Source organism: Halosolutus sp. YCN4, assembly GCF_059736495.1.
This window is the reverse complement of the sequence record NZ_JCASSM010000003.1, coordinates 172,448-230,118: the sequence shown is the minus strand read 5'-3', so window position 1 is coordinate 230,118 and position 57,671 is coordinate 172,448. Positions and strand designations below refer to the sequence as shown.

Below are 57,671 nucleotides of genomic sequence, written 5' to 3'. Positions count from 1 at the left end.
TGACAAAGTACGTGTAGAATCCGGACTCTTCCGGCGTATCCGAATGCGTGAACGTGCCGTCGTCGATCTGGGTAGACGAATTGGTGAAGGTGACGTTCCGGTTGAGCGCATCGCGGTTCTCCGCGTCGAGCGCGTCCAGCAGTTCCTGGCCGGTCGTCGGGAGGGCGCTCAGATTCGTGTCCCCATCGACGTCTTCGTTGAGATAGGCCCCCACCACCTGGGCGTCCCCGTCGAAGTCGCCGGCATCGACGTGGTCGCCGAAGGTGAGCGTCGCCTCGGTACCGGTCTCGTAGACATTAGCCGAGCTCCGGTGCAGATTGCTGTCTACTGACGGTGTTTCGACCTTACTCCCCGGGAGATCCACCGAAGCGTTTGCGTCCGAACTTTCAGCGCGGAGGGAGAGTGGTGTCCGGGTCCAGACCGAGACGTTGTCGCTGAGCTCGACGACCTCGTCGTTCGTCTCCTCTGTGGCGACGCTCGCTGCCGTTCCTGTGCCTGAAGCGGTCCCCGCAACTCCAGCGAGTGGAGCGAGAAGCATGATGGAGACCATGACAGTCACTTTTGCCCGTCGTTCCAGATTTCTCATATATCAGTGAATCTAATTCACCCAGGTTAATAGTTTCGGGGCTGAGGCAGACGGTCGAGAGCTCGGTTGCGGATGGTCCTTCGCGATCGGAGGGAGTTCAGTCGGTCAGGCACGGACCACCCATTTCGACGACAGTTAGAGTCGGTTTCGACGGGTGACCACCAGACGCAAGGTGGCGATCGTAACCAGAATCGGAATCGCGACTGGCGCTCCGAGCTCGTCGGGGTCAGTCTCGTCCGGCGTCGTGTCGTCGCGTTCGGACGGTTCGATGACCTCGTCCGACGTGTTGCCGTCGTCAGCGTCCCGTTCGTCGGCACCCGCGTCCGCACCGGTCTCGGTGGCGTTCCCGCTCTCGCGATCGGTCGACTCGTTGCCTTCGGCCGTCGCGTTACGGTCGTCGGCGGTCCCGTCGTCCGCATCGGACTCGTTGCCGGCGTTGTGCTCGTCGGTGTCGGTCTCGTTGTCGTTTCCACCATCGGAATCGGTCTCGTCGTCGGCGTCGCTGCTGTCGTCGCCGGCCGTGCCATCAGTTCCGTCCCCGTCGGTATCGGTCTCGTCGGTCGTCACGGTGAGCGACGCCCCGTTCTCGACGGCGAGGGATGTCGGATAGCCTTCGACCCTCTCGTCGCCAACGACGGCACCGTACACGTTGTAGGTGCTGGCTTCGACGTTCGCCAGGGATACCGTCGTGCGGTAGTTCGTACCGCTCTCGTGGTCGAGCGTCACCTCGGTGACGTCGTCCCCCTCCCAGATCGCGACGTCGAGCGTCTCTGGCTGGTCCAGGTCTCCGATCGGTTCGACGGTCGCCTCGATCGCGATCTCGCTCCCCTGCTCGACCGTCGTCGGATACGCGAGATCGACGTCGTACCCCTGCACGACGACCGGAGTCACCGCCTCGCGACCCTGGTCGTCAGGTTCGAGCGAGAGCATGTAGGTGCCGGGCTCGAGGGCGCTCGTGTCGAGTTCATCATCGGCGTCACCCATCGTGACGGTGTCTTCGTCGGCGGACATGTACTCACTGTGCTCGTGCTTTCCGTCGGTGTTGTACAGATGGACGTAGTAGTTCTCCGCCGACGTGACCTGGAGTTCGATCGGTTCGCCGGCGTCGATCACGGCGATTTCGTCGATGTCGTACTCGCTGCCTTCGATCTCGACCGTTTCTGTCGGCGTCTCGATTGCGCCGGTGACCGTCAACTCGTATGCCGACCCGGCGGCCACCGTGACCGAGGCTGCGCCGAAAATCAGGAGAACGGCGACTGCGATGCCGACGATGATGCGCATAGCCTCTGATTTATAGGATTGAAATAAAATCTTTCTGCTCTATCACTCAACCGTGTGATTCGATTCGGGCAGCTGGTCGGCTCGGCAGTTACGCCCGACGAGTGACCATTTCACCAGTCGGCCTCTCAGTGGTTCTCATCCCCAGATCGATAGTATTGGGCCGAAAGAATAACCTTCCTCTATTACTGTTACCCACTCATGACTATTCGTTCTGCGATCGTCCTTGCGGCTGGCGAAGGCCAGCGGCTCCGGCCGCTCACGACGAACCGGCCGAAACCGATGCTCTCTGCCGGTCCTAAACCCATTCTGGAACACGTCTTCGACGAGTTGATCGACGCGGGCGTCACCGATATCACGGTCGTCGTCGGCTACCAGCGCAACCGCGTCCAATCCCATTTCGGACCGACCTATCGCAACGTCCCGCTCACCTACGTGACCCAGGACAAACAGCTCGGCAGCGGCCATGCGCTCCTCCAGGCCGAGCCGGAGGCCGACGAGCCGACGTTGGTGGTCTACGGCGACCAGCTCATCGACGACCGGATCGTACGCGACGTTGTCCGAAGTCACGATGCGGCGGCGGCCACCCTCGGGCTCGTCCAACGCTCGGACGTCGCGGAGTACGGCGGCGTCCTGGTCGATGACGACGGCCACGTGACTGAGCTCGTCGAAAACCCTCACGACGAGCGGAGCTATCGGCTCAACGCCGGCGTGTACGTCTTCGAGCCCGAGATCTTCGATGTCGTCCGCACCACGAGCCCACGGGCGGGCGAACACTCGCTCGTCGACGCCCTGTCGGCGGCCCTCGAGGACGGGCTGGCGATTCACGGCGTCGTCTCGGACGGCGTCTGGGTCGACGCGACCTACCCGTGGGACCTCCTCGAGATCGCGGACGACCTCCTCGAGACCGACGGTGGCGTCGCGAGTCAGATCGCCCCCAGCGCGGCGGTCCACGCCGACGCGACGATCGTCGAACCTGTCGTCATCGAACCCGACTGCGTCGTCGGCCCGGGCGCCGTCGTCGGGCCGAACGTCTGTCTCGGCGAGAACGTCACCATCGCGGCGAACGCCGTCGTCGACCACTCGATCATCGAGAGCGATACCCGCGTCGGCGCGAACGCGACGCTGGTCGATTGCGTGACCGGCCGTGGCGTCCACGTGGGGCCGGGCTCGACCGTCGTCGGCGGGCCCGGCGACGTGGCGGTCGGCACCCAGATCCACCGGAACGAAGACCTCGGGGCCGTGCTCGCCGACCGGGTTCGTGACGAGGGAGGCGTGACGTATCGCCCGGGAACGATCGTCGGCGCCGATGCGATCGTTCGGGCCGGCTCGACCGTCAGCGGGACGATCGAGAACGACGTGGAGGTGCGTGCCTGATGTGTGGCATCATCGGCTACGTCGGGACCGACCGCGGCGACGACGCCCTCGAGGTCCTCCTCGAGGGGCTGTCACAATTGGAGTATCGGGGGTACGATTCGGCGGGCGTCGCCCTGGCGGACGGCGGGATCGACGTCCACAAGCGGGAGGGGGAACTCTCGGCGCTCGAGTCCGCGCTTCCGCGGGACGGGTTCGACGGCGACGCGATCGGCATCGGCCACACCCGCTGGAGCACGCACGGCCCCCCGTCGGACGCCAACGCCCACCCCCACACCGATGCCGCCGAACGGGTCGCCGTCGTGCACAACGGCATCATCGAGAACTACCAGGTGCTCCGCGATGACCTCGCGGCTGCGGGGGTCACGTTCGACAGCGATACCGACACCGAGGTCGTCCCCCACCTGATCGCACGCCATCTCGACGACGGACTGGCGCCCGAGGCCGCGTTTCGCGCGGCGATCGATCGGCTCGAGGGGAGTTACGCGATCGCGGCCGTCTTCGACGGGACGGAGACGGTCTACGCCGCGCGTCACGAATCACCGCTCGTGCTCGGCGTCGCCGACGATGGCCACTTCCTCGCGAGCGACGTGCCCGCGTTCATCGAATACACCGATCGGGTCATCTACCTGGACGACGGCGAGTTCGCCCGCCTCACTCCCGACGAACTCGTCGTTACCGATGCGAACGGCCAGCGGGTCGATCCGTCGGTCGAGACGATCGCCTGGGATCCGGAGGACGCTGGCAAGAGCGGCTACGAGCACTACATGCTCAAAGAGATCAACGAACAGCCCGCGGCCTTACGGGAGTGTTTCCGGGGCCGTCTCGACGAACTGACCGGGCAGGTCACACTCCCCGACGTCGGGGCGCTCGAGCCGACGCGGGGGGTCATCTTCGTCGCCTGTGGGACCTCCTATCACGCCGCCATGTTCGGCGCGCGACTCCTCCAGGAACGTGGCGTTCCCGCGCAGGCGTTTCTGGCGAGCGAGTTCACCGCGGATCGCGTCCCGATCGATTCCGACTCGCTCGTCGTCGGGGTCACCCAGAGTGGCGAGACGGCGGATACGATGCGCGCGATTCGGGAGGCTAACGGTGCCGGGGCGACGACCGTCGCCGTAACGAACGTCGTCGGGAGCTCCGCGGCCCGCGAGACGGACGAGGTGCTGTACATCCGTGCGGGCCCGGAGATCAGCGTGGCGGCGACGAAGACGTTCGCGAGCCAGCAGGCCGCGCTCACGATGCTCGCGGCCGAACTGAGCGACCAGCGATCGCGCGAGCTCGTCCAGGAGCTCCGGGCGGTCCCCGACCAGATCCAGTCCGTGCTGGATTCCTCGACGGCGCGCGAGATCGCCGACACCTACCACGACGCCGAGGCCTACTTCTTCATCGGCCGCGGGTATCACTACCCCGTCGCGCTCGAGGGGGCGCTGAAGATGAAAGAGATCACGTACAACCACGCCGAGGGGTTTGCCGCCGGCGAACTGAAACACGGGCCGCTGGCGCTGGTGTCGGAAGAGACGCCGGTCTTCGCGATCGTCACCGGTGACGACCCCCTCGCCGAGAAGACGATCGGCAACGTCAAAGAGGTCGAAGCCCGGGGGACGCCAGTCGTGGCCGTGACCGATGGCCGATCGGACGTCGCTCGCTACGCGGATTACGCCCTCGAGGTGCCGGCGACCTCGCCCGTCGCCAGTTCGATCGTCGCGAACGTCCAGCTCCAACTGGTCGCGTACTGGACCGCGAACGAACTCGGACGCGCGATCGACAAACCGCGCAACCTGGCCAAGAGCGTAACCGTCGAGTGAGCCCTCGCGCCGCCGGTGAGTCGGGGCCGCTCCGACTGGAAGTGACGCGGGATCTCATCCGCGGTTTCGGAGGAGACGACGGGAGCCAGCCCGAGGGCGTGAGGCCGGCTACCCGAACTGCGCGGGGACTAGCGATCGTCGCGTCATCAGTGTCGGGTGAAAAGATCGCTTGATCGTCGCACGGGGACAGGTGCCTCGATCGATGTGCTCGTCGATACGTGGTCGTAGCAGCGCACAGGGCGTGACTGAGCTGCCTCACCTGCCCCCTAATAACCAGTGGAAAATCAACTCGTTTAACAGTTCTGGTTACCGATGGTTGGGCCGACCACTCCCCCGGCGCCGGTGAACCGGTGCTCGGCCCGCGAGAGAAGCGGTGGCACCCATCGGGCCCATGCCGGCGGTCCTGACTGGCACCACCGCGACCAGTCGCAGAGACTGTCCCCGACGAGTAGTCCGGTCTGCGTTGTCGTTCGATGAAGGGAACGAGAGTCGAGCCACCTCGACGCCGTTCGAATAGTTCTCAGCGGTCGACCGGGTGCCGGCGAGGACGAGCGGCCTGTGCAGTGGCGTGCGCCGATTCCTGTCTTGTTTGCAAAATCGCATGTAATTATGGAATAGTTAATACAGACGTAATATCAACATACTATACGAAAATGTAATATAATCGCTGACTGAATGTTCAGCGGAACGACGATGAGCACTCACTCCGCGCCGTCCACCATCTGTCGGATGTGCCAACGACCGATCGGCGATCGCGCCTCGCGGTACCGTGGCGAACCGGTGCACCCCGCCTGTCGGTCACACCTCCTCGCGGCCGAGTCGTCCCGCTGATCGTTCCGTCCCGACTCAGCATCGATAGCGCGGTCTCATAGGGGTACTCTTCGATCAGGGACCGCCGGCCACCGGCGCGATGGCATACCGACCCGGGACGGGCGATGTGCCGGTGGTGGGATCGAGACGATCTTCTCGCTCGGGTCGCACACACTCGTAGTTCCGCTGGAGCGAACACGGCTGCCCAGTTCGTCGCCGAGACCGCTTCCGACTGTTATGGTGAGAGCGTGTCGGACGCCGACGCCGGGAGACGGGCGTCGCTGCAGTAGTGATACCGGAACACGTCCGTGCCGTCGCGAGTTCGCCACGTGACCCGGCGTTCGCGGGCGCCGAGCTCGGTTTCACAGGCGTGCCACGTCGCCGTCTCCTGCATCCGGTGGTGGTGCGAGAGCAGTACCGGCTCGGAGTACTCCATCGGCGGGCTCCCGTAGCGGACTACAAATACGTGCGGATGCTTCTCAGCGAATAGTATACCTTGAGCAGTGCGATCGCCTGCGGCTCGGCCCGTAGCGGGCCGTCCGCGACACGTCTCGCCACCGACTCCCGCGGCGCGTGGCGGGCCGTCGCCGGTCCCGAACCGATCGTACGAGCACGGACGACGGAGACTGGCCGGCGGGACGGTCGGACTGGTAGCCCCCATGGCAGATGTGACACTGATAATCCAGTTACCGATCGCTGGAGCAGTGACCAAAATAATTCGAGAACTGGTATGTGGGACATAATATCGACAAATAGATATTAGACAGCGGCTGGGTATTGGGGCTCCGTCCCGAGACCGAGTCCGCGATCGACGCGTGTCTTGGTGAGTCTCAGCGCTGAATCGCCGAGAATGCGGCAGTTACCGCTTGTTTCTTGGTGGGTTCACACAGTCCTCTCGACGACTGTGGACGGATCTCTGACTGCTCGGGCGTCCCGCGAGAGATCGTTCGTTTCTGGAGGGATCGCGACGGACGGTCGATTACGCCGCCCGGCGAGGCGACTCACGGTGTTGGCGAGCGGGGTCGGAGGCCGGGATCGTCCGTCGACTGGCTGTGGCCCGGTTTCTGCGTGCAGTCGTGACCGGCCGAACACGGCCGTACGACCCCAATCTATCCAAATTAGAAACAGTATTTAAAAGTGGTAGTTTGGGTTACCGGAACTCGAGAACGATCCCTTCAGGTCACGTGATATTATGTCTAGACGATAGCTCGGCCGGGCGCATCCGGCTTGCCCTGACGATTCGTCTCGAAGATCGTCGTTCTCGACGATCTTGGGTTGGTGTCCCCGCGAGGTGCTATGGCGATGTGACGTCGAAAAGAACGTTGCCTTCGGAAGCAGCCCAGAAGGGGTCCTCCGCGTCTTTGTCCCTCAGACGAAGTCGTAGCCGTCCGTGCTCGGGCCGACCGACTGACGATGGTGGTCGACCCGTTGCCCCGCCTGTGGGCCCGGTAACTGCTCGACTCGTGGCTCAGCGTTCTCGCGCTGCATACAGGACTCTACGTCCCAATCCAGAGATACTGCGACTCAGCAGTTGTAGGCCGAAATTCGCGCGATGGGCTCCTCCCATCCGGGCACCGCCGTGCGGTCACGTGCGCGATGCGTTCGAGCGCCCCGTGCGCTTCGAGTGACGTGACGGGACCGTCGACCGACTCGTGAGTACGACACCCTCGGTGACAGGCGCGCCGTGTTTGCTCATCCCTAACACCTGGCCGATCGCGCGTCGTCGCGACGGGTATTCGACCGGTGCGAGGCCACTCCGTCGAGGGCCCCCTTCGTGAGAGTTCCACCCGCAGACTGCCTATGCCGATCTCGTATCGCCGGCCCCAACCCCGTGTCAGTGCGTCGCCATCGTGATCGGTTGTGCCCCTGAATCTCGGTGCCAGAGACGCGATGATCGTACCGAGGCGATTGGGGGATACCACGACGTGCAGAACTGATACGGAGACGCGGCCATTCACGGGACGGACGGAGTGATGTATCTTACATACATACGATTGTAATTCTACTGGGGACGACAGGCTAGCTGTTTGGCGATAGCAAACAACTAGAATCGATCCACTGGCGCCGGCCTCGCCGTTATCCTTGCTCGATTTCGATCTGGTCCGCGGCCCCCTGGACCTTCTCTGCCAGCTCCTCGATGCGCGCGTCGTCGAACCGGGACGCATGTCCGCTAACCACGATCGCACCCATAAGGCCGCCCGACACGTACTCCACAGTACATGCGACCGACCGCGCACCCAGTACCTGTTCCTGGTCGTTGATGGCGTATCCCTGCTCACGGATGCGATCGAGTTCCTTGCGGAGCGGGTCCGGGTTGGTGATCGTCCGCGACGTCATCGGTTCCAGTTCCTGGGCGAACACGGCTTCGCGGCGATCCTCGGGCATGTCGGCCAGCATCGCTTTCCCGACCGCGGTCGCGTGAAGTGGCGCCGTCCGGCCGATCGGGGTCACGGACTCGATCGCGTTCGGACCGCCGCGGGTCGCGTGGACGAAGTGGACCAGCCGGTCCTCCTCGACGGCGAGGTGGACGACCTCACCCGTCGATTCTGCGAGCGAGTTCGCGACGGTGACCCCGTAGCGATAGAGATCGAACCCCTCCCGGATCCGGTTCCCGGTCGTGAGGAACCCGAGGCTGGCGCGATACTCGTCGGCGTCCCGCGTGACGTACCCGAGCCGGGACAGTGTCGAGAGGTGCGTGTGCACCGTGGTCTTCGAGCACCCGAGCGCGTTCGATAGTTCGGTAACGCCGGCACCCCGGCGATCGATCGTCCCAGGCGAAGACGGAGAGACGGCGCGGTTGATCCGGCGCCCGTCACAGCGGGCTTCCCGCGTCGGCTGCGCGGATGATCGAATTCCGCAGACCCAGTGTTTTACGCCAATACGAGCGTAAATCGCCGAGCGCGTTCGATCGATCGCATCCCGCCGTACCAATATAGCAGATGTTTGTCTACAGTCCCGGTAATAAATATATTTCTTACATAACCGAGGCCTTTACGTCGCCCTATTTCTATCCAAGAAGCACGAAATGAATAGTAGTAAGTCGACGTATGTTTCCAGGAACACTGTAAGCTGTGTGCTATTCGAATGCGACGGATTCGCCTGCACCGGCGGTCTACGCGGTGCTGACGACTGCGGGCGGCGACAGCCGCGTCGCTAGCAGGTTTCACGCCGAGAGCTCGACGACCAGAAGGAACTCTCCGCAGTGTCGCCTGGGTGGTGTCGGTGCTTCAGCGATCGCTCGGATCGACGTCGAGGTCGAACGTCCGGTCCCCGACGAAGAGGCGGAGACGTCCGGTGTCGGCGCGGCCGTCGCGCGACCGCTCGAAGAGCCCGATCCGGTCCGCGCTGATCCGGAGTTCCGCGGTCGCTCGTTCGCCGGGTGCCAGTTCGACGCGTTCGAACGCCCACAGCTCGCGGACGGGCGTTACGACCGAACTGAACTCGTCCCGGCCGAACACCTGGACGACCTCGCTCCCGTGGCGATCGCCCGTGTTGGCCAGCGTGACGCGGACCGTGAGGGCCTCGTCCGGGCTGATCGCGTCGCCAGAGAGGTCGATCGACTCGTACTCGACGGTGGTGTAGCTGAGTCCGTGGCCGAACTCGAACAGCGGATCGTACGACGGCGGGTGCTCGTCGGCACCGATCGGGTGCGGGTGCGGCCGGTGGTTGAAGTACGTGGGCAGCGTCGCCGCCGATCGCGGGATCGAAATCGGGAGTCGCCCGCCGGGTTCGGCCTCGCCGACCAGCGTCTCGCCGATCACCTCGCCGCCGACCCTGCCCGGGTAGTACGCCATGAGGATCGCCGGCACCGTCTCCGACAGCCACTCGATGGCCAGCGGGCGGCCGGTGACCAGGACCGCGACGACGGGTGTCCCCGTCTCCGCTACCGCGTCGACGAGGTCGCGCTGCGCGTCGGGAAGCGACAGTTCGTTCCGGGTCGGGAACTCGCCGGTCGCGCCGTCGGTTTCCGCCGCGGGGCCGAACTCGTGGAGGTACCAGTCCTCGCCGAGCGCGACGACGGCGACGTCCGCCTCGGCCGCCCGCTCCGCGGCGGCGTCGATATCGACGGGCGTCGTAATGTCACTGCCCGGTTCGTGGGTCACGACCGTCTCGTCGGCGACGGCGTCGACGATCCCCTCGCGGATCGTCGTCCCGGGGACGCCGGTATCCGCGTTACAGCTCCACCCGCCGTTCTGGTGGACGATCTCGTCGGCGTTCGGCCCGGTCACGAACACCTCGTCGACGCCGTCGTCGAGGGGGAGTACGTCCCCGTCGTTCTGCAAGAGCGTGAGCGATTTCCGGACGGCCTCGCGCGCGACGTCGAGGTGGTCGGGCGCGCCCAGTACGTCTTCGGCCGCGGGCTCCGGGTACGGGTCCTCGAAGAGGCCGAGCGCGAATTTCGCCCGCAGCACCCGCTCGGCGCTGGCCTCGATCAACTGGTCGGACAGGTCGCCGCGTTCGAGCAGGTCCCGGATGTGGCGGGCGTGTTCGGCGCCGGCGACCGACCCGATATCGAGCCCCGCCTCGCGGGTCTGACGTGCGGCCTCGATCGGCGTTCCCGCCGTGCGGTGTTCTTCGTGTAGCTGGCCGATCCCGTTCCAGTCGGAGACGACGATCCCGTCGAACCCGAGTTCCTCGCGGAGGAGTTCGGTCAGGAAGCGACGCGATCCGTGGGCCGGTTCGCCGTCGATCGAGTTGTAGCACGGCATCACCGCGCCGACGCCCTCCTCGAGCGCCGCCTCGAACGGCGGGAGGAACACGTTGCGGAGCGTGTGGGCGGAAATATCGACCGGAGCGGCGTCCTCGCCGCGCGTGGGGTCGCCGTAGGCCGGAAAGTGCTTCGCCGTCGCGAGCACCGAGGGCTCGTCGGGGTCCTCGCCCCGGTAGCCGCGGATCTCGCAGGCGGCCAGCGTTCCGACGAGGTACGGACTCTCACCGTACGTCTCCCCGGTCCGACCCCACCGCGGATCGCGGGCGACGTCGCAGGTCGGGCTATAGTTCTGGGCGGCCCCGGTGGCGCGCATCTCCGCCGCCGTGATTTCGGCCGTGCGTTCGACGAGTTCGGGACACCACGTCGCCGCCGCGCCGAGGTTGTTCGGGAAGACGGTCGACTCCTTGATGTACGCGTGGCCGTGGATCGCGTCGGCGGCGAACAGCAGCGGGACGCCCAGCCGCGTCTCCTCGACGGCGTGGGTCTGCAGTCGGCGCGCCGCGTCGACCGCGTCCTCGAGCGACTCGTTGGGCGAGCCACCCCAGCCGAACGGGGCGACCGCACCGACGTGGTACTCGTCGATCTCGGCGATGACGTCGTCGACACCGTGGGGCCCCTCGCCGAGCGTCCCGACGTAGGACCCGGCCAGTTGACCGATCTTCTCCTCGAGCGTCATCCGGTCGAGCAGATCGGCGACGCGTTCGTCGATCGACAGCGACGGATCTAGGTACGGCTCACTGCCGTCCAGGCTTGTCATGGGTGTTGATATCTAAAACGGGAGTTAATAAATGTATCTCCGGGGACCGGACGGCAGAATCGAGCGCTGGTACTGGGGGACAGTCGAGCACGACTCAGTTGGGGCGGAGTCACGCGCGCCGAATCACTCTCCCATGATGAAATGTTATGATTTTCGAAAGTTATTTATTGCCCGATACGCAAGGTTGGGTAGCAACATGAGCAAAGAGAGTGGGCCACAGAGCACCGCAGAGACATCACGACGTCGACTCCTGCAGTTCACCGGTGTGGCCGGTGCGGCGGCGCTCGCCGGCTGTTTCGGCGGCGACAACAGCGACGGGCCGGCCACCGGGGAGATTACAGGCGACGAGCCGATGACCGAACGGACGTTCACCGCGCCGACGTCGGTTATCCCGGGCGACATGCAGTGGAACGACGCGAACGACAGCAATTACCCGGACCGTCCCGGCTTCGTGGTCTTCGACCGGCTGCTGTACTTCCGGGCGACGACGGGCGAATTCGTCGAAGGGGCACTCTCCGACTGGGCGGTCGGCGAGGAGACGGCGACGCTGACGCTCCAGGAGGGGGTGACCTGGCACAACGGCGAGGACGCCACGGCGGCGGACCTCGAGCGAAAGCTGCACATCTCTCTGTACGACAACCACCCGATGGGGAACTACACCTCGGTCGAGAACGTCGAGGCTGTCGACGACAGGTCCGTCGAGATCGGGCTCGAAGCCGACGTCTCCGAGCCCGTGTTCCTCAACTCGATTCGGGGGATGCAACTGGACAGGCCGGCCGAGCAGTACGAGGATATCCGCCAGGAGTTGGCGGATGATCCGGAGTCGTCGGCACTGACGGAGTTCGCGCCCGAAGAGCCGATCGGGACCGGCCCGTTCAAGTACGACAACGCGGGTGAACAGGAACTCGTCACCACGAAGTTCGAGGACTCCCACTGGGCCGACAACGTCAACTTCAGAGAGTACCGGTTCCAGTTCATCGACGGGAACGAGCAGGCCTGGCAGGCGATCCGCGGCGGCACGGTCGACGCGCTGCACAACATCTTCACCTCGCCGGACATCAAGGCGTCGTTCCCCGAGACTGTCGTCGAGATCCAGCAGCCAACCAACTGGGGGAAATCGATCGCGTTCGACCACGAACACGAGCACCTCGGGCAGCGCGAGGTCCGGCAGGCGATCGCTCACGCGATCGATCGGGCGGTCGTCGCGGAGAACTCCGCGGGCGGCGGCGACGCGAAGGCACCCGTGGAGGTCCCGACCGGCATCGCCGGGAACTTCGATGGGTCGGCTCAGGACTGGCTCGACGATCCGGACGACTTCGAGGATTACTCCGGGCAGAACACCGAGCGGGCCGCCGAACTGCTCGAGGAGGCCGGCTTCTCCCAGGAGGACGGTACCTGGGTCGACGAGGACGGCGAGACGCTCGAGTTCGAGTACAAGGTGCCCGCCGCCTGGAACGACTGGGTCGACGCGGCGATCACGATGAACCAGCACCTCCAGAACTTCGGCATCGAGACGAATCTCGTCACCCGTGACGACGGCGTCTACTTCGGAGAGGACCTCTACGGCGACACCGGCTTCGACGCGGCCGGGTTCTGGTTCTCGGACGGGTGGACGTATCCGTACCACTCCCTCAACTGGAGTCTCAACAGCTGGGACGCCCGGAACGTCTACAACTATCCCGAGTCGGTCGACGTTCCGCCGATCGGGGAGCCGGACGGCGAGACCGAGACGATCGAGTTCGGGCCCGAGTTCGAAGCGCTCGTCGGCATGGATCCCGACAGCGACGAAACCCGCCAGAAGATCAACGAGCTGGCGTGGGCGTTCAACTACGACCTTCCGCTGCTTCCACTCATGGAGAAGGTCGACCAGTGTTTCGTCTCCACCGAGAATTTCAAAATCGTCGACGGGTCGGACGCGGACGCGTCCGGCATCCAGTATCCGACGACGTTCCTCCCCCGAGTCGGGAAGCTCGTGGCCAGAGCCGAGGACTAGCGCGGATGAGTCCAACGACGCTTTCAACAATAGGACGAGCCATACACGACACCAGATAATAAATTCATGCAAAAATACTACGTTGAACGCACACTCCAGGCGATCGTCACGGTCGTGTCGGTGATGAGCCTCGCGTTCTTCCTGCTTCGGTTGATGCCGGGGAACCCTGCCGACGCCTACCGCGCCGAACTCATCCAGAACAATCCCGAGATGTCACAGGCCGTGATCGACCAGCGCGTCGAGCGCAAGCTCAACGTCCTCCCGTCCGACCCACTCCACGAACAGTACCTCACCTACGTGGGCGGGCTGCTCCGGGGCGACCTGGGCGAGTCGATCAACGAGGGCGTCCCGGTCTCGGAGATCATCGCGGGTGCGCTCCCCTGGACGATCTTCACGATGTCTATCGCGCTGTTGCTCTCGTTCACCATCGGCATCTCGCTCGGCGCCGCAATGGCGTACAAGGAGGGGAGCAGATTCGACTACGGGTCCTCCGTGCTCTCGATCCTGCTCAACTCGATCCCGAACTACATCGTCGGCATCCTACTCATCTGGTTCCTCGGCTACCGACTCGAACTGTTCCCTACCGGTGGCCGGTACTCGAACGACATGGAACCGGCGCTGTCGCCGCTGGAGCCAGTGGCGACGGCCGCGTTCCTCGGCGACGCGTTCTGGCACGCGTCGCTGTTGATCGCGTCGTTCACGATCGTCGCTGCCGGGGGCTGGGCGCTGGGCATGCGAGGGAACAGCATCCAGGTGCTCGGTGAGAACTACCTGCGGGTCGCGCGTCTCCGCGGGCTGTCCGAACGACGGATCGCGACGCGGTACGTCGGGCGGAACGCGGTACTCCCGCTGTACACGGCGCTCCTGATCGCGATCGGGTTCGCGCTCGGCGGGAGCGTCATCCTCGAACAGGTGTTTAGCTACCCCGGCGTGGGGTACTACATGATCGAGGCGCTCGAGGCCCGCGACTACCCGCTCATGATGGGCATCTTCCTCGTGATGACGGTCGCCGTGGTGATCGGCGTCTACATCGCCGACCTCACCTACGGGCTCATCGACCCCCGCGCCCAGGCTCGAGGAGGTGAGCACTGATGAGCGAACGAACGGAGTCGCTCGGCGCGCTCACCGACGGCGACGCGTTCGAGACCGTCGCCGACAATACGCTGAGCCGGAGAGAACGGTACCGGCGGCTGGTCGACCGCTGGGTCCTCGCCCCGGGGAGGATCGTCTGGAGCGACCTCCGCGCTCGCATCGGCGCGCTGATCCTCTTGCTGTACGTGGTCATGGGTCTGCTCGGGCCGAGACTCTACCCGGAACCGGCGGTCAACCAGGGGCCGAGATCGGTCGCGCCGCTCGCCGAAGGGTTGACCTACCCCCTGGGGACCGACAACCTCGGCCGCGACATCCTCGGCCAGATCGTCTGGGCGACGCCGTCGATGCTGCAGATGATCGTGGCTGGAGGCCTGTTCGTCACGGTCATGGGAGTGGCCGTGGGCACGACCGCGGGGTACGCTGGCGGGCGGACCGATCGGGGGATCTCGCTGATTACGGATATCGTGATGACGATCCCGGGGCTCCCGCTCATCGTCATCCTGGCTGCGATACTCGAACCGCAGAACCCGATCGTCATGGGGCTCATCTTGACGATCAACGTCTGGGCGGGCCTCGCCCGAGAGATCCGGTCGCAGGTCCTCTCTATCAGCCGCCACTCGTACGTCGAGGCGTCGAAAGCGATGGGGCTGTCCACGCCGTCGATTATGGTCAAAGACATCCTTCCCAACATCATGCCGTACGTGCTGATTACGTTCGTCAACGCAGCGAGACAGGTCATCTTCGCATCGGTCGGACTGTACTTCCTCGGGGTGTTGCCCTACGACAGCGTCGTCAACTGGGGCGTCATGATCGACCAGGCGGTCAGCGGCGGTGCGATGCACGTCACGTCGATGGCCCACTGGCTGCTCGCGCCGCTGGCGACGATCACGCTCCTGTCGTTCGGGCTGATCCTGTTCTCGCAGGGTACCGATCGGATGTTCAACCCGCGCGTTCGGGCCCGTCACTCCTCGACGACCGACTCCGGCGACGAGCCGACGGGCGACGGCGCGACGGCGACGACCGGAGGTGGTGTCCGATGAGCGGGCGCACCGATGCGCCCGCCGCTCCGGAGGCCGACGGCCGGTCCGATCCCGTCCTCAGCTGTCGGGACCTCTCCGTCGAGTTCCACATGGATCGCGGGACGTCGACGGTGCTCAACGGGATGGACATCGACATCGAGCGCAACGAGATCATCGGCATCGTCGGCGAATCCGGCTCCGGGAAGTCGATGTTCGCGTCCGCGCTGCTGGACGCCGTCGTCGAACCCGGCGTTACCTCGGGATCGATCCGCTACCGGCCGTCGGCGGGCGACCCGGTCGACGTTCTGGACCTCTCGACGGACCGGCTTCGCCAGCTCCGCTGGGAGGAGATTTCGATGGTGTTCCAGGGCGCCCTCTCGTCGTTCAACCCGACGCTGAAGCTCCGCGGCCACTTCGTGGAGACGCTCGACGCGCACGGGTACGACGTCGAGACGGGGATGGAACGCACGCGCGAACTCCTTGCGGACCTGTACCTCGATCCCGATCGGGTGCTCGATTCGTACCCGCACGAACTCTCCGGCGGGATGAAACAGCGCGCGCTGATCGCGCTGTCGCTCGTCCTCGAACCGGAGGTGCTCGTGATGGACGAGCCGACGGCGGCGCTGGACCTGCTGATGCAGCGATCGATCGTCAGCCTGCTCTCGGACCTCCGGGACAAGTACGACCTGACGATGGTGTTCATCACGCACGACCTCCCGCTCGTGACGAAACTCGCGGATCGGATCGGCGTCCTCTACGCGTTCGAACTCGCGGAGGTGGGCCGGACCGAGGAGGTCCTCCGGTCCCCGAAGCATCCGTACACCCGAGCGCTGCTGAACTCGACGCCCGATATCGAGTCGCCGCTCGAAGAGATGCGACCGATCGACGGATCGGCACCCGATCCCGTCGACGTCCCGCCGGGCTGTCCCTACCACGAGCGCTGTCCCCTCGCGACCGACGACTGCGCGACGGTCAAGCCCGAGCTGGAGGCGGCCACCGAGACCCACGACATCGCCTGTCACCACCGGGACCGGGTCGACGACGAAATCGACCTCACCACGGAGGTGGGCCGATGAACGTCGACGACCCCGTCGTCTCCCTGGAGAACGTCGAAGTCCACTTCGAGCAGGAGAGCGGGTTCAACCCGTTCGAGGACCCGGAGACGGTCCGGGCCGTCGACGGCGTCGACCTCGAGATCCCCGAGAACGACGTCGTCGCGATCGTCGGCGAGTCCGGTAGCGGCAAAACGACGATCGGCAAGACCGCGGTTGGGTTGCAAAAACCGACCGGCGGCTCCGTTACATTCCGTGGGCAGGATATCTGGGAGGCGAAACAGCGATTCTCGAATCCGTCGATCCCGTACGACGAGATCCGTCGGTCGCTCCAGATCATCCATCAGGACCCCGGCTCGTCGTTGAACCCCCACCGGACCGTCGAGGCGTCGCTCGCCGAACCGCTGAAGAACCACCAGCCCGACCTGGGGCCCGAGGACCGCGAGGCGCGGATCCTCGCGATGCTCGATCGCGTCGGCATGACGCCGCCACACGACTACGCCCGGCGGTATCCCCACCAGCTGTCCGGCGGGGAGAAACAGCGCGTCGCGCTGATTCGGGCGCTGCTGATGAACCCGGATCTCATCTTGGCCGACGAGGCCGTGAGCGCCCTCGACGTCTCGCTTCGCGTCGAGGTGATGGACCTGATGCTCGACCTGCAGGAGCAGTTCGACACGTCGTTCCTGTTCATCTCACACGACCTCTCGAACGCGCGCTATCTGGCCGAGCACGCCGACGGTCGACTCGGCGTGATGTACCTCGGCGAACTCGTCGAACTCGGGAAAGCCGAGGAGGTCCTCCGGAACCCACAGCACCCCTACACGAAGGTGCTGAAATGGGCGACGCCGTCGCTCAGCCCGGACGAGGATGCGGTGGAACCACCGGTTCGGGAGATCGATATCCCCGACCCGGTCGACCCGCCGTCCGGCTGCCGCTTCCACACGCGGTGTCCGTACGCGACGGAGTACTGTCGGGAGTCGACGCCCGACCGGCACTCGATCGGCGAGGGACCCCACCGCGCGTCCTGCTTCCGTCTCGACGAGGGCAGCGACTACTGGCGCAGCGATCCCCTGGAGGGCGTCAGTCTGGACGCGGACGAGCGGTAAGCGGCGACCGCTTTTTGCCGACTCGTCGGGTGCCGCCGTTCCGGGCGAGATGTCGAGCGATAGCTGTCCAGTCGTGGGCCGTCGGCGTCGACGGCGGCGACGACGGTTCCCGGGACCGCGCTCCCGACTGAACCCGCCGGGCCGATTTCCGCTGTCGACGTGGCCCCATACCCACGACCTCCGGCGCGGGATGGTCGCACGCCTCGATCACGCCACGTGTTGGCGACGAATCCGACATCCGTCACACAAAAATCAGCAGTTGATTGCGATAGTTTTATAAGAAAAAATATAGTCAATACGGGTGACTGCCGGTCAGTGACACGACACCAGTTGCCACGATCGCGCAGTCGTGAACACACAATGAGCGAGAAACGATCATTCCGGGCGAGCACGGACCGGACCGACGACGAGCGCACCCTTCCGGTATCGCGCAGAACACTGATGAAAGCGACCGCCGCCGGCGCTTTTCTCGGCGGGAGCGTCGCCAGCGGCGCTGCGGTCGACGACGGAGACATCGTCGACGTCGGGGGCGGGAGTTACACGACCACCATCCCGACGGGATACGACTACGACTCGCCACCGACGGCGGACACGATATACACCACGGAGAACGTCGAGCCGCCGTACCCGAGCAACGGCTGGGCGAGCGGACTCCACTTCGGATACGATCCGTACGCCGAGGAGGAGACTCCCTACAGCAACGGCGCGACCGTGGCGTATCCGTACTACGCCGTTCCGCGAGCGGAGGGGCTTCGCGTCCAGATACCGAGCACCTGGCAGGGCTGGCGCGATCCGTGGGACGACCAGGAGGACGAACCCGCGCCGGTCGAGGAGGCGGATTTCGTCCGCATGGATTACGCGGAGATCCCGCGGCTAGTCCTCGGCCACGACGCGGCCTCGACGTTCGACGACGCGCGGACCGACCACCACGGTGACTGGCACGTTCGTTCGCGGTGGGGAGACGGAACGAGCACCGCGATGGACGTGACGATGGCCCGCGGGTCGCCGTTCGTCTTCGCGGAGTACGAGGGCGGCGGGGCCGAACTCTCGCTGCTGGACGCGGCCGACGAACCGCTCGACAGCGCCAACGTCACGGTGTTCGCCGACGAGGGGAACGTGCTCGGCCTCACCGTCGAACCGACCGAGGCCGGCCACTCGACACAGCACTTCGGCGTGTTCGCGCCGGCCGACGCGGAGTGGTCGGGCGTCGGCGGCGACACCCTGACCTCCGATCTCGCGGGCGCGGGCTACCTGACGATCGCCGTGCTTCCGGACGGGACGACGGCCACGCTCGACGAGTTCGAAGCGTACGCCTACAACGTCGTGCGCGACACGATCGTCGACTGGGAATACGTCCAGACCGACGGGAACGGCGATCCCGTCTCGGAGGTCCACACGACGTACTCGTACTCGCTGGAGGCGAAACCCGAGAGCGAGACGAGCGGAACGCTCGCGGCGCTGCTCCCGACGCAGTGGAAGCACACGGACGAGTCGTTCACCTCACACACGTACTGGTCGCCGAAGGGGGAGCTGAAGGTGCTGGCCGGCTCGTCGTTTTCGACGACGTTGACCTATCCCGGCATCCTGCCCCACCTGCCGGACGTCGGCACGTACGACGGCGCCCAGCTCGACGACTACATCCAGACGCTGCACGACCAGTACGGGCCGTACACGTCCCAGGGGGTTCCCGAGTGTGCCTACTGGGCCAGCAAGGACCTGATGCGCAACTGCACCGCCTGCGGGGTGGCCGACGTTCGCGGGCGCACGGACGATCGGGACTACTTCCTCCAGGCGATCCGGGGGCGACTGTCGACGTACTTCGACGTCAGGACGAACAGCTGGACGGTCGACGGCGAAACCTTCTCGACCGAAGAGGGCGAGGAGCTGTTCTACTACCACGACGACGTCGGCGTCATCCAGTCCTATCCCGGCTGCGAGTTCGGCGGGGTCGACGCGCTGAACGATCACCACTTCCACTACGGATACTTCGTCTACGCCGCGGCCGAGATCGCCAGGCTCGACCCCGAGTGGGCTGGGGACGATGCCTTCGGGGAGATGGTCGAGTTGCTCATCCGCGACTACGCCAACTGGGAGCGTCCGGACCACTCGGCCGAGTTGGATCCAGCGACCGATCCGAAGAACGCCTTTCCGTTCCTGCGGACGTTCGAGCCGTACGCCGGCCACTCTTACGCGGCCGGGATCAACGGGAGCGCATGGGGGAACAACCAGGAGTCGTCCTCCGAGGCGGTCAACGCCTACGCCGCGATGATTCGCTGGGGCGAGTTCACCGGCAACGAGGAACTCCGGGACGCCGGCATCTTCCTCTACACCCACGAGATCACCGCCACGACCGAGTACTGGTTCGACCACGACGAGGACTCGTTCCCCGCGGGCTGGGGAGAGAACCTCGATCCCGACGAACTGGACACGGACGGCTCCGGGCCGTTCAAGTACTCGTCGATGGTCTGGGACGTCGGATTCTGGCGGACGGTCTACTGGGACACGTCCGATCCGATCGAGACGTTCGGCATCAACTGGCTGCCGATGGCCGGCCACACGCTCTATCTCGGACACGACCAGGACTACGCCGAGTCCAACTGGACTCGCCTGATCGAGGCTCGCGACGCGATCGCTCGCGGCCCCGGTGGCGACAGCAACTGGCCCGACGGCTGGCAACAGACGGCCTGGGGGTACCGGGCGATGACCGACTCCCAACATGCCGTCGACATGACCGAGAACGGCGTGCCGATCGAACCGGCGGGCAGTTCGACGCCGTTCGTCTATCACTTCGTCCACTGCCTGAACGAACTCGGTGCGCCCGATCCGTCGGTCGTCGCCGACACGCCGTTCTACCAGGTCTTCGACGACGGCACCGAGCGGAGCTACGTCGCCTACAACGCGGCCGACGCGACGAGAACCGTCTCGTTCTCCGACGGAACCTCGGTCGACGTCGCACCGCACTCGTTTGCAGTGGCCACCGGTGACGACAGCGGTGACGGCGACGAGGAACCAGCGGCGCCGACGAACCTCGAGTCGCCGTCGAACACCGATACGACCGTCGACCTCGAGTGGGACCACGACGGGGCGAACACCGCCCACTACAACGTGTACGTCGACGGATCGAAGGACGGCGAATCGACGGACACCGCCGAGACGGTGAGCGGGCTCGACCCCGACACCGGCTACGAGTTCTTCGTCACGGCGGAAGCCGACGACGGAGTCGAATCCGATCCGAGTACCACGATTGCGGTGACGACCGACGCGGACGACGGCGACGGCGGCGATTCGGCACCGAGCGTCGACCGGTTCGACGTCTCGGATACGAGCGCTGGCCAGTGGACGCGATTCGCCGTCGACTGGGCCGTCTCCGACCCGGACGGCGACCTGGATCTCGTCGAGATCGAGCTGATCGACGGAAACGGAGCGGTCGTGGATTCGACGTCCACCGGCGTGAGCGGCGACAGCGCCTCGGGATCCGACACCCTCCGCGAGCGGAACGGTGGCGGCGAGTACGACGTCACGCTCACGGTCGTCGACGAGGCTGGAAACAGCACCACGGAGACGGTTGTTGCCACGGCGTGAGCATCGTTCCCGCACCGCGCTGGCACGTCGCCGTCCGGGATGCGCTCTCCGATCCGGCCGACGCGAGGGAGCAGTTCGCCGCCGACGGCGACGCGTCCGGTCCGGCGGTCGGCGACTCTCGGGCGCACACCGACCACTGGCTCGCCACAGTCCGCCAGGGGTCGACCGCCGTCCGATCGGCGAATCACGGACGGGCCGATAGACACCTTGGCGCGAGCGACGACGGAGTGGCGGAGCGTCACGGGTGCGACTGACACCGCCGTCCAGTTCGCTCGAGGTTGCCGCCGCGGGCACGAGCGATCAGGCGGTCCGTCGACGTTGCCGACAGCGGTACAGGACGTAGCCCGCGGCGAAAAAGCCCGCGCCGACGAGGGCGAAATCGGCGACGAGGACGGCTCTCGTTTCTGCGTCGTCGGGCTGTAGCCAGAGCGCGAGCATCAAAAGCACCAACAGGACGGCTTCGAACCCGAGCAGGAGTGCGACGGCGGAGCGGTACGCGCAGATCGTCTTCCAGAACCGATCCGAGTACGTGGCGCCCATCGATAGAGACCTCCGGGCGCTAGCACTTGGAGATACCGGTCGTCGCGACGGCGAACCGATCGCGTCGGCGGGCGATCGACCGCGAGAACCCGTCGGACTCAGTCGTCTTCCGACGCGCGCTCGATCGGCGGCACGTCAGCGGCGCTGGGGTCGACTTCGGCCGCGCTCGTCGGGTCTTCGAGCGCGATGTCCTCGAGGGTGATCCGAACCGCCTCGATGTCCTCGTAGACGGCGCCCCACCCGCCGACGCTGTACAGGTCGCCGTCCGCGGCGAGTTCCAGTTGCAAGAATCCGGCGAGTTCCTCGAACGACGGACGCCCGTCGGAGCGGTAGACGCCCGGGTACCAGATGTCGGTGACGACGCCGGTGATTGTACAGGGCTCGTTCGTCTCGACCCATGCCCCCTCGATCGTCACTGCGACGTTCGCGACGTCCGCCCACAGCGGCCCCACGTCGCGCACGAACTCCTCGAGGGTCATGTAGACGTACGGCGGCGCGGTGTCCTCGTAGACCGTCTCCCAGAGCGCCCAGACGCCCGTCTGGAAGTACCAGTGGAAGATAAACGAGAGGAGGTAGTCGTCGATCAGGACGCCGAACGGTCTGTTGGCCCAGTCGTTCGGTGTGAAGCACGTCTGCGTGCGATCCGCGATGAGCAGAAACGGCCCGGGGATCTGGCAGGCGCGGAGCTCTGACACCGTTTCGTCGAGGTCGATGGTCGCGAGCCTGTCCGCCACCTCGGTTCCGTACACGGCGACGTTCGTAATGACGCCGCGATCGCGGGCGTCGGCCAGGGCGCTCGTCAGGGATCGGAACTGGTCGACGTTCGCGGACAGTTCGATGAAGCTCTCGGCGTCCCGGATCAGGTCTCGTGCGCGGTCGATCACCGTCTCCTCGTGCTTGACGACGCTGACCTTGTGGTCGCTGACGGCCGGCTGCTCCCACCGGTCCTCGATCGAGTCCGCGGCCTCGTTCATCCGCTCGCCGCGGGTTCGCAGTTCCTGGAGGACGTCGATCGGCTCTTTGGGACGGGCGTGGAGTTTGTCCTGATCGTGCGTCTCGATGTAGTCCATCCGCTCGAGCGCGCGGAGGACGTCGTAAATCTGGGACACCGGAACGGAACACTGCTGTGCGACCTCCACGGCCGGCATCATCCCCTGCTCTAACAGCGTGATGTAGGCGTCGGCCTGGTAGGAGGTCAACCCCGCGTCCTCCAGCGCGTTCCGGAGTGGATCCCTGTCCATGCCCACACACGGCAGCACCGATTAATCAGTCTTTTGCAACGTCGGGGTGGCGATCGCCGTCGTCGCCGCCGGGGTGCATCCGCGTTCGCGTGAGTCTGTAGCGCTCGGCGTCGTGTCGGGCTCGCCGGCTCCGGCTTCTGTCGCCCCTCGGGGGCCGCCAGCCCCCGGCGTCGGAGACCGACGTATACGATATGTTACCGCTTCTATTTTCACTTCGCACGTTCCGGAAACAGCAAAGTGCGTTAGCCATAACGTGACAGAATTAAATTATATATGGGAAGAACAGACAGAATACTGTTACATCGACGCCGGCGACTACGTCCCCGACGCCGGCTGCTGCCAGTCGCCGTATTCGCCCCGCTTGGAGCGAGTTCCTGCTGACTCTGAACTCGACGCCCCGTTCGGGGCAGTTTCCTCGGCCGGGTGTCGTCTCGTGCGGAGCCCCTTCCGTTCAGTTCGCCCCCGTCGAGTAGCTTTGTGACGCACTGCGTCGCTGTCGGGTGCCCGGGAGGCGCACGCGCTATATTATGAACTATCTGCGTATGGTATACCGCGTACACCGTATCCGCGTTTCCTATTACGAAACACGTGTGTTTTCCCGGCCGGACTAGCCCTAACGCGTGTACGAGTCGAAACGCTGTGCGCCACTTCGGCGCGAATTCTCGGTGCACAGTATTTGCCGGTCGGATCGCTTTCCCCAGGAGGGATCTACTTCAGCGCTCGCGTTGTGCGGTTCGGGTTTGTAGGCGGCGTGTCCGGAGCGACTGCGAACTCGGTTCACCGAGACGATATTCGCCCTTCCGCAGGCCGCCAGTTCTCATGTGCATGCCTGTACCCGATGGTGGACCCACCGGTCCTGGGGCGGAGCACGAACCGTGTCTTACATCTGTACTAGTGTAAATCGCTCTGGGGCTGGTGCCCGCCGCTCGCTCGATCCCGCAGTCCGTTACCGCGACGGTGCGCCGTCAGTGACACGAGTTCCACCCGTCGGAAACCGCGTCCGTGAACCAGAGCGCTCGTTCCGGGAGAACGGCGACCCGCTGCGTTGCCCCGGTGTACGCGACGTCTGGTCCATCGTTTCTCATTCAGAAACGCGATCCTCGTTTTCGATCGATCGGCCGGCACGAACGCTTGGTAGGTGTTCACACATCACTCATAGGGTTTCGGTCCCGGCCGCGACGCGACAGAGCGACTTGACCGGTACCGAAGTTTTCTCACTGGGAAACGTCGGCCTCGCGTCGGGACCCGGCCGATCGACCGATATCTGTGCGTCCCGTCACCGCGCAACGCGTCGTCGCGTCGATAGTGCCGTGGGACGCCCGTGTGTGGTCGTACCACACCGGGGGCCGCAAGATCGAGTTCGGGAACTGGGACGACCCTCTCGAACGAGAAGACCGTGCGGTCGACGCGAGTCAAACGCGCGGTTTCCCAATAAGAAACGAGCGAGCGTGGCCGATCGGGTCACGTGACGTGGACGAAATCGAACCAGTTGGTCCCTGCGTCGTTCTCGGTGCTTGTGACGTGGATGGGGAGCCAGCACGCCTATTGATAGCAAAACCACCCAATCGGGGATCGTGTTACGAGCGACGAAACTACGCGCGTTAGATGCCTGAAATCATTGCCCGACTTTCGGAGCGGGTGTAGACGAGCTGGATGCGATATTGGTGGCCGTTTCCTTGTCGAACAGGTGGATGTTTGATTCGTCGAACGTCATCCGGACCGGCTTCGTCGTGTCCGGTTTCACGTCCGCTGGGACGCGCACTGTACAGTCTTGCTCACCGATTCGAACGTAGAGATAGTTGTCGCTACCGATGGGTTCGATAACGTCGACCGTTGCCTGGATCGATCGTGGCTGTCGGTCGGTCGTCAACGAGATGTGTTCCGGGCGGATTCCGAGGACGAGGTCCGAGCCGGTCGCACCAGCGGCTGCTGCCGACGCAGTCTCCGACGATATCGGATAATCGAACGTCTCACCGCGCAAGCAGTCGTCCTCGAGTGTGACGTCGAAAAAGTTCATCGCGGGACTGCCGATGAAATCGGCGACGAAGAGGTTCGCTGGTTCGTTGTAAATGGTCTCGGGCGAGCCAACTTGCTGGAGGGTGCCTTCCGCGACGATTACGATCCGATCGGACATGGTCATCGCCTCCTCCTGGTCGTGCGTCACGTAGACGGTTGTCGTCTCGAGGTCGTCGTGGATGCGCTGTAGCTCCGTCCGCATGTGCGTTTTGAGTTTTGCGTCGAGATTCGAGAGCGGTTCGTCCATGAGGAACACCTCGGGTTTACGGACGATCGCGCGACCGGTCGCGACGCGTTGTTGTTGCCCACCGGAGAGATTGGCGGGACGTTTTTCGAGATGGTCTTCGATCTCGAGCATTCGAGCGGTGCTCTCGATTCGATCCTCGATTTCGTCCTCCGGGAGATCAGTCGTCAGGCGCAGCCCGTACGACATGTTCTCCCGGACGGTCATGTGGGGGTACAGCGCGTAATTCTGGAAGACCATCGCGATACCCCGGTCCTGTGGGGCGACGTCGTTGATCACTCGATCGCCGATCGCAATCTCCCCGTCGGAGATGTCTTCGAGCCCGGCGATCATCCGAAGGATCGTCGATTTTCCGGACCCGGACGGCCCGAGAACCGATACGAACTCCCCGTCGTTGATTTCGAGATTGACGTCTTCGACGGCCGTGATCTCACCGTACTGTTTTTGCACGTTGCTGAATGTGACTGTGCTCATGGTCGGCTACCAGCGTATTTCGTGATCTACTATTTAGATTTTTCCACGGATCGCCAGCGTACTGTCGTTAGATCTCTGACAGAGTGTCGAACGGCTGTGGCCAACGCTCTCGTGACGTCCAACAACAACAATTATATACACCTGCCAGAAATTGTGTGGTGATGGTTCGCAAGCAGAGGCGCACACAGGGGACGGATAGACGCAGGTTTCTCAAATCGATCGCAGCGACGGGTACCGTCGCCGGCTTCGCCGGCTGTTTCGGCGATTCCGGTGAAGATGCGCTCGGTGATGCATCGACGGTCGAGTTCTGGACGTTGTTCGCCGGTGGTGACGGCAACGCGATGGAATCCATCGTCGACGATTTCAACGACGAACACGACGACATTCAAGTGAGCAGGGAGCGACAACCGTTCGACGAGTACTACGACTCGCTGTTCACGTCGATGACCGGCGGTAGCCCGCCGGATCTGGCAGTGTTTCACACGAACGAACTCCAGCGCTTTGTCGATACGCTGACTCCGCTCGACGAGCACATCGAATCGGGAACGGAGGACGCGTATCTCGAGTCGATTTGGAACGAGACCGAGTTCGGGGGGTCCCACGTCGCGCTCCCCCTCGACACGCACCCGAACGCGCTGTATTACAACAAGGACATCTTCGAGGCGGCCGGACTCGACCCCGAGTCGCCGCCGACGAACTTCGAAGAACTCCAGCAGGCGGCCGACGAGATCACGGCGAATACGGACGCACAGGCGTTCAATCCGGAGCCGTACGGACGGTTTTACACCCGACAGTTCGTCGCCTGGTTGGCGTCGGTCGGCTCTGACTTCCTGAACGAGGACGCAACGGCGGCGGCGTTCGACAACGACGAGGCGCTCGAACTCGTCGAGTTCTACTCGAACATCACGGACGAGTTCGGATGGGACGACGCGGATGCCTCGGACGACCGTGGCAATCGAGCGTTCCGTGCGGGAGACCTGGCGATGACGATCGACGGGACCTGGTTCTACGGTGTCCTGCGAGACGCAGAGTACGACTGGGGGATCGCCAAGCCGTTCGTCGCACCGGGTGCAACTGAACAGTACACCTGGGCGAACAGTCACGCCCTCGCCGTCCCGGCGAACGACAGCCGAAGCGACGAAGCGACTGAGGCGGCAGTGTACGCCGCCGAATGGATCACCCAGAACTCGACGGACTGGGGGACGATCGCCGGGCACATGCCTGCCAGTACCGACGTGCTCGATTCCGGGACGCTCCAGGATGCGGACGTCTGGGACGCAACGCTCAGTACGTTCTTCGAGATGGCCGACAATGACCGGCTCATGTACCTGCCGAGCACCGACAACAACGAGAACTACGTCCGTCCGGTCGACCAGACGATGGCTCAGGTGTACTCCCAGCAACTCGAGCCTGCGGATGCGCTCGACGAGATGGTCAGCACGATCAACGACAACCTCTCATAAGTATGGCGACAAAAGACGAATCAGCGTCGCGTTTTGACGCGGTGAGATCGATCGATCTCTCGGATTCCGAGACGAGAGCCGGGTTGCTGTTTGCAACACCGTATCTCGTTATCTTCAGTATCTTCCTGCTGTATCCGCTCGTTCTCGGCTTCTATATGAGCCTGTTCGAGTGGAACGTGTTCGCGCCGACCGAGTCGGAGTTCATCGGTCTCGAAAACTACGTCCGAATGGTCCAGGATCCGGTGTTCTGGAGCGCGTTCCGCGCAACGGTGTACTTCGTCGCACTCACCGTGCCGACGCTCGTGGTGTTCGGGCTTGCTCTCGCCCTCGGCGTGAATCGCAATATCAAGGGAAAGCGACTCCTCAGAACCGTCTATTTCAGTCCGTACGTGCTGACCGTGTCGGTCGTTTCGTTGATCTGGATGGAGATGTACGCCTCGGACTACGGGCCGATCAACCACTATCTCTCCTATCTCGTCGCCGACCCGCCGACGTGGCTCGATAGCTTCACGTGGGCGATGCCCGCCGTCGCGATCGCGACGGTCTGGTGGACCGTCGGGTTCAACTTCATTATCCTGCTGGCGGCCCGCCAGAGCGTCCCGGAGCGCCTGTACGAAGCAGCGCGTCTCGATGGCGCGAGTTCGTGGCGAGCGTTCAGGGATATCACGTTGCCCCAGATGCGTCCGGCGATTATGTTCGTCTCCGTCGTCCAGTTCATCTGGTCGTTCCAGGTGTTCGGCCAGGTATTCGTTATGACGGACGGTGGCCCCGGCAACTCGACGCAAACGATCATCATGTACCTCTATCGAGTCGCGTTCAGGCAGCAGGACTTCGGGTACGCCGCAGCGATCGGCTACTTCCTGTTTTTCGTCCTCGTTGGCGTCTCGCTGGCGAACTACTACTTCATCGGACGTGATGGTGATTCAGCATGAGCACACGAACCGTTCCACTGGTCGGTGATCGAACGAAAACAGGCGAAACCCTCAAACTGGCGGGGCTGTACGCGTTCCTCTACGGGATTGCGTTCCTGTTCCTCCTGCCGTACGCCTGGATGGTGTCGACCTCGCTGAAGACCGAGCAGCACGTGTTTTCACGGGTCCCACAGTGGATTCCGCCGGAGGTCACCGTCGAGTGGTACGTGGCCGTGTTGACCGGGGCCCCGATGATCCAGTGGTTCTTGAACACGTTTCTGATCGCCGGTGCAACGACGGTTATCGTCGTCGTTCTCAACTCGATGATCGCGTTCTCGCTGACGAAACTCGATTGGCCCGGCAAGCGAATCGTGTTCGGCGTGATCATTGCGAGTTTCATGGTCCCCGTGTTCGCGAATATGGTGCCACTGTTCCAGGTGATCGCACAATTCGGGCTGGTCAACAACCCGTTCGCGGTAATCCTGCCGTTCAGTGCGATGCCGATCGGGGTGTTCCTTCTGGTACAGTTCTTCAAGGACTTGCCGGACGAAATCATCGAAGCCGCGCGGTTAGACGGCTTTTCGACGTTCCAGATCTACTATCGCATCGTGTTACCGCTGATGAAGCCGGCGATCGCGGCCCTGTCACTGTACACGTTCGTTTATACGTGGAACCAGTTCCTCTGGCCGCTGATCGTCCTGCAACAGGAGGAAGCGTTCACCCTCCCCGTTGGGATCGTTGCGATGCAACCGACGCAAGTGTTCCAGCCGGGTGCCGAGATGGCTGGAACGTTGCTCGCGGTGTTGCCGCTGTTCATCGTCTTCCTGGTCCTGCAGGAGCACCTCGTGAACGCCGTGCAAGCACAGGGGACGGTGGGATAGCATGGCCGAGACGACTGCACTCGAACGCACCGTTCGGTTCGTCTACCGGAACAGTAGTGCGCTCGTCGTCTGTAGCGTCTGCTGGACGCTCGCGTCGATACCGCTGGTGACGATCGGCCCCGCCACGGTGGGCCTCTACGCGGCCGTACTATCATTGCGTGAAACCGGTCGGATCGATCGATCCCGTGTCCGTCGTGCGGTGCGGACGAACGGCGTGCACGCGGGACTGCTGGGCGTGCTCCCACCGATGTTTCTCGCGATCGGCGTCCTGTACGGACTGACCGCGTCGGGGACGCTCGCGATGGTCGTTGCAGTCGTTGGACTCTACGTCGGCGCGTACATCGGGCTGACATTGATTCCGACGTTTATCGCGATGGCTCGCGGGGAACCGCCGGGCGAGGCGCTCAAACAGGGGTACTTCTGGGGGGCAACGAACCCGACCTACCTCGTCCACCTCGCCGTCGTCACGCTCGTCGTATTCGCAGCGACCGCCGCGTTGACGATCGGGTTCGTGTTGCTCTTTGCAGGGATCGCAGCCACGTATCACGTCGAACTCGTCTGTGACGACCTCGAGCCAGTACAGCCGACTGAATCATCGTTCTCGATTACCCTTGGCAACGTTTCCTGATCAAATCGGCAGACAGTTCGTTCACTATCACAATCGATCTGACGGACAGATATCGTACTAATACAGACATCGCAAATGACTATTCACCGATCACAACCGGAACAACACGCGACGTATCGATCTTCGACTACCCTCTCGGGACAGTGGACGTTCCGGTTCGACCCTGCCGATGCCGGGATTGCCGACGACTGGCACGCCTCCGCACACGAGTGGCCGGCCGACGACTGTCGCGCGGTCACAGTACCCCACGCGTGGCAGGAACTGGAGCGTGCACGCGACTATACCGGCGTGGCCTGGTACCGGCGATCGATCGAGGTCGACACCTCGAACTGGACGGGGACGACCGCGCTGATCCGCTTTGGCGCAGTCGACTACGAGACCACGCTGTGGGTCAACGGGATCGAATGCGGAACCAACCGCGGCGGCTACCTGCCGTTCGAGTTCGAGGTCACGGACGCGCTCGAACCCGGTTCGAACACGATCACCGTCCGCGTCGAAGACCCCGACGACATCAGCGAGATCCCCCACGGAAAACAGGGCGCACCCTGGTACCAGCGCGTCAGCGGAATCTGGCAGGACGTCACCCTCGAGGTCGTCCCCGAGACGCGAGTCGATCGGCTTCGCGCGACGCCGGACCTCGAAACGGACAGCGCGCGCATCGACCTCGACGTGATCGACGTCGACGACCCGGGGTCGGTCACGGCGACGGTTCGCGTCGCTCGAGACGGCGACGACGTGGCGTCAGCCGAGACCGCGATCGACGGCAACGGCTCGGGATCCGTCACGGTTTCGATCGACGATCCGGACTACTGGACGCCCGAGACGCCCGCGCTCTACGACGTGACCGTCGACCTGCTGCGGGACGGTCGCGTCGTCGATCGGTACGAGGACTACTTCGGGATGCGCTCGATCGACTCCCGAGACGGCCGGGTCTACCTGAACGGCGAACCCCGCTACGTACGCGGCGCGCTGGATCAGGGGTACTACCCGGAGACGCTGTATCGCCCCTTCGACGAGGACCTGTTCGAACACGAGATCCGGACCGCGAAGGAACTCGGATTCAACCTGCTTCGAAAGCACATCAAGCCCGCCCATCCGGACTTCCTCGAACTCGCCGATCGGCTGGGCATTCTCGTCTGGGAGGAGCCCGCCAATCCGACGGTCCACACGGACCGATCGAAACGGGAGGTCCGCGACCAGATCCACGGACTCATCGAGCGCGACTACAACCGTCCGAGCGTCGTCATCTGGAGCCTCTACAACGAGGAGTGGGGGATCGGGAACCCGCAGGGGCTCGACGAGGAGACCTCCCTCTGGGAAGACGAGTGGAAACAGGACTACCTCGCGCGCCTCTACGAAGAGGCCAAATCCTGGGATCCGACCCGACTCGTCTGCGACAACTCCGGCTGGGCACACGTGGCGACCGACATCAACGATTACCACCAGTACTTCGTCAGCCCGGACCGGGCGGACGCCTGGGCCGACAGCATCGACTGGATGACGTCCGAACCCTGGGAGAACTACGGGGCAACCGTCACCGATCCGGCGGCGGCGCCCCTGATCGTCTCCGAGTTCGGTACCTGGGGCATGTGCGATCTGCCGGCGATCGAGGAGTACTACAGCGAGACGCCGCCGTGGTTCGATTACGACTTCTTCGACGATCCGATCAAGCGGCCCGCCGGCGTCTACGATCGCTTCGAGGAAACCACGCTCCCGGAGGTGTTCGACGACTGGGCGGCGCTGGCCGAGACCTGGCAGCGCCGCGAGTTCCGCTCGAACAAGGACGTCATCGAGCAGATGCGCCTCCACGACGGCGTCGCCGGCTACGTGATGACGGAGTTTACGGACATCGAGTGGGAGTTCAACGGGGTCCTCGACTACCGACGAGAGCCGAAGGCCTTCCACGACGAGTTCGCTGCGGTGAACGCACCGATTTCGGTCGTCGCAGCCGTCGATCACGCCCACTGGGGCGGCGGGTCCGTCGCCGTCGACGTGACGCTCGTGAACGACACCGGCGAGACCGGACGGGCAGTCCTCGAGTACGAACTCGAGGGAGTCGAGGCAACGATCGAAACGCCCTCGCTCGAAGTGGAGTACGCGGCGTTCGAACCGACGACTCTCGTCGACGCAGCGATCATCTCGCTTCCGGACGTCGAGTCGGCGACGACCGCCGATCTCACGGTTACGGCCGAGACGGAAACGGGGACGGTGCGCACCACCGAACGGCTCACCGTCGTTCCGGGGTCGGTTTCGGCACGCGATCACGCTATCTACGTTCCCGAGCACGCTCACCACCTCGGCGCACGGCTGGCGGGCGCCCGATACACCCTCGTCGACGATCCGGGGGCGGCCGATCTGATCGTCACGACCGGAACCGATCCTGGGCTGCTGGAACACGTCGCCGATTCCGGGAGTTCGGTGTTGTTACTGCCGCCAGTCGAGGAGGGGGCGCCGCATACCGGGCTGTTCGAATACACCCCGCTTTCGGAGGGCGAGAGCTGGAACCTCGTCTCGTCGCTGTACGCTCACGATAGTCCGCTCCTCGACGGCCTCGGCAGCGATCATCGCCCGGACTGGGCGTTCGAGGGACTGTATCCGACCGCGGTCGCGTCGGATCTCGCCCCGGAGGACGCGGTTCACGTCGACTACGTCGAAGGCTGGATCGCGAACTGGGCGAGTCCGCTCGTCACTCGCGATCACGGCGACGGACGGGTGTGCTCTTGCACGTTCCGGCTCACGGACCAGTACGGAGAGCACCCGACGGCGACCGCGCTGCTCGACCGCCTCGTCGAGCACCTCGCAACCGGCCGCTGAATTCACGATCGACCCCAACACGACGCGACCTCACAACGACACATGCGCGAACGCAAATCGACTCAGTGGAGTACGAAAGCAGTGTGGGACTGGTACGACGAACAGGACTGGCCGGTCGGCTGTAACTACGTGCCGAGCACGGCGGTGAACCCGACCGAAATGTGGCAGGCGGCGACGTTCGATCCGGAGACGATCGATCGAGAGCTCGGCTGGGCCAGCTCGATCGGCATGAACTCGGTCCGGGTGTTCCTCCAGTATCTCGTCTGGGAGGACGATCCCGACAGGGTGGTCGATCGAATGGACGAGTTCCTCTCGATCGCCGACCGACACGGGATCTCGACGATGTTCGTGTTCTTCGACGACGTCGCCTTCTCGGGTGACGAGCCGTACCTCGGCCCGCAGGACGATCCGCTTCCGGATACGCACAACAGTCAGTGGACACCGAGCCCCGGCCACGACCGGGTCCGGAACCGGAGCTACTGGCCGGAGCTCGAACGGTACGTCCGCACGCTCGTCGAGGCCTTTGCGACGGACGATCGCATCATCTGCTGGGACCTCTACAACGAACCGGGCAACAGCGACATGTATCCCGACAGCATCCCGCTCGTCCGCGAGTCGTTCGCCTGGGCGCGCACGGCGGCGCCAGCACAGCCGGTGACCGTGGGTTGTAACTGGAATCCCGAGATGACCGAGTTGAACGAGGTCGCCAACGAACTGTCGGACGTGATCTCGTTCCACGATTACAACGCCCTCGAGATCACGCGCGACCGAGTCGACGAGTTGGCGGAACTCGGACGGCCACTGCTGTGTACCGAGTGGCTCGCCCGCTCGCGGGACAACTTCGTCGAGACGCACCTCCCGTACTTTCGGGAGCAGGGAATCGGCTGTTACACGTGGGGACTGGTCAACGGGAAGATACAGACGCACCTTCCGTGGCGCACGGCGCAGGTCTCGATCGCCGAGGCGACCGAGGAAGCGGATACGCCGGACGTGTGGTTCCACGACCTGTTCCACACCGACGGCACGCCTTACATCGAAGACGAGATCGAAACGTTCCGTGAACAGACACGCCGAGAGACAGCACGGCCGGCCGAAAAATGAGTCCCGTGAGAGACGGACGCGCGATCGATCGCGATCGACCGACACCAGAGAGAATCAATAGCTGACACGAACGGAGTGACAACGAGACAATGCACATCACAGACTACGAACTGTTCGAAGTACCGCCGCGCTGGCTCTTCCTCAAGGTGACGACGAGCGACGGCACCGTCGGCTGGGGCGAACCGGTCGTCGAGGGCCGCGCGAAGACCGTCAGGACGGCCGTCGAAGAACTGATGGATACCTATCTGCTCGGCGAGGATCCCTCGCGGATCGAAGACCACTGGCAGACGATGTATCGCGGCGGCTTCTATCGGGGCGGCCCGATCCTGATGAGCGCGATCGCGGGCATCGACCAGGCGCTCTGGGATCTCAAAGGGAAGACCCTGGGCGCACCGGTGTCCGAACTCCTCGGGGGGCGGGCCCGCGATCGCCTGCGGGTCTACCAGTGGATCGGCGGGGACGACCCGTCGGACGTCGCCGACGAGGCCCGCGCGAAGGTCGACGCCGGCTTCACCGCCCTCAAAATGAACGGGACGCCCGCGATCGAGCGGCTCGACTCGCCCGCCACGGTCGAGGCCGCGGCCGATCGGATGCGCGAGGTGCGCGAGGCCGTCGGCGACGAGGTCGACGTCGGCGTCGACTTCCACGGGCGCGTCTCGAAGCCGATGGCCAAGCGGTTGGTTGCGGCGTTGGAGCCGTACGACCCGTTTTTCATCGAAGAGCCGGTGCTCTCGGAACATCTGGACGACCTCGAAGCGATCGCGCAGCACACGACGACCCCTATCGCAACGGGCGAACGGCTGTACTCGCGCTGGGATTTCAAGTCGGTCCTCGAAGACGGCCACGTCGACCTCATCCAGCCCGACCTCTCCCACGCCGGCGGCATTACGGAGGTCAAGAAGATCGCGGCGATGGCCGAGGCCTACGACGTCGCGATGGCGCCCCACTGTCCGCTCGGCCCGATCGCGCTCGCCTCCTGCATCCAGGTCGACGCCTGCTCGCCCAACGCGATCATCCAGGAACAGAGCCTCGACATCCACTACAACGAGACGAGCGACGTCCTCGACTATCTCGCCGCCCCCTCGGTGTTCGAGTACCGCGACGGCTACGTCGACGTTCCCGACGGACCGGGACTGGGGATCGAGGTCGACGAGGCGCACGTTCGCGACCAGGCCGGCGAGGTCGACTGGCACAACCCCGTGTGGCGTCACGACGACGGCAGCGTCGCGGAGTGGTAACGTACCGGGCGGTATTATGATCCCCGACGAAAAACGCCACCTATGACGGACGCAACCGAACCGATCGCGGGGCTGGGACGGACGCTCGAGAGCTACGAGTACCGCGACTGGGAAACCGACCCCGACGGCACTGTCAGCGTCGCCCTGATCGGGATCGGCTGGTGGACTTCAGAGAGGGTGATTCCGGCCATGTCGGACCTCGAGCACTGCGAGGCGACTGTCGCCGTCAGCAGTTCGATCGAGAAGGCCCGGGGCGTCGTCGACGACGTCGAGAGCGTCGAGCGCGGCATCACGTACGCCGAGTTTCACGACGGCGAGGCCGCCGACGCCTACGACGCCGTCTACATCTGTACGCCGAACGCCTACCACCTCGAATACGCCGAGACGGCCGCCGATCTCGGGAAGGCGGTCCTCTGTGAGAAACCGATGGAGGCGACGGCCGAGCGCGCGGCAGCGATGGTCGACGCCTGTGAGGACGCCGACGTTCCCTTGCTCGTCGGCTACCGGCTGCAGACCGAACCGCTCGTCCGCCACGCCCGCGAGTTGATCCGGGCGGGGGCGATCGGCGAGCCGGTCTCCGCGATCGGGAACAACTCCCAGCTCCTGCTGGACATCTTCGACGATCCCACGCAGTGGCGCCTCGATCCCGACGCGACGGGGTACGGAACCTCCGTCATGGACCTCGGCATCTATCCGCTCAACACGGCCCGCTTCCTGCTCGACGCCGACCCCGTCTCGGTGCAGGCGACGATGGCCTCGAGCCACGACGCGTTCGACGAGGTCCCCGACGAGCGATCGGCCTTCACCGTCACGTTCGACGACGGGACGCTCCTGACGGCGACCGCAAGCCAGAACGCCCACGCCACGACGAGTCTGCGAATCGTCGGCACCGAGGGGCAACTCGTCTTCGAGCCGGCGTTTCACATGGAGACCGATCTGCGGATCGAATGCGGCGGGGATACGATTACGGTCGAAGCCGAGCAGGTCGACCAGATGGCCGAACTGTTCGCGTACTTCGCCGATCGGGTCCTCTCGGGGCAAGAGATCGGCCCCGACGGCCCGCACGGACTCGTCGACATGCGGACGATGCGGGCGATCTACGAGGCGGCCGAACGGGGGGAAGCGGTCTCCCTGGACCGGGCGACGTAACCGGTCGATCGACTCCCTCGAACGCGCTCGAACTCTATTGCTACCGAATCGAACGATTGCCGTCGTTACTGGCTCAGGAGCACGGTTTCGATCGACTTGCTCGCGTTGACGAGGATCCGTGCGATCTCCTCCTCGAGGCGTCTCCCGTAGAGACTCTCCTTCGACCCGCTGACCTCGAGCGCGGCGATCGCGTAATTGTCGGCGTTCCTGATTGGGACGGCGACGCTGTGGAGGTTCTGGTAGGGTTCGCCGTGGCCGACCACGTGGCGGTGGCCCATGAACGCACCCGCGTTGAACGACCCGGTCTGTTGGCTCTCCCGTTCGATGACCATCCGCTGGTTCCGGAGGGTCTGTAGCTCGGAGATGAGTTGCTCGGCTCCGTCGGTCACGTCCTGCTCGGCGAGCAGCGCCTCCAGTTCGCCGATCGGCCGGTACGAGAGGATCGCCTTTCCGCCGACGGAGATCGGCGCCGGAATCCGATCGCCCTCGTCGACGGGACCGGCGGGTCGGTCCCGTTCGCTCACCTGCGAGAGATAGACCGCGTCCCCGTTCTCCTCGACGACGAGCGAGACGGTCTCTCCGGTCCGTCGGGCCAGTCGGTTCAGTTCGGTCTGTGCGACCCGGAAAACGTCGCTTCGCGCTCGGACACCACGGCCGACCTGGTACCACCGCAACGAGAGCGAGTACGACGTCTCGTTTTTCGTGACGAACCCGAGGTGCTGGAGCGTATCGAGATACTTGTACACGGAACTCTTGGCGACGCCGGTCTCTCGCGCCAGTTCCGTCACGCCCATGCTCTCGTGGGCTCCCAGGGCCTCGACGATCTGGAAGCACTTGTAGATCGACTTGACGTGGTGGCTCGTCCCCGACATTCGCTAGCTACCACGTGGCGCGAGCATCAAATCTGTTTCTCATTGTGACACGCCGGCGGCTCGCCGTCCGAAACCTCGCGCGGCCGGACGGACGGAAGATTTATTCGAGAAAGCCGACTGTTCTCCGACAGTGATCTCGAATGCGTCCCACACGCTGTAATGCGATCGGAATCGCCCCGCGGTTCCGACGAGCGTCCGTCCGCGTCCGGCCTCCGGCGGCGGGCGCTCGATCGGCCGCCGGTTCGATCGATAGCCGCCACGACCGGCCGTTCGGGCGGCCCGATCGAATGGGCCGATGACGCGACCGGACGCGGACGGCGCGACGGACGAGTATCGACGGTCGATCGCGCTCGACGGGCGATGGGAGTTCCTCGCGGACCCGGACCGGAGCGGACGCTCCCAGCGGTGGTTCGAGCCGTCGGCCGCCTGGCCGGATCGGGCGGAGACGGTCGACGTCCCGCGAGCGTGGCAGGAGGACCGGGCCCACCGCGAGTACACCGGCACGGCGTGGTACCGCCGGTCGATCGCCCTCGACGGCGGCGTGCCGGGAGGAAAGCGGGCCGCTCTCGTCTTCGACGCCGTCGACTACGAGGCGACCGTGTGGGTAAACGGCGAGCGCGTCGGCGAGAACCGCGGCGGCTATCTGCCGTTCGAACTGGACGTCACCGGCGCGCTCGTCGACGGCGAGAACGTGATCGTCGTCGCGGTCACCGATCCCGAGGACCTCGCCGAGATCCCCCACGGAAAGCAGGGCGACCCCTGGTACACCCGGGTGTCCGGTATCTGGCAGTCGGTTCGCCTGATGTTTCGCCCGGAGACCAGGATCGTCGACGCCCCCGTCACGCCCGACCTCGATCGGGATCGGGCGGTCGTCGACCTCGAGTACGAGACGGGACCGGCGGACGTCGCGTCGCTACGTGCGACCGTCCGGGCGAGTGCCACGAATCGCGAAACGACCGCTACCGTCGCGCTGGCCGAGGGGTCGACCGCCGTTCTCGACTTCGACGATCCGGCGTACTGGTCGCCCGACGACCCCGCGCTGTACGATCTCACCGTGGTCCTCGAACGCGACGGGACCGCCGTCGATCGGTACGAGGACTACTTCGGGATGCGACGTTTCGACACCGAGGACGGGCGATTCCTGCTCAACGGAGACCCGATCACGCTCAGGGGCATCCTCGAACAGGGGTACTACCCCGAGACGTTCTATCGACCGCCGGACGAGAAGACGTTCGACGAAGAGATCGAACTGGCCGCGGATCTCGGCTTCAACCTCATCCGGAAACACGTCAAGCCGGCCCACCCGGACTTCCTCGAGCGCGCCGATCGGAAGGGGATGCTGGTGTGGCAGGAGCCCGCGAACCCGATGCGCTATACGGACCGATCGCGCACGGAAATACAGTCACAACTCGACCGACTGATCGAACGCGACTACAACCGCCCGAGCGTCGTCATCTGGTCGCTGTACAACGAGGAGTGGGGAATCGGCCACCACGACGCCGACGAGACGCTCTGGACGGACGTGGAGAAACAGCGGTTCCTGGCGGACTTCTACGCGTCGACTCGCGAGCGCGATCCGACGCGAGTCGTCTGTGACAACTCCGGGTGGGCACACGTCGCGACCGATATCAACGATTACCACCGCTACTCCGTGAGTCCCGACCAGGCCGATAGCTGGGAGAACGACCTCGACCACATCCGTCACTATCCGCGGGACAATTACGCCACGACCGAGTACGACGACCCCGACGCCCCGATCGTCGTCTCGGAGTTCGGGACGTGGGGGTTGAGCGACGTCGACGCGCTGCGCGAGCAGTACGACGGCGACCCCCACTGGTTCGATCACGACTTCCTCGTCGAGACGCTCAAGAAACCGGCCGGCGTCGACGAGCGATTCCGGCGGACGACGCTCCCCGACGTCTTCGACGACTACGCCGATCTGGCCGCGTCGTGGCAGGAGCGGGAGTTCACATCCGTCAAACACCTGATCGAGGCGATGCGCGTCCGATCAGACGTCTCGGGGTACGTGCTGACGGAACTGTCCGACATCGAGTGGGAGTTCAACGGACTCGCCGACTACCACCGGGAGCCGAAATCCTTCGCTTCGCGCTTCTCAGCGGTCAACGGACCGATCACCGTCGCCGCCTCGCCCGAACCCCGCGCCGCGTGGACCGGCGGGTCGATCGAGGTGTCGTTCACCGTCGTCAACGATACCGCCCGCCCGTTCTCGGGGACCCTCGAGTGGAGCCTCGACCAGCACCAGGGGAGCGAGCCGATCGACGTCGACCCACACGACACGGCGGCCGTCGAAACGACGGTCGAGACCCCGTCGGCGCTCGGGCCCGACGAGGAAGCCCGGACGGCGGACCTGGCCGCGACCGTCTCCGACGGGGCGCGCACGGTCTCGACGAGGGAACCGATCACAGTCGTCGACGACGACCGCCGCACGCCGGCGGCGGTGACGGTGTACGCGGAGGGCGCGTTCGCCTCTCGACTCGCGGCGGAAGGCGTCGACGTCACCCACACCCTCTCCGACGACGTCGACGTCGCCGTCACGACCGAGATCACGAGTCGGATCGACAGGTTCGCCTCCGACGGCGGCGCGGTCGTCCACGTTCCCGACCGGAGCGGCGAGATGCGGACCGGCGGTCCCTTCACCTACCGATCGCTTCCGCAGGCGGAAAGCTGGAACATCGCCGCGGGCTTCTACTACCAGAACTCGCCGTTGCTCGCGGATCTCTGTCCCGCTCGCCACCTCGGCTGGGAGTTCGCCGACCTCTATCCCAGGGCCGTCGCGACGGACCTGAACCCGTCGGTCGATCGCGTGCACGTCGGCTACGTCGAAGGGTGGATCGCCAACTGGAGCAGCCCTTTCGTTATCCGCGGATACGGCAGCGGGTCGATGACGGCGCTGACCTTCGACGTCTGCGATCGCTACGGCTCCCACCCGGTCGCGACCGTCGTCTGCGATCGCCTCCTCGGGTTGCTGTCGCAGAACCCCTAGGTCCGGGTTCCCAGCGAACTCGGCTCCGAACCCGCCCGAATTCATCAGTCACCTGTCCGTTCGGTGAAACGGTGCGCCGGTTTTCGCCGGAAAAAGGGCACGGATCGAAACCGCGACGGAATTGGTGGTTCGCTCCGCCGGTACCGAGGGCACCGTCGCGATCGCGGCGGTAACCATGTTTCGGCGATCGCCGGATCGGTACTCCTGAAACAGTTCACTAGATTAGATATACCTCGTTTTATCTATTTAATGAGATGTTCAATAGCGTTTCGATTTCTATGTGTTTCGTACCGAAATCGGAGCCGTGATCGTGTAGTGCAGCGTTGTGCCACGGTGCTGAATCGATGAGAAATACGGCGTCATCGACATGACACTTCTCTTATAGTTCGCGACGAAACATCGAGTATGTGCTGGTGTTCACGTCGGAGAGGGCTGGAAATGGCGAAATTCGTTCGTTTCCGGAGCGATAGCGGCGTACAGCCGGTCGCGCTGATCATCGAGTTGGATCACCGGTTCGTCGAGCGAAAGGTGATCCGGCTGCCTTCCATCTGTCGGCTGTTGATCGGCTTTCTGGATCAATTGGGCACGGTCGATCGCGTCCGATCGACACCAAATCTCTCTAAGTCAGAAACAGTATACGAAAATGATAGTATTGTATGGATCTGGATACTCAATCGCGTCAGTTTGCGCGGTGCCTCCTCTCGCTCCACCAATTTACTCGAATGTCGCTGCCGGAACCGGTGAGGCGGCTGAATCCCGGCATGGTCGCCTAGAAGCCACAGTGTCGCTGCCGCCATCACGTTATGTGGTACCTATTACCATACAAGGTGCGTACGTCCGACTATGGAGCTACTACCACTCCAAACCGTCCCGGCAGTCGAACCGATCACCATCGTCGCGATGCTCGTCCTCGGACTGGCGCTCCTCACGATCTGGTCGCTGGTCGAGATCGTCGACGCCTACGAGCGGGAGGCGCTCACCGTGTTCGGGGAGTACCGCACCATCCTCGAGCCGGGGATCAACTTCGTCCCGCCCTTCGTCAACAAAACCTACACGTTCGATATGCGCACCCAGACGATCGACGTCCCGCGCCAGGAGGCGATCACGCGGGACAACTCGCCGGTGACGGCGGATGCGGTCGTCTACATCCGCGTGATGGACGCCAAGCGGGCGTTCCTCGAGGTCGAGCACTACCACAACGCCGTCTCGAACCTCGCGCAAACGACGCTGCGCGCCGTGCTCGGCGACATGGAACTCGACGACACGCTGAACAAGCGCGAGCAGATCAACGCGAAGATTCGCGCGGAACTCGACGAGCCCACCGACGAGTGGGGGATCCGCGTCGAGAGCGTCGAGGTCCGCGAGGTCAACCCCTCGGCGGACGTCCAGCAGGCGATGGAGCAACAGACCGCCGCCGAGCGCAAGCGCCGGGCGATGATCCTCGAAGCCCAGGGTGAGCGGCGCTCCGCGATCGAGCGCGCCGACGGCGACAAACAATCCGCCATCATCCGCGCTCAGGGCGAGAAACGGAGCCAGATCCTCGAAGCCCAGGGCGACGCGATCGCGACCGTGCTCCGGGCGCGGGCGGCCGAGGCGATGGGCGAACGCGCCGTGATCGACGAAGGCCTGACCACGCTCGCCGAGATCGGCCGGAGCGAGTCGACCACGTTCGTCCTCCCCCAGGAACTCACCACGATGCTCGGCCGGTACGGGAAGCACCTCACCGGCAGTGACGTCGCCGAACAGGACGGTGACCTCGAGAGCCGCATGTTCGACGCGGAGACGCGTGACCTGCTCGGCCTCGACGAGATCAGCGAGATCGTCGGCGAGATCGACGCCACGATGGACCTCGACGCGCTGGAGCGGGAGGTACCGGTCGAGACGGACGGCGTCGAGGCCGCGGCCCGTGCGGACGCCGACGCGGGCGCGGCGGGCCCGGAGTCCAAGGCGGAGTAACGCGGCCCACCGCGGGCTGCTCGAACGCCCGCACGCCCGCCGTCGTGGTGGCGCCCGACGTTGTGACCGGGCCTCCGACCAGCGCGATCGGCGAGCCGATCGGCTGTCGCGGCGCTGGTGAATCGGCTCCCACGGCCCGTCGCCGTCCGGTCGCTGGGGGCGGGAGTTGAACACGTCTGCAATTCGTTCATTACTGGCACGCCACTACTGCTGGCAATCGCAATCGTATGAGCACGTCCGCCGACCTCTTCGACGCGATCGCGCCCGCCGACAGCGTCCGATGGGGACCAGCAGATCGATCTAAACGATTCGCTCTCTTCTCGAAAAGTGGGTTCACCGGCGGCCTCGCTGACGACCTCGACGACAACCGGTCGCTTTTCGACGCCGACGATCTCGACCAGGTTTTTTCAGGAACGTAAACGACTGCCACTCGTAGTCACCTTGTGATACGATCACCCAGCCAGGCGGTGATTTCCGGGAGGTCGCCGCCGATCGCCCGGCCACAGTCGGGGAGTTCATTCTCCCACATCGTTGCTCTCTCCCCAAGACAGCCCCGCACGCCTGTGCTCACAGCCGGGCATTCTGAGTCAGTGAATGCACATGGAGTGGGATGCCCTCTAGTACCGCCTTCCACGGAAACAGCCAGATAGCTACGTGGCGAACTGAATTGAACACTTTAACCCGTATTATCCTTAGAAGGTGGCGTATTAGAACCTTCTAAGGAATAGACTTTTAATCGTCCCCGACGAACGAGCGCATATGAGTTCATCAAGTGGCCGAAAGCCTCGCGAAAGCGACGAGGATATCCTCTCCGTGCTCCGAAGTGCTGAGGACCCCGTTCTCTCGACCGCAGAGATCGCTGAACAGCTGACGATCAAACGCCGATCGACACTGGATCGCCTCCGCTCGCTCGAGGAGCACGACCTCGTCGAGAGCAAGCAGATCGGCGGCCGAAACACCGTCTGGTGGCTCTCCGCGAGGGGGCAGACCGGCGCGGCGATCCCGAGCGATGACCCGTTCTTCTCGGCGGGAGCGCTGTTCGGATCCGAGGACCCAGTCGACGAGGACGAGATCGACGACGTCGTCTATGGCGATATTGAGGGCTGACGCGTGTCTGGCCCCGGAACAACGCCACTGTTCGTCGACACGGGCGCGTTTTACGCCCGGTATGACGAGAGCGCGTCACGACACGAACAGGCGAGTGCCGTCTTAGATGCGATCGCCACTGGCACTGTCGGATTTCGACCGCTGTTCACGACGACGCACGTCCTCGCCGAACTCGGGACGCTCCTCATGCGCAAGCGAAGCCACAGCGTGGCCGTGCGTGGACTCAGCCGGATTCGCGACTCCCCGGCGTTCACGGTGGTGCATCCGACCGAAGACGAGTTCGATCGCGCGTGCCAGCAATTCGAACGGTACGACGACCAACAGATCACGCTGGTCGATCACCTCACCGCGGCGCTCGCAGACGAGCGCGGCGTTGCGCATGTCTTTGCCTTCGATAGCGACTTTCGAACGCTTGGATGTACGCTCGTCCCCGAGGATATCCGCCTCCCCGACCCGGCCGATACCTAATCTGACACTGATCGTCCGGCGGGAGGCGGAACCGACGCCAAGTGCGGCGTTCGCGACCGGCTATCTTTCTTCGAGGAGAGAGCCTCCGCCGTTTACGACGGGGAGGATGTCACTCGTCGCATCTGGCGACCGACGCCGTCGCGCTTTGCCGGAGACCAGTCACGCGAGTAGGCGCTGGCCGATCGGTTCCCCTGGCGGCATTGCTCGAACCGAGCGGGAGCCGACCCTGAGGGTTCTGGTATCGCCAGGGTGGCCCCGCCGGTGTCCGTGGCCACCGCACTCGCGGCCCGATGCGAGGGCCCCCGCGTCGGCTAACGGGAGCGTGGCCACGGAGTCGGTGACGGGTTTTCCGCCACGCCGGTTCGGTGGCGTCCCCGATTCTGGCCGGGACAGAGCGTGTGTCTTAGCTGTGGATCCCCAGCGCATCGATCTGTTCCTGGTATCGGTTGCGAATGGTGACTTCAGTCACCTGAGCCACGTCGGCGACCTCCCGCTGGGTCTTTTTCTCGTTGCACAGGAGCGCACTCGCGTAGATTGCAGCCGCAGCGTAGCCGGTCGGCGATTTTCCCGATAACAGGCCCTTTTCGGCGGTGGTGTCGATGATCTCGGTGGCCTTCAGCTGGACTTCGTCGGACAGCTCGAGTTCGGAACAGAAGCGAGGGACGTACTGTTTCGGATCGACGGGCTGCATCTCGAGGCCGAGTTCCTGTGAGATATAGCGGTAGGTGCGGCCAATTTCCATCCGATCGACGCGGGAGACGGCCGCGACCTCGTCCAGTGACCGCGGAATGCCTTCCATCCGGCAGGCCGCATACAGCGTGCTCGTGGCGACGCCCTCGATCGAGCGCCCGCGGATGAGATCCTCGTCGAGCGTGCGCCGGTACAGGACGCTCGCAACCTCCCGGACGGACCGGGGGATCCCCAGGGCGGAGGCCATCCGATCGGTCTCGGACAGGGCAAACTGGAGGTTTCGTTCCCCCGCGTCCTTTGTCCGGATCCGCTCTTGCCATTTCCGCAGCCGATTCATCTGACTCTTCTTCTCTGCGGAGAGGGACCGCCCATAGGCATCCGTGTTCTTCCAGTCGATGGTGGTGGTCAACCCCTTATCGTGCATCGTCTGGGTCGTCGGCGCACCAACGCGTGATTTATTGTCACGTTCGGCCGCGTTGAACGCCCGCCACTCCGGCCCGCGATCGATCGCCTCCTCTTCGAGGATCAGGCCGCAGTCCTCACAACTCACTTCGCTCTCGTCGGCGCTTCGAACGAGCGTACTCGACTCGCATTCGGGACAGGACAGACCGCCGTCGTGCTCATCGGTTTCGTGCTCCGTCTGATCGTCATGCACTTTCTGGCGAGTCGAGCGCTTCATCAGTTCCTTGTGAGAAGGGCCCGAGACGGTTAAGCACTGGGTGTGAACCGCGTGACGGGCGGCACCAGCAGGCCGGGGCCGAGTGCGCACGGCGCGACGTGCTTGGCGACGGCGGTGGCCGACCCCAGGCGCGTCGTCGTCGGGGTACGGTCCGGCGGCGTCAGGCTCGCGTGGACGCCGCCGCGGGGCTGTGGTCTTCTCGCGGTGGTGCATCGTCCCCGTCGCGGCCAGTCCGGTCAGTCGGTCCACATACTGGGCGCCACGCCGAGGCGCTGGACGAGCGGCCGGTACACAAAGACGACACCGACGATGAGCACGAACTCGCCCCAGAAGCCCAGGTCACCGACGAGCGCCCGCACGAGCCCGATCACGAGAAAGACCAGAAGCAACATCGCGACGTAGTGTGGCGCGAGCTCGCTGAGGCGGTCCGTGTCCATACGGGTCGTTCGACGCGGACCATCAAAAATAGCGATGTCCGTGCCACCCCCAGACGCTGGCCACTGTGGTCGGGGGACCACTCCCCCGGTCGACGAGAGGGGCCCTCCCGTGACACCAGAGCACTCCGTGTTCGCGATCGATCGTCCCTCGATAGTCTGCCACACGACGGGTGAGACCGGCGTCGTGGTGTGTGACCACTGCAACGAGGCGCGTCCGGTGCACCTCCGGGGAGACGGGACTGTCCAACCGGTGCGGCGGGGTGCCACAGCAGCGGGCTGGCGTCGGCCAGCGTCTGCGAGCGACCCGTTCGCCGGCTACGAGCCGATGAGCAGGTCATCGGACTCGGTCTCGGAATCCGCGATCGCCTCGTCGACCTCCTGCTGGGTCGCTTCCTCGACCGGCGTTTCGTCCTGCTCGCTCATCCTATTCGCCCCATTCGTGTAGCTTATATTAAAAGATTGTGCGTCCGACACGTATGGTGGGAGGACCGGGGAGCGATGGGCGCGTCGCCGCCGGTGGCAGACCGCGGCAGACCGGTCAGTTCCGGAATGACCCCCCTCAAACGCGATTCGTATGGGTAGTGGCCGTCAGCTAGTGCAGCAGGTGCGTGTACGAAGCGGATTTTCGAGGCCACCAGACACCGGTGAACTGTGGCTCGATGCGGACGGCGCCGTCGTGTTCGATCGCAATGCGGCCGCGGAGGTGATCGAATTCACCAGTCCGGCCTGGCCGTATCCGCTCAACCTCGTGTATTCGACCGTTCCTAGGGGTATGGACTGGTGGCTCGTGGACCCACCCACGCGAGAACTCGGTGTACATCGGTAGGGTGAACCGTCGGCAGCGTCGAACCCGTGTCCAGACACGAAACGGCAGACCGGGAGTCGATCCACGACCCGTAGCCGATCACGTGATCGTCACGACGAGCTCCGTGGGAATGAACTCGTTGTCGATTTCGACAGTGTACTCCCTTTTTCGAGCGACGATGAGCAGCGCCGTCGCCTCGGGCGACATAATGAGATCGATCACGTTGTCCTCGTGCCGGTGCCGATCGTGGTACTCGAGCAGCACTTCGATTCCCCGTTCGAGTAGCTCGGCGTCGCCAGTATTGATCCCGCGGGCAAAGTCGATGATCGCCTGGCCGTGCAGTCGGTTGACGGCTGTTTTCCCCTCGTTGATCGCCTCAAGTTCCTCGAGGGCCCCCTGCGCGACGCGGTTTACCACCGCATCGGCGAGACAGCGTGCGAAAACGTACGTATCGCGGTCGAACACGATATCGCCCTCGACGTCCTTTACCCCGTAAGTGGGATCGAGGTCGCGGATCGCCGCCGCGATCTCCCGAGGCGATGGGTCCGCACCAGCACACGCCGAGGCGGACAGCGCCTCGACGAGCGTCACCGGCACGCGGCGATAGGAGGTCGCGAACGGGGGCCGCTCCAGGGCGGCCTCTGCCGCCCGCTGATACGCCCGCGCGGCCTGCCCAAACCACTCTCGAGCCGCGGCGATGTCGCCTTCGTAACTCGCGCAGATCGCCACCTTTTCGCACTTCATCCCGACACTGCGATAGGACGATGGGACCTTGTGTGCGACGACGCCACCCGCCTCCAGCCGCTCCAGGCGCTCGTTGACCCGATCGGGGGTCGAGGTCAGAATGGCGCGAACTCGGTCACGCTGGCTGTCTGTGAGGTCCGTCATGATCGGTTTCGCCCGCTTGCAGTTCGCCGGTAGTGGCGCTGTCGACGCCGACGTCGGGGCTGCTGATCCGATTGCCAGTGCTGGGGGTGTCCGACGGGTTCGATGGCTCGCCCCTTCAACGTCTTGGCCGACCGCGTCTTCGGGGCCAACAGCGGTCGAATCGACGGTTGTGTGCACTGTCACACCCTGAGCGAGGTTAGTTCCTGCACAGCGCGTCATCGAAGCAAAAAGCCCAACCTCACGGAGTGAACGTCGAACGCCGTGAGCAAGTAGGGTGGAATAGTTTACTCCGGGATGGTCGAGAAAGAGGCGCAGTTTCGCGCTAAATTCGGTCACCTGGGAGGCGTGAGACGTACCGCGGCCTTCGATCTCCCGTCGCTCGGACAGTCCCCGTTCTTCGCCTTCCTGCAGACGGATCGTATCCGGTCGAATGGATTGGCAGGAGAGGGCGGCGTTCCGCAACGTCACCGTTACTCCTCTCTGTCACCTTTCCACGTGACGGTACGACCCCACGTCGTCGCTTTGCCCCAGAGCCCAGACCGCATGCACTCTAACTCGACGATCTGGGAGTTGTCGACGAAGAGGTTGATCTCGGGCCCGAAGTTCTTGATGTACCACTCGAACATCTCCGGGCCGGGCGCCTCGAAGACGAGGTTCTCGATGCCGAGTTCGTTCGCGATCTGGTAGGCCACGTCAGTTCGCCATTCGGTGACCTCCTCGGTGATGCCCTCTGCTTCGACCATCAACAGCTCCGCACCCGCCTCCAGGTGCCGTCGTCCCTCCGCGATCGCCTGCTCTGGGTCCTGCTGGCCCTGTTCCTCCAGGACCTCGGGGTCGGTCGCACCCCCCGCGCCGAACTGGACGTTGATCTCCGGTTTGGGATCCACTTCGTAGTCTTCGGCGACGATCTCCGTCATCCGCACCATGTCGTCGGTGCTGATGGCGAGAAAGCCGCTCGACAACTCGACGATGTCGAATCCCAACCGTTCGGCCTCCTCGAAGTACCGCTCGACCTTGTCGTTGTCCCGAATGAGTACGTTTTCAACGTACCCGCCCGTCGACACCTTGACGTCGTATTCGTGGCAGATGTCGATCAACTCCGTGACTGCCTCCTCGGGCATCAACGCGAAGGACCCGCCGCTGAACTTGTAGATGTCGACGTACTGCCCCATCGTCTCGAGAATGTCCCGGAGTTCGCGCGGCCCCATCGGGTCGTAATACGGCCCCCTGATCTCCGTGATTCCCGTCTCTCGGGGTTTCTCCTCGCGCTCGTTGTGGTGTAGGAACTCGAAAGTGCGCTCGACCATGGTACGGATGATGCTTCGCTCGCGTCACACTTAGTCAACGGGGCACCCGACCAGCTGAGAGTGTCCAGATGTGGACTGACGAATCGCCGTCAGTTACGCCAGGAGAGCGACGAGGTCACCGACATCGTGCGATTCGACCGCCCTTACGACCTCGATCAGGGCATCGCGGCGATCGTCGCCGAACCGCGTGCCGGCGGTATCGTGGAACTTCTGTTCGATCTGGTCCCAGTCCATCGGGTTCGTGGGATGGCCCTCGAAGGCGTCTTTTTCGACGACGTGCGTCGTCCCGTCCGCGAGTTCGACCGTCACGCGGGCGGGCATCTCCCCCGCCTCGAACCGTTCGGTGAAGGAATCGTTCTCCTCGACGGTGACGCGGCGGAGAAGATCCTGCACGTCGTCACGGGTGATGCGGTCTGGTTCGTACTGGGCGTTCCCCATCTCCCGATCGAGGAGCGCTGCCGCCAACATGTACGGCAGTGAATGGTCTGCCTGGGCTTTCCGTTCGACGGTGTGTCGGTCTCCTTCACCGCCTCCGATGATGAGTTTCGCGCCGGCGAACGTCTCCAGGTCGATGAGGTCGACCGTGCTGCCGTCGAGATCCTCTCGCTGGGTCAGTTCGATGACGGCCTCGACGGCCGACTGGGCATACGTCTCCGCGACGTACCGCTTTGTCATGACGTCGTGGACTCTCGTACACCCTGGGTCGAGGTCGAGGTCGAACTCGCCGCTGATCACCTGCTTCCAGCCTTTCTGGCCCTCGAAGAGGTTCTGGGGGCCTTCCATACCGTCGCTCGCCAGCAGGGCGGCATAGACGGCGTTGCGTGCGGCGTTCGCCGACGCGATGCCCTTCCACTCGTTGATGCCGCCCGTGCGGGTCACGCGAAGGGCGTTGTGGGCGGTCCCGGCGATACCGATGGCGTCTCTCGTCGTCTCGACATCGAGGTCGAGGAGCGTCGCGACGCCACAGGTCGCCGAGATGACCGTGTGAGTCACGTGGTCCCAGCCCTTGTCTCGGACCGGTGCGTTCCAGGCGAGTTCCCCTTGGACTTCGTAGGCGGCGCCCACGCCTTCTAGCAACTCCTCGCCAGACGCGCCGACGTATTCACCCGCGGCGATGACAGCCCCGATGTTGTCGCTGGGGTGGGGCGTCTCTCCGGGCGCGAGGAACGAATCCATGAAGTCGAGATACCGCGTCAGGGCCGTGTTGTGCATCGCTGCCCCGACCGGCGAAGCGGTCTCGTCGCGTCCCCACAGCGTGCACCCGTCACCAGAATTCGCCCGCTGGACGGTCTGGTGGACGCTGTCCACCGGCTCCGCCCCAAGTGCGTTGATTCCGATGCCGACCGAGTCGAGAATCCGTTTTTTCAGCTCCTCGCGCGTGTCGGTGGAGAAGTCGTCGACCGAGGCGTCCTGTACGAATCGGGCCAGTTCTTCGGTCGTCGTCATGCATTCAGGTACGGTCGCGCCGTGGAAATCCTTTGCCCGGAGGCGACGAGGACAGCTGCGGTCCGCAGAACGCGTGTCCATCGCCGAGAGCGCCGGCGCGTAAGGCTCGGTGACGATCGGACACGGGCCCGGTCTGGGTTCCCCGCGGCCGACCCCGTGCCGACCGCAAGGACAACGCCGTCCCCTGCGGCCCTCTCAGTCGGCCGATGCCGTCTCGGCGAGCCCACTACGGCGCCAGCGGGCGAGCCCCCACGCGAGCGCCGCCCCAACCCCGCGACGAGGGTCGGCCAGCGATCGCTGCTGTGGTAGCGGGTCGCGCCTGGGACGTGGGTGAGCTGACCCGGCAGTACTGTTCATCTCGCACCGATGCCGGTCGATTCGACGGTGGGGTCTTCCGTAGAGGCGTCCGGCTCGCTCGCTGGGCGCGTGGCGTCGTTTCGGGGCGACCGCTGGCGCCCGCGGAGTACAGGTGGGGTCGCGCGCGGGACGAACAGGCGAGTCGCGTCCGCTCGAACCGCCACCGCCGGAAGAACCAGCCGAGCGCGAGACACCCACCGAGGGTGGACGGTGCCGACGAGACCGCACGGTGATCGCAGTGCGCCGAGACCAGGGTCTCACGCCGATCGTACACATGATACCGATCTGGTGTGATGCGACCGGCGCAAAGCAGGATCGTGACGGCTCGCAGAGCCAAACGCGTGTGGAAACGGGGATGGCCCACTGACGGATCGTCCCACGCCCCGAGCCCTAGCCCGAGTAGACCCGCGATCCATGGCTGTGGTGATACGCTCTTTGCTGGCACGCCACTACCCCCGGCAGCGATCGTATGAGTAAGTACGACGACCTAGTTTGGGAGCTTGGCGTGGATGAACGTTTGGGACACGAGGGCGGATTACGTTTCTAAAGGGGCCGGGAGAAGCTCGCTCTGTACAATAGGTTCGGGCAGTGCGGCGGTCCGCGACATCAACGACGATGTCTTCTACGGACGGTGGGCGGTTCCCTTTCGCGGAACACACGGAGAAACGGTGAGCACCTCGAACGCCGTACTGGGCGACAGGAGATTGATCCCGAAGCCGGTGAAAGACGGGTTGCATGAAAGAGACCACGATGTATTTTATTAGTGTAGCCTCTCTTTCGACAATACGAGTCGGTAGTAATGGTGGGAGACTCTAATTCGCTGGCAGCCGAACGGGTGACAGAACTACTCAATGAGCGTGCGGAAGCGGACGTCATCGAACACCTCGAACAGCTCGAAACGGCCAGTATTGAGGACCGAAAAACCGTATTACAGGCGCTACGACGGCTCGCAGACGAACAGCCGCGTCTTTTCGAATCGGTTCTTGACACGCTCACGCCATTTCTCACCGACGAGGAGCGCTCGATCCGCCTTACGACCACCAAACTGTTCGTCGGTGTCGCGAAGGCCGAACCGGATGCTGGCGTGTCTGTGGTCCCTCCACTTGCTGATCGGCTTGCCGACGAAGACGAGTTCTATTACGTCCGCGCCCGGGCAGCAGAAGCGCTCGGATACGTTGCGCTCGAACACCCCGACGACGTGGCCTCACCCGAGTTACTGGCCGACCTGCGAATTGGGCTGTCGTTCGACGAGCCGGAGGTCAGAGAGAAGTTGGCGAAAGCGTTGGAGTACGTCGCGCTGGGGAATCCCGTCCGACTTCGGCACCAGGTGTCGAGTCTGGCAGAGCATCTCGACGACGAAAACGAACTCGTTCGATACCATTTGACGACGGCGTTGGTGGCCCTCGGCTGTGAGTCCCCGGGAAAGCTCGCCGACGCCGGCAACGCGCTGGCGACCCGATTGGGAGACGAGGAGGAGAGCCTGTATACACGCGGTCGGGCTGCGGAGGCGCTCGGTCTGCTCGCACGCGCCGAGTCGGACGCGGTCTCTGCGGACAGTGTACCCAGGGAAGATGACGAGGAGGAGTCGTTCGTGATCGAACGGGTACGCTTCGCGCGACAGGCGCTTGCAGGAGAGGAGTCGGACGAAACGACACCCGACGATATTGGGACTGTCGAAGGGGTTCGCCGGACGACCGAGGACGCCGTCTCGGAGATCACCGCACCGAACGGGGGAGGCAAGTGTCCGCACTGCGGGCTTGCGTCACCGGAAAATGGTCCGCCAATGTGTCCGCGGTGTGGTACGCCGCACTGAACGCGAGGTTTTAGGCTCGCCTAATAATCGAAATCCTTTTACTCGTTTAGGCGAGCCTAAATCCCATGAAACGCGGGTCAACGCGGCACGAGGCACCGACGCGGCGAGACTACATGAGATACGGCGGTGCGGTCGTCGCCGGTGGAATGCTCGCTGGGTGTACTGGAGATCGTGAGACCGAAGACGAAACCACGACCGATTCATCGTCTTCAGTGACGATGGAGCCGGCCGGGGCGGTTACATTCGATTCAGTTCCTGAACAGTGGATGGCGTACTTCAGCACGTACGGCGACATGGCCATCGCCCTCGGCCAACTCGATGGTCTCGAAGGGCTCATTTTCACCGAGAACTGGCCGCTTTCCTTCTACGATGCAGTACCCGGTGTCGAGGTCACCTTCGACGACGTCCCTCAACTCATGGGCGAGGCAGGGATCGATAAAGAAGCGGTCTACGAGATGGACTGCGACGTCCACTTGTTCGATCCGAACTTCGTACAGATTCTCGATGATTCGTGGAGCGACGAGGACTTCGCAGAGATCGCCGAGAACGTCGGACCGATCGTCGGGAACAGTATCCGGCGACGAGGTGATGACTGGCACGACTACCGGTACTACTCGCTGTACGAAGCCTTCGAGAAAATCGCCGACGTATTCCAGGAGCGCGAGCGCTACGAAGCCCTCGCGGACGTCCACGATAACTTGCTTGCGGAGATCGAATCGAACCTCCCGCCGGAAGAAGAGCGACCGACCGTCGGGTTACTATCAATTAATTCTGACTTCGAGGGCGGGGCGTTCTACGCGTATCCGGTCCACGATGGAAACGGACATAAACAGTACCGCGATCTCGGGATGCGCGGAGCGTTCGACGATGTCATCGACGGGAGCTACGCCGAGTGGGACTACGAGCAGCTTCTGGAGGTTGATCCGGACGTACTGTTGTTCCAGTACGGTTTCTCGCACGTTTCGACGGACCAATTCGAATCCAGAATGGAAACGCTGCGTGAGGATTCCCTGGGCCAACAGCTGTCGGCCGTACAGAACGATCGCCTCTACCGAGGTGGCACCTCGTACCAGGGACCGGTGATCAACCTATTCCAGACCGAAATCGCGGCGAAGCAGTTCTATCCGACCGTCTTCGGTGAGTGGCACGGTATCGGAGAGACCCATGAAGACGAGCAGCTGTTCGATCACCAGCGGGTCGCCGACGTCATCAACGGAGACATCTGATTATGAGCACTACGGATACGCACCAAACAAGCACTGACTACGACCACGATGTCGTCATCGTCGGCGGCGGTCCAGCAGGCTGTGCGGTCGGCGTCTTCACCGCCCGGTACGGTCTGGACACGATAATCTTCGATCGTGGGCGTTCCTCGATCCAGCGGTGTGCCTATCTCGAAAACTACTTGGGATTCCCCACAGGCGTGGACATCGAGACGCTGTACGGATTGATGCACGATCACGCCGAGGAAGCGGGCTGTGAGATTATCCCCGACCTCGTCGAATCAGTCGAACGGTCAGATGACGGCGAAGGATTCCTCGTCACGCCTCAGGAGGGCGACTCCGTCACCGCCCGTCGGGTCGTCGCGGCGACGCGCTACGACGGCGAGTACATGCGGGGGCTCGACGACGACGCGGCGATGTTCGAGACCTACGAGCACGACGGTGAAACGCACGAGCACTTTGACGGCGAGTATGCGGCTCACGACGGCTCGACGCCGGTTGGGGGGCTGTACGTCGCGTCTCCGTCTACGGAGGACAAGCAGGCGCTGATGGCCGCCGGGCGCGGCGCGCGCGTCGGTCTTCGAGTCGTCGAAGACACTCGTCGAGAACGTGGCTACCCCGAGGCGGTCGCTGATCACTACGACTGGATGCGTCAGGTGTCCGAACTGGACGATGAGTGGGGTGACCGTGATCGTTGGCGCGAGTGGTTCGACAACCGGCTTCCCGACGACCACGACCTCGACGAAGAGCGTCGTGTCGAGTTACGCGAGCGGGATATCGATCGATCGTTAGAGACGTACCTATCCGACGAGGAGGTCGAGCAGCGCAGAGTGCGCGGGCAGAGGCGTCTCCTCGAACACATCGACGACGAACTCGTCCTCGAAGCGGCACACGACATCGAGTCTGAGCGGCCATCGAACGAGGTGAGCAACTAACGATGGCTGCAGAACCCGTCACAGATACCACGACCACAACGCGCCAGGAACGCTGGCTCGACCGCTCACTGATCACGCTCTGTCTAGGGAGTATCGCCGTGATCGTCGCTGGTGGGCTCGTGCAGGTGAGCTTCGGCGCATTTTCGATGAGCCTCGTCCAGGCCTGGCAGGCCGTCTTCAATCCAGACGTACTCTTCAACGTCCGAGCGTGGGAGGCGTTCCTGCTCGGGGCGGAAGTCCCGGAGATGAGCAAAGAGAGCCTCATCGTCTGGAACATCCGCTTGCCGCGGGTGTTCGTCGGCATCCTCGTCGGGATGAACCTTGCAGTTTCCGGGGCGATTTTCCAGGCGGTCACCCGGAATGAACTGGCGAGTCCGTTCATCCTCGGGGTGTCTTCCGGAGCAGGACTGATGATCCTGCTAACGCTCGTCGTTTTCGGAGGGTTAGCGGCGTTCCTGCCGCTCATCGCGTCCGTCGGCGGCGCGCTCGCGTTCCTCATCGTCTACGCTATCGCGTGGAAGAACGGCACCTCACCGGTTCGACTCGTATTGGCCGGTGTCATCGTCGGGACGGTGTTCGGGTCGCTCCAGACGGCGCTGTTCTTCTTCGCGGACGACATCGGCGTGGTCCAGTCCGCTATCGCGTGGACCACAGGTTCGTTGACTGGAACCGATTGGGACCAGGTTCGAATGGCGCTACCGTGGACAGCCGTGGCGATGCTGCTGGCGCTGATTAGTTCTCGACAATTGAACGTACTGCTTCTCGGAGAGAATACGGCGAAATCGCTCGGAATGTCGGTCGAGAAAGTTCGATTCGCACTATCGGGCGTCGCTGTACTGGCGGCTGCCGCGAGCATCGCCGTCGCGGGCATCGTCGGGTTCGTCGGCCTCATCGTCCCGCACATGGTCCGAAACATCGTCGGCAGCAATTACAAGAAACTCATTATCGGGTGCATGTTCGCTGGCCCGGCGTCGATGGTCGCCGCGGACGTCGGCGCACGCCTCGGTATGGCCGTGATCGGTGGCTCGGACACCCAGATCCCGGTCGGTATCGTCACCGGACTCGTCGGCGGGCCGTACTTCCTGTACCTGATGCGCAGGCAGGACAAGATGGGTGAGATCTAATGACCGGCGAGAAAACGCCCGAGACGGACGGCGGGCTCGAAGCAATACCGAAGCCGAACTCGACTCTGCCGAACGGCCAGCGCGACCCTGACGCGGAATCGAACAGTACCGCCAGCGAATTCGCTGGCAAAGACCTCGTCATCGGCTATCCGTCGTCCGACGAGCCAGTCATCGGTGGCGAATCAATCCGGGTCACGCCCGGGGAAGTGACTGCACTTGTCGGGCCGAACGGTAGCGGTAAGAGTACCCTGTTGAAGGGGCTCGCCGATCAGATCGCACTCGACGAGGGCATCGTCCTCATCGATGGCAAGGACATCCACTCGCTCAAGACGAAGGAATTCGCTCGGAAACTCGGCCTGCTCTCTCAGGAGAACGTCTCGCCCGATAGCATCTCCGTCGAAGAGCTCGTCGGGCACGGTCGCTATCCGCATCGCGGCTTCTTTGACTCGTTCACCGACGAGGATCGACAGGCGATCGACCGGGCGATCTCGCTGGCCGGCGTCGATCATCTCCGCGAGCGTGAGGTCGGGAGTCTCAGCGGCGGCCAGAAGCAACTCGTATGGATCGCTATGGTGCTCGCCCAGGAGACGGAGGTTCTCCTGCTCGACGAGCCGACGACGTTCCTCGACCTGCACCACCAGCTCGAGGTGATGGAAATCGTCGAGACGCTCCGCGACCGGAGCGACATCACGGTCGTCCTCGTGTTGCACGATATCGATCAGGCGGCCCGATACGCCGACCACATGGTCGCGCTGAAAGACGGCTCGATCTACGCCCGTGGAACCCCAGAAGAGGTAGTGACCGAAGAGCTACTGGCGGACGTCTTCGAGATTGATGCTGACGTTCAGCCGACCGAACGGGGGCCACAGATTACGCCGATCCGTCCCCGCCACGACGACGATGAGAACCACGACAGAACGGAGACGGGAACCGACACAGAAGCGTCACTGGGTAACGATACGAAGACGAACCGATGACCGCCGAGGACGAGGAGGTGTTCGAGACGGACCTCGACGCCTACCGTGATCGCGCGTCGAAGCCGTTGCTCCGGTTGTTCAGAGCCTACGGCCTCGACGAGTGGCGATGGCTCGTACTCGGACTCGTCGCCAGCGTACTCACGTACGGCGCGGTGCTCGTGACGCCACTCGTGCTCGGGACGACCATCGACGCTGTGTTCACCGACGAAGCAGCGTACGCGCTCCCGGTTGTCCCGAACGCGTGGCTGCCGACTGATCCCACGGCTCAGTTCTGGTTGTCCGCAACTCTCGTCGGCGTCGCGCTCGGCGGTGGAGCGGTGCTCCAGTGGATTCGTGGGGTGGCTATCAACTTCTTCGCACACGGCGTGATGTACGCGATTCGCGTAGACGCCTACGAGAAGATGAAGCGCCTTGACATGACCTTCTTCGACAACAAGGAGACCGGCGAGATCATGTCGATCCTCAACAACGACACCGGTAATCTGGAAGTGTTCTTCGACAATGCGCTCGGCGACAGCGTCCGGATCGGCGTGATCGTCGTTGGCATCACTGCCGCCCTTTTCTATACGAACTGGCAACTCGCGCTCGTCACGCTAGGGGCGGTTCCATTACTCGTTGGGTTCACGTGGTGGTTCGTTCGGGTGATCGAACCCCGGTACGCGACGGTTCGGTCGACCATCGGTGATCTGAACACGCGCATCGAAAACGGGCTCAGTGGGATCGAACTCGTCAAGACCACGAGTACCGAGGACTACGAGAACGACCGGGTCCGCGGTGTCTCCCGTGACGTGTTCGATGCCCAGATGGACGTACTGAAACTGAGTTACTTCTACCGGCCGGGGATGGAACTGATCACCGGCGCAGCACTCCTCGCTACGTTCGTCATCGGCGGTCTGTGGGTATTCTCTGGCCCACCGTTGTTCTTCACGGGCGAACTCACCACTGGCGACTTTGTCGTGTTCATGCTGCTCACCCAGCGGCTAACTGGTCCGATGGCGCAACTGTCCAACATCGTCGATTGGTACGAGAACGCGCGGGCCTCCGGTAAGCGGATCTGCGGGTTGATGGACGTGCCCGTCCACAACGAGAACGTACAGAATCCGATCTCACTGGATGACGTGGATGGCCGCGTCGAGTACGATGACGTCACCTTCGCCTACGAATCCGGTGAGTCTGTCTTGAACGGCATCGACATCGCGGCTGATCCGGGCAAGACGGTCGCTATCGTCGGGCCGACGGGCGCGGGGAAATCCACGGTCGCCAAGCTACTCCTGCGGCTGTACGACGTGACCGATGGTGCGGTTCGCATCGATGGCCACGACGTACGCGACATGCGACTGTCGGATCTGCGCTCGTCCATCGGCTACGTGAGCCAGGACACGTTCCTCTTCGACGGGACGGTCGCGGAGAACATCCGCTACGGACGGTTCGACGCCGACCGCGAGGACGTGATCGTAGCGGCGGAGGCCGCCGAAGCCCACGACTTCATCGAGGATCTCGCGGAGGGGTACGACACACGCGTCGGCGAGCGTGGTGTGAAACTGTCGGGCGGCCAGCGCCAGCGCATCGCCATCGCCCGAACGGTGTTGCAGGACCCTGAAATCCTGTTGCTGGACGAGGCGACCAGTGCGGTCGATACGGAGACAGAGTACCTGATCCAGCGGTCGCTCGAAAGGCTTGCGGCCGATCGAACGACGCTGGTGATCGCCCACCGTCTC

General features: G+C 64.0%; 41 protein-coding genes (2 of these 41 running past the window's edge). 27 read left to right on the top strand and 14 right to left on the bottom strand.

From position 1 onward, the window contains the following. Window positions 1–586: the 5' end (the start) of a CARDB domain-containing protein gene (locus AC6I6X_RS11695; protein WP_497930691.1), read on the bottom strand. 1,415 nt of this gene lie to the left of the window's left edge; only the first 586 of its 2,001 coding nucleotides appear in the window; it begins with the start codon at window positions 584–586; the stop codon falls past the left edge of the window. Window positions 587–721: 135 nt separating this feature from the next. Next, on the bottom strand, window positions 722–1,867 hold the full coding sequence (locus AC6I6X_RS11690; protein WP_497930690.1) for a hypothetical protein: 1,146 nt from the start codon (window positions 1,865–1,867) through the stop codon (window positions 722–724). A gap of 198 nt (window positions 1,868–2,065) precedes the next feature. Between AC6I6X_RS11690 and AC6I6X_RS11685 the strand changes: the two genes are divergently transcribed. Beyond that, on the top strand, window positions 2,066–3,241 hold the full coding sequence (locus AC6I6X_RS11685) for a sugar phosphate nucleotidyltransferase (protein ID WP_497930689.1): 1,176 nt from the start codon (window positions 2,066–2,068) through the stop codon (window positions 3,239–3,241). Beyond that, entirely contained in the window at window positions 3,241–5,043 is a 1,803-nt protein-coding gene (glmS, locus tag AC6I6X_RS11680; protein WP_497930688.1) for a glutamine--fructose-6-phosphate transaminase (isomerizing), read from the top strand. The genes AC6I6X_RS11685 and glmS overlap by 1 nt, the downstream gene beginning before the upstream one ends. Before the next feature lie 1,045 nt (window positions 5,044–6,088). Here glmS and AC6I6X_RS11675 read toward each other — a convergent pair. From AC6I6X_RS11675 to AC6I6X_RS11665, 3 genes are all read right to left on the bottom strand, one after another. Then, window positions 6,089–6,289: a hypothetical protein gene (locus AC6I6X_RS11675; protein WP_497930687.1), complete on the bottom strand. Its 201-nt coding sequence runs from the start codon at window positions 6,287–6,289 to the stop codon at window positions 6,089–6,091. 1,640 nt (window positions 6,290–7,929) lie between these two features. Further along, window positions 7,930–8,784 (bottom strand): IclR family transcriptional regulator, encoded by an 855-nt coding sequence (locus tag AC6I6X_RS11670; protein ID WP_497930686.1) that lies wholly within the window; start codon window positions 8,782–8,784, stop codon window positions 7,930–7,932. Between the two features lie 296 nt (window positions 8,785–9,080). Further along, the gene (locus tag AC6I6X_RS11665) at window positions 9,081–11,321 is read right to left on the bottom strand and encodes a glycoside hydrolase family 3 N-terminal domain-containing protein (protein ID WP_497930685.1); all 2,241 of its coding nucleotides are present in this window, start codon (window positions 11,319–11,321) and stop codon (window positions 9,081–9,083) included. Window positions 11,322–11,517: 196 nt separating this feature from the next. Between AC6I6X_RS11665 and AC6I6X_RS11660 the strand changes: the two genes are divergently transcribed. The 7 genes from AC6I6X_RS11660 to AC6I6X_RS11630 all read left to right on the top strand — a co-directional run bounded on the left by AC6I6X_RS11660 (window position 11,518) and on the right by AC6I6X_RS11630 (window position 21,419). Further along, the gene (locus tag AC6I6X_RS11660) at window positions 11,518–13,314 is read left to right on the top strand and encodes an ABC transporter substrate-binding protein (RefSeq protein ID WP_497930684.1); all 1,797 of its coding nucleotides are present in this window, start codon (window positions 11,518–11,520) and stop codon (window positions 13,312–13,314) included. A gap of 66 nt (window positions 13,315–13,380) precedes the next feature. Continuing rightward, on the top strand, window positions 13,381–14,406 hold the full coding sequence (locus AC6I6X_RS11655) for an ABC transporter permease (protein ID WP_497930683.1): 1,026 nt from the start codon (window positions 13,381–13,383) through the stop codon (window positions 14,404–14,406). After that, the gene (locus AC6I6X_RS11650; RefSeq protein ID WP_497930682.1) at window positions 14,406–15,446 is read left to right on the top strand and encodes an ABC transporter permease; all 1,041 of its coding nucleotides are present in this window, start codon (window positions 14,406–14,408) and stop codon (window positions 15,444–15,446) included. Before AC6I6X_RS11655 ends, AC6I6X_RS11650 begins: the two co-directional genes overlap by 1 nt. Beyond that, window positions 15,443–16,501 carry an ABC transporter ATP-binding protein gene (locus AC6I6X_RS11645; RefSeq protein WP_497930681.1) on the top strand — a complete coding sequence of 353 codons (1,059 nt, stop codon included), beginning with the start codon at window positions 15,443–15,445 and terminating at the stop codon, window positions 16,499–16,501. The genes AC6I6X_RS11650 and AC6I6X_RS11645 overlap by 4 nt, the downstream gene beginning before the upstream one ends. Further along, a complete protein-coding gene (locus tag AC6I6X_RS11640; RefSeq protein ID WP_497930680.1) occupies window positions 16,498–17,583 on the top strand; it encodes an ABC transporter ATP-binding protein in 1,086 nt (361 codons plus the stop codon). Before AC6I6X_RS11645 ends, AC6I6X_RS11640 begins: the two co-directional genes overlap by 4 nt. Window positions 17,584–17,943: 360 nt before the next feature. Then, window positions 17,944–21,165, top strand: coding sequence for a glycosyl hydrolase (locus AC6I6X_RS11635; RefSeq protein WP_497930679.1), 3,222 nt, complete (start codon window positions 17,944–17,946; stop codon window positions 21,163–21,165). Continuing rightward, window positions 21,162–21,419 carry a hypothetical protein gene (locus tag AC6I6X_RS11630; RefSeq protein ID WP_497930678.1) on the top strand — a complete coding sequence of 86 codons (258 nt, stop codon included), beginning with the start codon at window positions 21,162–21,164 and terminating at the stop codon, window positions 21,417–21,419. The genes AC6I6X_RS11635 and AC6I6X_RS11630 overlap by 4 nt, the downstream gene beginning before the upstream one ends. Before the next feature lie 46 nt (window positions 21,420–21,465). Here the strand turns inward: AC6I6X_RS11630 and AC6I6X_RS11625 are convergent, their stop codons facing one another. From AC6I6X_RS11625 to AC6I6X_RS11615, 3 genes are all read right to left on the bottom strand, one after another. Further along, a complete protein-coding gene (locus tag AC6I6X_RS11625; protein WP_497930677.1) occupies window positions 21,466–21,705 on the bottom strand; it encodes a hypothetical protein in 240 nt (79 codons plus the stop codon). Window positions 21,706–21,803: 98 nt separating this feature from the next. Then, window positions 21,804–22,946, bottom strand: a complete 1,143-nt coding sequence (locus AC6I6X_RS11620; RefSeq protein WP_497930676.1) for a TrmB family transcriptional regulator — start codon at window positions 22,944–22,946, stop codon at window positions 21,804–21,806. Between the two features lie 1,615 nt (window positions 22,947–24,561). Continuing rightward, window positions 24,562–25,680 (bottom strand): ABC transporter ATP-binding protein, encoded by a 1,119-nt coding sequence (locus AC6I6X_RS11615; protein WP_497930675.1) that lies wholly within the window; start codon window positions 25,678–25,680, stop codon window positions 24,562–24,564. A gap of 161 nt (window positions 25,681–25,841) precedes the next feature. Between AC6I6X_RS11615 and AC6I6X_RS11610 the strand changes: the two genes are divergently transcribed. The 8 genes from AC6I6X_RS11610 (at window position 25,842) to gfo6 (ending at window position 35,865) form a co-directional block, all read left to right on the top strand. Then, on the top strand, window positions 25,842–27,143 hold the full coding sequence (locus tag AC6I6X_RS11610; RefSeq protein ID WP_497930674.1) for an ABC transporter substrate-binding protein: 1,302 nt from the start codon (window positions 25,842–25,844) through the stop codon (window positions 27,141–27,143). A gap of 2 nt (window positions 27,144–27,145) precedes the next feature. Next, on the top strand, window positions 27,146–28,075 hold the full coding sequence (locus AC6I6X_RS11605) for a carbohydrate ABC transporter permease (protein WP_497930673.1): 930 nt from the start codon (window positions 27,146–27,148) through the stop codon (window positions 28,073–28,075). After that, window positions 28,072–28,935, top strand: a complete 864-nt coding sequence (locus AC6I6X_RS11600) for a carbohydrate ABC transporter permease (protein ID WP_497930672.1) — start codon at window positions 28,072–28,074, stop codon at window positions 28,933–28,935. The genes AC6I6X_RS11605 and AC6I6X_RS11600 overlap by 4 nt, the downstream gene beginning before the upstream one ends. Window position 28,936: 1 nt before the next feature. Further along, window positions 28,937–29,563 carry a YesL family protein gene (locus AC6I6X_RS11595; protein WP_497930671.1) on the top strand — a complete coding sequence of 209 codons (627 nt, stop codon included), beginning with the start codon at window positions 28,937–28,939 and terminating at the stop codon, window positions 29,561–29,563. 75 nt (window positions 29,564–29,638) lie between these two features. Next, window positions 29,639–32,377 (top strand): glycoside hydrolase family 2 protein, encoded by a 2,739-nt coding sequence (locus tag AC6I6X_RS11590; protein ID WP_497930670.1) that lies wholly within the window; start codon window positions 29,639–29,641, stop codon window positions 32,375–32,377. 42 nt (window positions 32,378–32,419) lie between these two features. Then, window positions 32,420–33,478: a glycoside hydrolase 5 family protein gene (locus AC6I6X_RS11585; protein WP_497930669.1), complete on the top strand. Its 1,059-nt coding sequence runs from the start codon at window positions 32,420–32,422 to the stop codon at window positions 33,476–33,478. A gap of 89 nt (window positions 33,479–33,567) precedes the next feature. Beyond that, a complete protein-coding gene (dgoD, locus tag AC6I6X_RS11580) occupies window positions 33,568–34,716 on the top strand; it encodes a galactonate dehydratase (protein WP_497930668.1) in 1,149 nt (382 codons plus the stop codon). A 42-nt stretch (window positions 34,717–34,758) separates the two neighbouring features. Continuing rightward, the gene (gene gfo6 / locus AC6I6X_RS11575) at window positions 34,759–35,865 is read left to right on the top strand and encodes a D-xylose 1-dehydrogenase Gfo6 (protein ID WP_497930667.1); all 1,107 of its coding nucleotides are present in this window, start codon (window positions 34,759–34,761) and stop codon (window positions 35,863–35,865) included. A gap of 65 nt (window positions 35,866–35,930) precedes the next feature. Here gfo6 and AC6I6X_RS11570 read toward each other — a convergent pair whose 3' ends face one another. Next, on the bottom strand, window positions 35,931–36,737 hold the full coding sequence (locus AC6I6X_RS11570) for an IclR family transcriptional regulator (protein WP_497930665.1): 807 nt from the start codon (window positions 36,735–36,737) through the stop codon (window positions 35,931–35,933). Window positions 36,738–37,032: 295 nt separating this feature from the next. Between AC6I6X_RS11570 and AC6I6X_RS11565 the strand changes: the two genes are divergently transcribed. The 4 genes from AC6I6X_RS11565 to AC6I6X_RS11550 all read left to right on the top strand — a co-directional run bounded on the left by AC6I6X_RS11565 (window position 37,033) and on the right by AC6I6X_RS11550 (window position 43,272). After that, window positions 37,033–39,741, top strand: a complete 2,709-nt coding sequence (locus AC6I6X_RS11565) for a glycoside hydrolase family 2 protein (RefSeq protein ID WP_497930664.1) — start codon at window positions 37,033–37,035, stop codon at window positions 39,739–39,741. A gap of 843 nt (window positions 39,742–40,584) precedes the next feature. Then, window positions 40,585–41,697, top strand: coding sequence for an SPFH domain-containing protein (locus AC6I6X_RS11560; RefSeq protein ID WP_497930663.1), 1,113 nt, complete (start codon window positions 40,585–40,587; stop codon window positions 41,695–41,697). A gap of 759 nt (window positions 41,698–42,456) precedes the next feature. Further along, window positions 42,457–42,804, top strand: coding sequence for a winged helix-turn-helix transcriptional regulator (locus tag AC6I6X_RS11555; RefSeq protein WP_497930661.1), 348 nt, complete (start codon window positions 42,457–42,459; stop codon window positions 42,802–42,804). Window positions 42,805–42,807: 3 nt separating this feature from the next. Next, window positions 42,808–43,272, top strand: a complete 465-nt coding sequence (locus AC6I6X_RS11550) for a type II toxin-antitoxin system VapC family toxin (protein ID WP_497930660.1) — start codon at window positions 42,808–42,810, stop codon at window positions 43,270–43,272. Window positions 43,273–43,675: 403 nt separating this feature from the next. Here AC6I6X_RS11550 and AC6I6X_RS11545 read toward each other — a convergent pair whose 3' ends face one another. From AC6I6X_RS11545 to AC6I6X_RS11525, 5 genes are all read right to left on the bottom strand, one after another. Next, window positions 43,676–44,641, bottom strand: a complete 966-nt coding sequence (locus tag AC6I6X_RS11545; RefSeq protein WP_497931284.1) for a transcription initiation factor IIB — start codon at window positions 44,639–44,641, stop codon at window positions 43,676–43,678. A 236-nt stretch (window positions 44,642–44,877) separates the two neighbouring features. Beyond that, complete coding sequence (locus AC6I6X_RS11540) at window positions 44,878–45,078, bottom strand: hypothetical protein (protein ID WP_497930659.1); 201 nt, start codon at window positions 45,076–45,078, stop codon at window positions 44,878–44,880. 904 nt (window positions 45,079–45,982) lie between these two features. Next, window positions 45,983–47,239 (bottom strand): hypothetical protein, encoded by a 1,257-nt coding sequence (locus AC6I6X_RS11535; RefSeq protein WP_497930658.1) that lies wholly within the window; start codon window positions 47,237–47,239, stop codon window positions 45,983–45,985. Window positions 47,240–47,241: 2 nt separating this feature from the next. Then, window positions 47,242–48,078, bottom strand: a complete 837-nt coding sequence (locus AC6I6X_RS11530; RefSeq protein ID WP_497930657.1) for a phosphosulfolactate synthase — start codon at window positions 48,076–48,078, stop codon at window positions 47,242–47,244. A gap of 93 nt (window positions 48,079–48,171) precedes the next feature. Continuing rightward, window positions 48,172–49,524 carry an MmgE/PrpD family protein gene (locus AC6I6X_RS11525; RefSeq protein ID WP_497930656.1) on the bottom strand — a complete coding sequence of 451 codons (1,353 nt, stop codon included), beginning with the start codon at window positions 49,522–49,524 and terminating at the stop codon, window positions 48,172–48,174. A gap of 1,156 nt (window positions 49,525–50,680) precedes the next feature. Between AC6I6X_RS11525 and AC6I6X_RS11520 the strand changes: the two genes are divergently transcribed. From AC6I6X_RS11520 to AC6I6X_RS11495, 6 genes are all read left to right on the top strand, one after another. Then, the gene (locus tag AC6I6X_RS11520) at window positions 50,681–51,694 is read left to right on the top strand and encodes a HEAT repeat domain-containing protein (RefSeq protein WP_497930655.1); all 1,014 of its coding nucleotides are present in this window, start codon (window positions 50,681–50,683) and stop codon (window positions 51,692–51,694) included. Between the two features lie 65 nt (window positions 51,695–51,759). Next, a complete protein-coding gene (locus tag AC6I6X_RS11515; protein WP_497930654.1) occupies window positions 51,760–52,920 on the top strand; it encodes an ABC transporter substrate-binding protein in 1,161 nt (386 codons plus the stop codon). 2 nt (window positions 52,921–52,922) lie between these two features. Then, the gene (locus AC6I6X_RS11510; protein ID WP_497930653.1) at window positions 52,923–53,852 is read left to right on the top strand and encodes an NAD(P)/FAD-dependent oxidoreductase; all 930 of its coding nucleotides are present in this window, start codon (window positions 52,923–52,925) and stop codon (window positions 53,850–53,852) included. A 2-nt stretch (window positions 53,853–53,854) separates the two neighbouring features. After that, complete coding sequence (locus tag AC6I6X_RS11505) at window positions 53,855–54,976, top strand: FecCD family ABC transporter permease (RefSeq protein ID WP_497930652.1); 1,122 nt, start codon at window positions 53,855–53,857, stop codon at window positions 54,974–54,976. Further along, on the top strand, window positions 54,976–55,953 hold the full coding sequence (locus tag AC6I6X_RS11500) for an ABC transporter ATP-binding protein (protein WP_497930651.1): 978 nt from the start codon (window positions 54,976–54,978) through the stop codon (window positions 55,951–55,953). Before AC6I6X_RS11505 ends, AC6I6X_RS11500 begins: the two co-directional genes overlap by 1 nt. Beyond that, on the top strand, window positions 55,950–57,671 hold the 5' portion of the coding sequence (locus tag AC6I6X_RS11495; RefSeq protein ID WP_497930650.1) for an ABC transporter ATP-binding protein. The gene runs 189 nt beyond the window's last position; the window shows 1,722 of its 1,911 coding nt (coding positions 1–1,722); its start codon is at window positions 55,950–55,952; its stop codon lies beyond the right edge, outside the window. Before AC6I6X_RS11500 ends, AC6I6X_RS11495 begins: the two co-directional genes overlap by 4 nt.

Excerpts from the sequence above, each read along its gene's own strand:
- AC6I6X_RS11690 (WP_497930690.1), bottom strand. The coding sequence starts at position 1,867 with ATGCGCATCATCGTCGGCATCGCAGTCGCCGTTCTCCTGATTTTCGGC.
- AC6I6X_RS11685 (WP_497930689.1), top strand. The coding sequence starts at position 2,066 with ATGACTATTCGTTCTGCGATCGTCCTTGCGGCTGGCGAAGGCCAGCGG.
- glmS (WP_497930688.1), top strand. The coding sequence starts at position 3,241 with ATGTGTGGCATCATCGGCTACGTCGGGACCGACCGCGGCGACGACGCC.
- AC6I6X_RS11675 (WP_497930687.1), bottom strand. The coding sequence starts at position 6,289 with ATGGAGTACTCCGAGCCGGTACTGCTCTCGCACCACCACCGGATGCAG.
- AC6I6X_RS11665 (WP_497930685.1), bottom strand. The coding sequence starts at position 11,321 with ATGACAAGCCTGGACGGCAGTGAGCCGTACCTAGATCCGTCGCTGTCG.
- AC6I6X_RS11660 (WP_497930684.1), top strand. The coding sequence starts at position 11,518 with ATGAGCAAAGAGAGTGGGCCACAGAGCACCGCAGAGACATCACGACGT.
- AC6I6X_RS11655 (WP_497930683.1), top strand. The coding sequence starts at position 13,381 with ATGCAAAAATACTACGTTGAACGCACACTCCAGGCGATCGTCACGGTC.
- AC6I6X_RS11650 (WP_497930682.1), top strand. The coding sequence starts at position 14,406 with ATGAGCGAACGAACGGAGTCGCTCGGCGCGCTCACCGACGGCGACGCG.
- AC6I6X_RS11645 (WP_497930681.1), top strand. The coding sequence starts at position 15,443 with ATGAGCGGGCGCACCGATGCGCCCGCCGCTCCGGAGGCCGACGGCCGG.
- AC6I6X_RS11640 (WP_497930680.1), top strand. The coding sequence starts at position 16,498 with ATGAACGTCGACGACCCCGTCGTCTCCCTGGAGAACGTCGAAGTCCAC.
- AC6I6X_RS11635 (WP_497930679.1), top strand. The coding sequence starts at position 17,944 with ATGAGCGAGAAACGATCATTCCGGGCGAGCACGGACCGGACCGACGAC.
- AC6I6X_RS11625 (WP_497930677.1), bottom strand. The coding sequence starts at position 21,705 with ATGGGCGCCACGTACTCGGATCGGTTCTGGAAGACGATCTGCGCGTAC.
- AC6I6X_RS11620 (WP_497930676.1), bottom strand. The coding sequence starts at position 22,946 with ATGGACAGGGATCCACTCCGGAACGCGCTGGAGGACGCGGGGTTGACC.
- AC6I6X_RS11615 (WP_497930675.1), bottom strand. The coding sequence starts at position 25,680 with ATGAGCACAGTCACATTCAGCAACGTGCAAAAACAGTACGGTGAGATC.
- AC6I6X_RS11610 (WP_497930674.1), top strand. The coding sequence starts at position 25,842 with ATGGTTCGCAAGCAGAGGCGCACACAGGGGACGGATAGACGCAGGTTT.
- AC6I6X_RS11605 (WP_497930673.1), top strand. The coding sequence starts at position 27,146 with ATGGCGACAAAAGACGAATCAGCGTCGCGTTTTGACGCGGTGAGATCG.
- AC6I6X_RS11600 (WP_497930672.1), top strand. The coding sequence starts at position 28,072 with ATGAGCACACGAACCGTTCCACTGGTCGGTGATCGAACGAAAACAGGC.
- AC6I6X_RS11595 (WP_497930671.1), top strand. The coding sequence starts at position 28,937 with ATGGCCGAGACGACTGCACTCGAACGCACCGTTCGGTTCGTCTACCGG.
- AC6I6X_RS11590 (WP_497930670.1), top strand. The coding sequence starts at position 29,639 with ATGACTATTCACCGATCACAACCGGAACAACACGCGACGTATCGATCT.
- AC6I6X_RS11585 (WP_497930669.1), top strand. The coding sequence starts at position 32,420 with ATGCGCGAACGCAAATCGACTCAGTGGAGTACGAAAGCAGTGTGGGAC.
- dgoD (WP_497930668.1), top strand. The coding sequence starts at position 33,568 with ATGCACATCACAGACTACGAACTGTTCGAAGTACCGCCGCGCTGGCTC.
- gfo6 (WP_497930667.1), top strand. The coding sequence starts at position 34,759 with ATGACGGACGCAACCGAACCGATCGCGGGGCTGGGACGGACGCTCGAG.
- AC6I6X_RS11570 (WP_497930665.1), bottom strand. The coding sequence starts at position 36,737 with ATGTCGGGGACGAGCCACCACGTCAAGTCGATCTACAAGTGCTTCCAG.
- AC6I6X_RS11565 (WP_497930664.1), top strand. The coding sequence starts at position 37,033 with ATGACGCGACCGGACGCGGACGGCGCGACGGACGAGTATCGACGGTCG.
- AC6I6X_RS11560 (WP_497930663.1), top strand. The coding sequence starts at position 40,585 with ATGGAGCTACTACCACTCCAAACCGTCCCGGCAGTCGAACCGATCACC.
- AC6I6X_RS11555 (WP_497930661.1), top strand. The coding sequence starts at position 42,457 with ATGAGTTCATCAAGTGGCCGAAAGCCTCGCGAAAGCGACGAGGATATC.
- AC6I6X_RS11545 (WP_497931284.1), bottom strand. The coding sequence starts at position 44,641 with ATGAAGCGCTCGACTCGCCAGAAAGTGCATGACGATCAGACGGAGCAC.
- AC6I6X_RS11540 (WP_497930659.1), bottom strand. The coding sequence starts at position 45,078 with ATGGACACGGACCGCCTCAGCGAGCTCGCGCCACACTACGTCGCGATG.
- AC6I6X_RS11530 (WP_497930657.1), bottom strand. The coding sequence starts at position 48,078 with ATGGTCGAGCGCACTTTCGAGTTCCTACACCACAACGAGCGCGAGGAG.
- AC6I6X_RS11525 (WP_497930656.1), bottom strand. The coding sequence starts at position 49,524 with ATGACGACGACCGAAGAACTGGCCCGATTCGTACAGGACGCCTCGGTC.
- AC6I6X_RS11520 (WP_497930655.1), top strand. The coding sequence starts at position 50,681 with ATGGTGGGAGACTCTAATTCGCTGGCAGCCGAACGGGTGACAGAACTA.
- AC6I6X_RS11515 (WP_497930654.1), top strand. The coding sequence starts at position 51,760 with ATGAAACGCGGGTCAACGCGGCACGAGGCACCGACGCGGCGAGACTAC.
- AC6I6X_RS11510 (WP_497930653.1), top strand. The coding sequence starts at position 52,923 with ATGAGCACTACGGATACGCACCAAACAAGCACTGACTACGACCACGAT.
- AC6I6X_RS11505 (WP_497930652.1), top strand. The coding sequence starts at position 53,855 with ATGGCTGCAGAACCCGTCACAGATACCACGACCACAACGCGCCAGGAA.
- AC6I6X_RS11500 (WP_497930651.1), top strand. The coding sequence starts at position 54,976 with ATGACCGGCGAGAAAACGCCCGAGACGGACGGCGGGCTCGAAGCAATA.